The 56,956-nt window shown below is 68.2% G+C and carries 53 protein-coding genes (1 of these 53 cut by a window edge); 35 read left to right on the forward strand and 18 right to left on the reverse strand.

Features of this window, described 5'->3' with window-relative positions:
* The coding region (locus G578_RS0120495; protein ID WP_028795829.1) for an integrase core domain-containing protein at window positions 1–289 on the forward strand (289 nt) is incomplete at its 5' end.
* Between the two features lie 60 nt (window positions 290–349).
* On the opposite strand, the gene G578_RS29250 is transcribed toward G578_RS0120495, so the two are convergent.
* Entirely contained in the window at window positions 350–1,303 is a 954-nt protein-coding gene (locus G578_RS29250; protein WP_084619077.1) for a DUF2971 domain-containing protein, read from the reverse strand.
* 413 nt (window positions 1,304–1,716) lie between these two features.
* On the opposite strand from G578_RS29250, the gene G578_RS0120500 reads away from it, so the two are divergent.
* Both G578_RS0120500 and G578_RS0120505 read left to right on the forward strand, forming a co-directional pair.
* Complete coding sequence (locus G578_RS0120500) at window positions 1,717–2,391, forward strand: helix-turn-helix domain-containing protein (protein WP_028795830.1); 675 nt, start codon at window positions 1,717–1,719, stop codon at window positions 2,389–2,391.
* Entirely contained in the window at window positions 2,372–2,857 is a 486-nt protein-coding gene (locus tag G578_RS0120505) for a cupin domain-containing protein (RefSeq protein WP_051245107.1), read from the forward strand. Before G578_RS0120500 ends, G578_RS0120505 begins: the two co-directional genes overlap by 20 nt.
* Window positions 2,858–3,165: 308 nt before the next feature.
* Here G578_RS0120505 and G578_RS0120510 read toward each other — a convergent pair whose 3' ends face one another.
* Window positions 3,166–4,065, reverse strand: a complete 900-nt coding sequence (locus G578_RS0120510; protein ID WP_051245108.1) for an SMP-30/gluconolactonase/LRE family protein — start codon at window positions 4,063–4,065, stop codon at window positions 3,166–3,168.
* Window positions 4,066–4,177: 112 nt separating this feature from the next.
* Between G578_RS0120510 and G578_RS0120515 the strand changes: the two genes are divergently transcribed.
* On the forward strand, window positions 4,178–4,960 hold the full coding sequence (locus G578_RS0120515; protein WP_028795833.1) for an SDR family NAD(P)-dependent oxidoreductase: 783 nt from the start codon (window positions 4,178–4,180) through the stop codon (window positions 4,958–4,960).
* A 71-nt stretch (window positions 4,961–5,031) separates the two neighbouring features.
* Here G578_RS0120515 and G578_RS0120520 read toward each other — a convergent pair whose 3' ends face one another.
* Window positions 5,032–5,937 carry a LysR family transcriptional regulator gene (locus G578_RS0120520; RefSeq protein WP_028795834.1) on the reverse strand — a complete coding sequence of 302 codons (906 nt, stop codon included), beginning with the start codon at window positions 5,935–5,937 and terminating at the stop codon, window positions 5,032–5,034.
* A gap of 236 nt (window positions 5,938–6,173) precedes the next feature.
* Here G578_RS0120520 and atzF point away from each other — a divergent pair, with 236 nt between their 5' ends.
* The 7 genes from atzF to G578_RS0120555 are packed head-to-tail and all read left to right on the forward strand — an operon-like array spanning window position 6,174 to window position 15,207.
* Complete coding sequence (gene atzF, locus G578_RS0120525) at window positions 6,174–8,006, forward strand: allophanate hydrolase (RefSeq protein ID WP_245565663.1); 1,833 nt, start codon at window positions 6,174–6,176, stop codon at window positions 8,004–8,006.
* A 41-nt stretch (window positions 8,007–8,047) separates the two neighbouring features.
* A complete protein-coding gene (locus G578_RS0120530; protein ID WP_028795836.1) occupies window positions 8,048–9,652 on the forward strand; it encodes an ABC transporter substrate-binding protein in 1,605 nt (534 codons plus the stop codon).
* Between the two features lie 5 nt (window positions 9,653–9,657).
* On the forward strand, window positions 9,658–10,677 hold the full coding sequence (locus tag G578_RS0120535) for an ABC transporter permease (protein WP_028795837.1): 1,020 nt from the start codon (window positions 9,658–9,660) through the stop codon (window positions 10,675–10,677).
* A 3-nt stretch (window positions 10,678–10,680) separates the two neighbouring features.
* Window positions 10,681–11,553 (forward strand): ABC transporter permease, encoded by an 873-nt coding sequence (locus tag G578_RS0120540; RefSeq protein WP_028795838.1) that lies wholly within the window; start codon window positions 10,681–10,683, stop codon window positions 11,551–11,553.
* A 3-nt stretch (window positions 11,554–11,556) separates the two neighbouring features.
* Window positions 11,557–13,200 (forward strand): dipeptide ABC transporter ATP-binding protein, encoded by a 1,644-nt coding sequence (locus G578_RS0120545; protein ID WP_028795839.1) that lies wholly within the window; start codon window positions 11,557–11,559, stop codon window positions 13,198–13,200.
* Between the two features lie 10 nt (window positions 13,201–13,210).
* Complete coding sequence (gene hpxZ, locus G578_RS29940; RefSeq protein WP_169400893.1) at window positions 13,211–13,816, forward strand: oxalurate catabolism protein HpxZ; 606 nt, start codon at window positions 13,211–13,213, stop codon at window positions 13,814–13,816.
* Window positions 13,813–15,207, forward strand: a complete 1,395-nt coding sequence (locus G578_RS0120555; protein WP_028795840.1) for an AtzE family amidohydrolase — start codon at window positions 13,813–13,815, stop codon at window positions 15,205–15,207. The genes hpxZ and G578_RS0120555 overlap by 4 nt, the downstream gene beginning before the upstream one ends.
* Window positions 15,208–15,217: 10 nt before the next feature.
* On the opposite strand, the gene G578_RS27390 is transcribed toward G578_RS0120555, so the two are convergent.
* Window positions 15,218–15,823 (reverse strand): TetR/AcrR family transcriptional regulator, encoded by a 606-nt coding sequence (locus G578_RS27390; RefSeq protein ID WP_051245109.1) that lies wholly within the window; start codon window positions 15,821–15,823, stop codon window positions 15,218–15,220.
* Window positions 15,824–16,006: 183 nt separating this feature from the next.
* Here G578_RS27390 and G578_RS27395 point away from each other — a divergent pair, with 183 nt between their 5' ends.
* From G578_RS27395 to G578_RS0120575, 3 genes are all read left to right on the forward strand, one after another.
* Window positions 16,007–17,212, forward strand: a complete 1,206-nt coding sequence (locus tag G578_RS27395) for an HlyD family secretion protein (protein ID WP_051245110.1) — start codon at window positions 16,007–16,009, stop codon at window positions 17,210–17,212.
* A complete protein-coding gene (locus G578_RS0120570; RefSeq protein ID WP_028795841.1) occupies window positions 17,209–18,792 on the forward strand; it encodes a DHA2 family efflux MFS transporter permease subunit in 1,584 nt (527 codons plus the stop codon). Before G578_RS27395 ends, G578_RS0120570 begins: the two co-directional genes overlap by 4 nt.
* 102 nt (window positions 18,793–18,894) lie before the next feature.
* A complete protein-coding gene (locus G578_RS0120575) occupies window positions 18,895–19,794 on the forward strand; it encodes a dihydrodipicolinate synthase family protein (RefSeq protein ID WP_028795842.1) in 900 nt (299 codons plus the stop codon).
* Window positions 19,795–19,829: 35 nt separating this feature from the next.
* On the opposite strand, the gene G578_RS0120580 is transcribed toward G578_RS0120575, so the two are convergent.
* The 5 genes from G578_RS0120580 to cysE all read right to left on the reverse strand — a co-directional run bounded on the left by G578_RS0120580 (window position 19,830) and on the right by cysE (window position 24,770).
* On the reverse strand, window positions 19,830–20,045 hold the full coding sequence (locus G578_RS0120580; protein WP_028795843.1) for a DUF2061 domain-containing protein: 216 nt from the start codon (window positions 20,043–20,045) through the stop codon (window positions 19,830–19,832).
* Window positions 20,042–20,839, reverse strand: a complete 798-nt coding sequence (locus G578_RS27400; protein WP_084619082.1) for a phosphoadenylyl-sulfate reductase — start codon at window positions 20,837–20,839, stop codon at window positions 20,042–20,044. The genes G578_RS0120580 and G578_RS27400 overlap by 4 nt, the downstream gene beginning before the upstream one ends.
* A gap of 129 nt (window positions 20,840–20,968) precedes the next feature.
* The gene (locus tag G578_RS0120590) at window positions 20,969–21,742 is read right to left on the reverse strand and encodes a ferredoxin--NADP reductase (protein WP_028795844.1); all 774 of its coding nucleotides are present in this window, start codon (window positions 21,740–21,742) and stop codon (window positions 20,969–20,971) included.
* 241 nt (window positions 21,743–21,983) lie between these two features.
* Window positions 21,984–23,648, reverse strand: a complete 1,665-nt coding sequence (locus G578_RS27405; protein WP_084619083.1) for a flavin-containing monooxygenase — start codon at window positions 23,646–23,648, stop codon at window positions 21,984–21,986.
* A 306-nt stretch (window positions 23,649–23,954) separates the two neighbouring features.
* Window positions 23,955–24,770, reverse strand: coding sequence for a serine O-acetyltransferase (gene cysE, locus G578_RS0120600; protein ID WP_028795845.1), 816 nt, complete (start codon window positions 24,768–24,770; stop codon window positions 23,955–23,957).
* 233 nt (window positions 24,771–25,003) lie between these two features.
* Between cysE and G578_RS0120605 the strand changes: the two genes are divergently transcribed.
* The 6 genes from G578_RS0120605 to rplT all read left to right on the forward strand — a co-directional run bounded on the left by G578_RS0120605 (window position 25,004) and on the right by rplT (window position 29,835).
* On the forward strand, window positions 25,004–25,483 hold the full coding sequence (locus tag G578_RS0120605; RefSeq protein ID WP_038015587.1) for a MarR family winged helix-turn-helix transcriptional regulator: 480 nt from the start codon (window positions 25,004–25,006) through the stop codon (window positions 25,481–25,483).
* The gene (locus G578_RS27410) at window positions 25,476–26,669 is read left to right on the forward strand and encodes an HlyD family secretion protein (RefSeq protein ID WP_051245111.1); all 1,194 of its coding nucleotides are present in this window, start codon (window positions 25,476–25,478) and stop codon (window positions 26,667–26,669) included. Before G578_RS0120605 ends, G578_RS27410 begins: the two co-directional genes overlap by 8 nt.
* An 88-nt stretch (window positions 26,670–26,757) precedes the next feature.
* Window positions 26,758–28,224 (forward strand): alkaline phosphatase family protein, encoded by a 1,467-nt coding sequence (locus tag G578_RS0120615; protein ID WP_028795847.1) that lies wholly within the window; start codon window positions 26,758–26,760, stop codon window positions 28,222–28,224.
* An 18-nt stretch (window positions 28,225–28,242) separates the two neighbouring features.
* On the forward strand, window positions 28,243–29,118 hold the full coding sequence (locus G578_RS27415) for a ChaN family lipoprotein (RefSeq protein WP_051245112.1): 876 nt from the start codon (window positions 28,243–28,245) through the stop codon (window positions 29,116–29,118).
* Between the two features lie 148 nt (window positions 29,119–29,266).
* Window positions 29,267–29,464, forward strand: coding sequence for a 50S ribosomal protein L35 (rpmI, locus tag G578_RS0120625; RefSeq protein WP_028795848.1), 198 nt, complete (start codon window positions 29,267–29,269; stop codon window positions 29,462–29,464).
* A gap of 11 nt (window positions 29,465–29,475) precedes the next feature.
* Window positions 29,476–29,835 (forward strand): 50S ribosomal protein L20, encoded by a 360-nt coding sequence (rplT, locus tag G578_RS0120630; protein ID WP_028795849.1) that lies wholly within the window; start codon window positions 29,476–29,478, stop codon window positions 29,833–29,835.
* Between the two features lie 72 nt (window positions 29,836–29,907).
* Here the strand turns inward: rplT and G578_RS0120635 are convergent, their stop codons facing one another.
* Window positions 29,908–30,537, reverse strand: a complete 630-nt coding sequence (locus G578_RS0120635; protein ID WP_211228984.1) for an SOUL family heme-binding protein — start codon at window positions 30,535–30,537, stop codon at window positions 29,908–29,910.
* Between the two features lie 180 nt (window positions 30,538–30,717).
* Here G578_RS0120635 and pheS point away from each other — a divergent pair, with 180 nt between their 5' ends.
* Together pheS and pheT are read left to right on the forward strand one after the other, a co-directional pair.
* Complete coding sequence (pheS, locus tag G578_RS0120640) at window positions 30,718–31,788, forward strand: phenylalanine--tRNA ligase subunit alpha (RefSeq protein ID WP_028795851.1); 1,071 nt, start codon at window positions 30,718–30,720, stop codon at window positions 31,786–31,788.
* A gap of 3 nt (window positions 31,789–31,791) precedes the next feature.
* Window positions 31,792–34,191 carry a phenylalanine--tRNA ligase subunit beta gene (pheT, locus tag G578_RS0120645; protein WP_028795852.1) on the forward strand — a complete coding sequence of 800 codons (2,400 nt, stop codon included), beginning with the start codon at window positions 31,792–31,794 and terminating at the stop codon, window positions 34,189–34,191.
* Between the two features lie 12 nt (window positions 34,192–34,203).
* Here pheT and G578_RS0120650 read toward each other — a convergent pair whose 3' ends face one another.
* Window positions 34,204–35,736, reverse strand: coding sequence for a DHA2 family efflux MFS transporter permease subunit (locus G578_RS0120650; RefSeq protein ID WP_051245114.1), 1,533 nt, complete (start codon window positions 35,734–35,736; stop codon window positions 34,204–34,206).
* A 192-nt stretch (window positions 35,737–35,928) separates the two neighbouring features.
* Between G578_RS0120650 and G578_RS0120655 the strand changes: the two genes are divergently transcribed.
* The 3 genes from G578_RS0120655 to G578_RS0120665 all read left to right on the forward strand — a co-directional run bounded on the left by G578_RS0120655 (window position 35,929) and on the right by G578_RS0120665 (window position 38,542).
* Window positions 35,929–36,465, forward strand: a complete 537-nt coding sequence (locus G578_RS0120655) for a peptidylprolyl isomerase (protein ID WP_028795854.1) — start codon at window positions 35,929–35,931, stop codon at window positions 36,463–36,465.
* Window positions 36,466–36,645: 180 nt separating this feature from the next.
* Window positions 36,646–37,656, forward strand: coding sequence for an NAD-dependent epimerase/dehydratase family protein (locus G578_RS28740; RefSeq protein ID WP_028795855.1), 1,011 nt, complete (start codon window positions 36,646–36,648; stop codon window positions 37,654–37,656).
* Entirely contained in the window at window positions 37,631–38,542 is a 912-nt protein-coding gene (locus G578_RS0120665) for a DMT family transporter (RefSeq protein ID WP_156907414.1), read from the forward strand. Before G578_RS28740 ends, G578_RS0120665 begins: the two co-directional genes overlap by 26 nt.
* 26 nt (window positions 38,543–38,568) lie before the next feature.
* On the opposite strand, the gene G578_RS29945 is transcribed toward G578_RS0120665, so the two are convergent.
* The gene (locus G578_RS29945; protein WP_028795857.1) at window positions 38,569–38,907 is read right to left on the reverse strand and encodes a DUF1491 family protein; all 339 of its coding nucleotides are present in this window, start codon (window positions 38,905–38,907) and stop codon (window positions 38,569–38,571) included.
* Window positions 38,908–39,140: 233 nt separating this feature from the next.
* Here G578_RS29945 and G578_RS0120675 point away from each other — a divergent pair, with 233 nt between their 5' ends.
* The 8 genes from G578_RS0120675 to deoC are packed head-to-tail and all read left to right on the forward strand — an operon-like array spanning window position 39,141 to window position 47,318.
* On the forward strand, window positions 39,141–40,154 hold the full coding sequence (locus G578_RS0120675) for a BMP family lipoprotein (RefSeq protein ID WP_028795858.1): 1,014 nt from the start codon (window positions 39,141–39,143) through the stop codon (window positions 40,152–40,154).
* Window positions 40,155–40,188: 34 nt separating this feature from the next.
* Window positions 40,189–41,793, forward strand: a complete 1,605-nt coding sequence (locus tag G578_RS27425; protein ID WP_245565664.1) for an ABC transporter ATP-binding protein — start codon at window positions 40,189–40,191, stop codon at window positions 41,791–41,793.
* Window positions 41,790–43,094 carry an anti-phage deoxyguanosine triphosphatase gene (locus G578_RS0120685; RefSeq protein WP_028795859.1) on the forward strand — a complete coding sequence of 435 codons (1,305 nt, stop codon included), beginning with the start codon at window positions 41,790–41,792 and terminating at the stop codon, window positions 43,092–43,094. The genes G578_RS27425 and G578_RS0120685 overlap by 4 nt, the downstream gene beginning before the upstream one ends.
* Before the next feature lie 8 nt (window positions 43,095–43,102).
* On the forward strand, window positions 43,103–44,212 hold the full coding sequence (locus G578_RS0120690; RefSeq protein ID WP_028795860.1) for an ABC transporter permease: 1,110 nt from the start codon (window positions 43,103–43,105) through the stop codon (window positions 44,210–44,212).
* Window positions 44,209–45,192, forward strand: coding sequence for an ABC transporter permease (locus tag G578_RS0120695; protein WP_028795861.1), 984 nt, complete (start codon window positions 44,209–44,211; stop codon window positions 45,190–45,192). Before G578_RS0120690 ends, G578_RS0120695 begins: the two co-directional genes overlap by 4 nt.
* An 8-nt stretch (window positions 45,193–45,200) precedes the next feature.
* Window positions 45,201–45,725 (forward strand): GNAT family N-acetyltransferase, encoded by a 525-nt coding sequence (locus G578_RS0120700; RefSeq protein ID WP_028795862.1) that lies wholly within the window; start codon window positions 45,201–45,203, stop codon window positions 45,723–45,725.
* Window positions 45,722–46,558: a purine-nucleoside phosphorylase gene (locus G578_RS0120705; protein WP_028795863.1), complete on the forward strand. Its 837-nt coding sequence runs from the start codon at window positions 45,722–45,724 to the stop codon at window positions 46,556–46,558. Before G578_RS0120700 ends, G578_RS0120705 begins: the two co-directional genes overlap by 4 nt.
* Window positions 46,548–47,318: a deoxyribose-phosphate aldolase gene (gene deoC, locus G578_RS0120710; RefSeq protein WP_028795864.1), complete on the forward strand. Its 771-nt coding sequence runs from the start codon at window positions 46,548–46,550 to the stop codon at window positions 47,316–47,318. Before G578_RS0120705 ends, deoC begins: the two co-directional genes overlap by 11 nt.
* Before the next feature lie 37 nt (window positions 47,319–47,355).
* On the opposite strand, the gene G578_RS0120715 is transcribed toward deoC, so the two are convergent.
* The 3 genes from G578_RS0120715 to G578_RS0120725 all read right to left on the reverse strand — a co-directional run bounded on the left by G578_RS0120715 (window position 47,356) and on the right by G578_RS0120725 (window position 51,136).
* Window positions 47,356–49,395: a methyl-accepting chemotaxis protein gene (locus G578_RS0120715; RefSeq protein WP_028795865.1), complete on the reverse strand. Its 2,040-nt coding sequence runs from the start codon at window positions 49,393–49,395 to the stop codon at window positions 47,356–47,358.
* Between the two features lie 191 nt (window positions 49,396–49,586).
* The gene (locus G578_RS0120720) at window positions 49,587–50,528 is read right to left on the reverse strand and encodes a 2-hydroxyacid dehydrogenase (protein WP_028795866.1); all 942 of its coding nucleotides are present in this window, start codon (window positions 50,526–50,528) and stop codon (window positions 49,587–49,589) included.
* A 47-nt stretch (window positions 50,529–50,575) separates the two neighbouring features.
* Window positions 50,576–51,136, reverse strand: a complete 561-nt coding sequence (locus tag G578_RS0120725) for a DUF924 family protein (protein WP_084619085.1) — start codon at window positions 51,134–51,136, stop codon at window positions 50,576–50,578.
* 140 nt (window positions 51,137–51,276) lie between these two features.
* Between G578_RS0120725 and G578_RS0120730 the strand changes: the two genes are divergently transcribed.
* Window positions 51,277–51,918, forward strand: coding sequence for a hypothetical protein (locus G578_RS0120730; RefSeq protein ID WP_028795868.1), 642 nt, complete (start codon window positions 51,277–51,279; stop codon window positions 51,916–51,918).
* 91 nt (window positions 51,919–52,009) lie between these two features.
* Here the strand turns inward: G578_RS0120730 and G578_RS0120735 are convergent, their stop codons facing one another.
* The 3 genes from G578_RS0120735 to G578_RS0120745 form a co-directional block, all read right to left on the reverse strand.
* Window positions 52,010–53,812 carry an acyl-CoA dehydrogenase gene (locus tag G578_RS0120735; RefSeq protein WP_028795869.1) on the reverse strand — a complete coding sequence of 601 codons (1,803 nt, stop codon included), beginning with the start codon at window positions 53,810–53,812 and terminating at the stop codon, window positions 52,010–52,012.
* A gap of 170 nt (window positions 53,813–53,982) precedes the next feature.
* Window positions 53,983–55,425, reverse strand: coding sequence for an FAD-binding oxidoreductase (locus tag G578_RS0120740; RefSeq protein WP_028795870.1), 1,443 nt, complete (start codon window positions 55,423–55,425; stop codon window positions 53,983–53,985).
* Between the two features lie 303 nt (window positions 55,426–55,728).
* Window positions 55,729–56,676 carry an L-threonylcarbamoyladenylate synthase gene (locus G578_RS0120745; RefSeq protein WP_028795871.1) on the reverse strand — a complete coding sequence of 316 codons (948 nt, stop codon included), beginning with the start codon at window positions 56,674–56,676 and terminating at the stop codon, window positions 55,729–55,731.
* Window positions 56,677–56,793: 117 nt separating this feature from the next.
* On the opposite strand from G578_RS0120745, the gene parA reads away from it, so the two are divergent.
* A protein-coding gene (gene parA, locus G578_RS0120750) for a ParA family partition ATPase (RefSeq protein ID WP_028795872.1) crosses the window boundary here: on the forward strand, window positions 56,794–56,956 show its 5' portion. The gene runs 485 nt beyond the window's last position; only the first 163 of its 648 coding nucleotides appear in the window; it begins with the start codon at window positions 56,794–56,796; the stop codon falls past the right edge of the window.

Consider the following 56,956-nt stretch of genomic DNA (forward strand, 5'->3'; position numbering starts at 1 on the left):
CTCGAACGCCATCCTGGCTTGGCAAGAAGAGCGCGGTGTCGAGTGGCATTACATCGCGCCCGGCAAACCGATGCAGAACGGCCTGGTCGAAAGCTTCAACGGACGGCTGCGCGACGAGTGCCTGAACGAGCACCTGTTCTCCAGCCTGCGCCATGCCCGCCAGTTGATCGGCGCCTGGCGCGACGACTACAACCAACACCGCCCCCACACGAGCCTCGGCGGGCTCACACCGTGGGAATACCGCAACCGGTCAATCGAGGACCAAAACCGGAACAGAACTAACTTCTGAACGAGGACATATCGGGGAGCAGGTCACGCGGAACAAGCCTCGACGGAAGTTCATCAGTCGCTAATTTATGCGAAGGGGGATATCAGATAGGAATATTTTCGACTCTGCATCCCTAATCCCCAAACCCTCAAGCACCGACAGAAACGCTTTGTAACTCATGTACGGAAACTGCACTGGCCCAATAATAATTCGGTCCAGAAGCGACGGAATATCTGCGCCGTATAGCCCGTTATGTGGTTCATTCGCCAAGCGAAGTTTAAAAATTGTTTGCGGCACACCTCCGAGAACAACAGTGTCTTCGGTCATAACTGGACTTTTATTTTTTGTTGGATGATAAAAAACTCTCCATTCTTTCTCTTCCTTAAACCCCGGATGCTTACTCGCTATCGCGAACCGGAAAGCCATATCGTGAATGTGGCTAACCAGCGTGTCTTGACCTAAGCCAAGTAAGTATTCTCGATTACTGAGAATGGAATTGGTAATTTTATTAAGATAGCTGATAAACTCTTCCTCTGAAAGATATAAAACTGGAGTCGAAAACACTGCAGCCAAGTCAGTGATCGAGGCCATGGGCGTGTTGTTAACGACTATCGCAGTATCTCCATAGGCTCTCCACATGGAAAGCCGCCCGCTTATGTCTTCTTCTGCTTCGTGAATAGAAAGACACGCAATGTACGTTTCGAATTGCCAGTGCTCTACCCATTCAAAAAGTAATTTATCCGCTCTATCAATCGTTCCGGAAAATATGCCATCAACTGCTTCTCGAAAATATTTTCCACTCGGCCCAGAAAACACTTTCTGCATAAGTGCCAGGCCGTGTGAAATTTCAGCGAAATCATTCATGACTGTGGCATTTCTGAACCAAAGTTCTTGGTTGCGAAGCACCTTTATCGCCGTATCAGCGGAAGTGTAGTATGCGAATCTCTTTTTCTTACAAACAAGATCCTGATATTCTTCAATCAAATCGGGGGCAAAGATCTGATTGTATTTCAATGTTGCTTGATCGAATTCCATTGTCGTCTATCTGCATCTTCGAGAATTGCGGATGGACCAGACGCTAGCACTGCCAAAGCTACCGAGGAAAGGACCGTGTGGGCACAAGCCCGCAGGCGGAACGGCGGGGTAAGAGACCGCTTTGGGTCGGCCGAAGCAGTGATTCCGAATGACCGCTACGGGTCGGACGCTCCAATGACGACCAAAGAACGCATAGGGTTGGCAGAGCGGAGGCGATAGAACCAGCAAGGGGTCCCGTCATCCGCTTGCCCGTATTTGGTTGGCGCCTAGCGAGGGTATCGGTGTCTGACGCGAAGAACGCAGAACTCTATGCCGACGGCATAGCCTGGGTCGGGCTGAGATTCTAGGCTTGCACATGACGTCCTGTTGGGACAACAATATGTCCTGTCAAGACATTTCGATGTGTGATTGGCATGCAGGAAGCCGGAGCGAACGCGAAGATTGGGGCCAGCGTAAAGTCGGCGCGACTTGCGGCCAGACTGACGCTGGTCGACCTGGCCGCCAGGTGCGGGCTGTCGGAGAGCTATCTGTCCAAGATCGAACGAGGCGCGACGTCCGCGACCATCGCCAGTCTGCTCCAGATCTGCGCATCCCTCGACATTCAGATCGGCTCGCTGTTCGACGACCTGGGCACGGTCTCCACGGAGACGGATGTTGCGGTTCACCGAGGCGCGGACGGGCAATTCTCGTTCGTTCCCTCGACCGGATATCGTTGGAGAAGACTGGGCGGAGGCAGATCCAAGGACAAGATGGAGGTCTTTCATCTGGTGCTGCCGAAGGACGACGGGATGAAGGCGTTCGTCTCCCATCCCGGGCAGGAACACTGCTTCGTTCTCAGCGGAACCGTGATCTTTGATGTCGGCGATCAGACACATCGCCTCGAGGCCGGGGACGGCATCTACATCAACTCCCACCACCCGCACCGAGCCCGGGGGCTTGGAGATCAAGAAGCTCACCTTCTGATGACAGTCGCCGCAGCCGACGGGGCGCTTCCCGAGTTCGACTGGTGGCGCCCATTGGGCGGCGCTTCCGGCGACCAAAAGACCGGTTCACACAGTGGAGGATACAATGAGCAAACATATCGCTGATACCGCGGAGAATAATGCATCTCTGAAGACGGAACGCGAGGCGACGCGCAAGGATCACAAGCGCTATATCGCCCGGCGCTTTGACGACGTTGAGTGGGAGACGATCCGCTGGCCCGGAGAAACCGGCAAAATGCTGTTTCATCCGGAGCCTGACAACCCGACCCATCCGAACACGGGAATTCTGCGTCTGGAGCCGGGCGCGTTTCACCCCGAGCACTATCACGGGTTTGCCCAGGTGTGGCACATCCTGTCCGGGGAGTTCGAGATTGATGGAGACGTCTACGGCCCCGGCACGGTGCTATTTCACCCGGATCCGCACTACGAAGGCGAGTTCAAGACCGAGAGCGGCGGGGAAATCTTCATCGTCCAGTATCCGGGGCCGTCCACCGGCGAGCGACCGATCTATGCCGGCCGGTTCAACATGAATGAGCGCAAGAGCGTGGACCAGGAGCGTGTCGACGTCTGAGCCCGAATGACCGGCCCCTGCTGGTCGGGCCTGCAGATGTGAGGCCCAAGGTTCAAGTTATTGGTGGCGCCAGGGCATAGAGTGATGCGATCGCGAACGTGCCTTCCGCCGGGGCTGGCGCCGTCAATATCCTGAAGTGCTCCCAAAAAGAGATGAGACGTCCTGCAGCGGCCCAGGGGGCGGCCGGCCCATAGATCTCCGGCGTCTGCTTTGGGGCGTAAGGCTTGCAGATGTGCAGCGTCCGCTATGGGTCGATACTGTTCAGAACAGACTCGATGGGCGCGCGAGCCGGAAACCCCGGGGCGCCGCTAATCGGCGATCGATCCCGTGTATTTCTCCTCCGGCAGCCCTGTCACCCCGAAAGCCGCCCCCACCTCGGCGACGAAGATGCCGCCCGCCGTAGGTTCGGCAGCCGCCTGGGCGTCCGTGAAATTCTCCCGCGCGGTGGTGATGTACAACCGGTCGAGCGCCGGCCCGCCGAAGCAGGCGCAGGTGACCTGGCTGACCGGCAGGTCGACCCGGATGTCGCGGCTGCCGTCGGGCAGGAAGCGCTGGACCCGGGCGCCACCGAACTGGGCGTTCCACAATGCGCCCTCGGCATCGACACAGGAGCCGTCCGGCCCGCCCTCGTCGGCGGCCAGCTTGGCGAAGGTCCACCGGGCGCCCAGCACCCCGTCGGTCTCGTAGGAGATCCGCTCGATCGTCTTGCCGGCGGTGTCGGCGAAGTACATCCGCGCCCCGTCCGGCGAGAACGCGATACTGTTGGCGCAGCCGACCCCGTCGAACAGCCGCAGGGCCCGGACCCCGTTGAACTGATAGACGGCGGAATACGGCTTCAGCCCATGCTCGTCGACGCCGCCGAACACGAAGCGGCCGGCGCGGTCGACCCGTCCGTCGTTCATGCGGGTTCGCGGTTCGTCGGCCTCGACCGGCGCCAGGGTCTTCAGGGATCCGGTCTCCGGATCGAACAGCGCCAGCTCGTCCTCCAGCGCGAGCAGGATCCGGTCGTCGGTGCAGAAGGCGAAGCTGCCGATGCGCTTGTCGAAGCCGCGGGTCTCCACCGACCCACCCTCGGCGTCGCAGCTCCACAGAGTGCGGCCCAGGATATCCGTCCAGTAGAGCCGACCATGACCCGGATGCCACTGGATGCCCTCGGCCAGCGTGTTGCGGCAGTCGAGCAGCAGGACCGCCTCGATGCGCCGGTTCATCACCCGCCTCTCCCCACGTTCGTCCATTTAATTCATTTCTTTAATTTATCTTGTCGGAGCGAAAACCGACGATCAATACTCAAACGCCCCAGATACCGTTGAGCAGGCTTCCATGCACCGATCCTACGCCGCCTCGCCGGCCCTCTATCGCGACCTGCAGGACCGCGCCGTCTTCGTCTCCGGCGGCGCCACCGGCATCGGCGCGGCCATCGTCGCGTTGTTCGCCCGCCAGGGCGCCCGGGTCAGCTTCGTCGATATCGATCCGCAGGCCGGCACGGCCCTGGCTGAGGCGGTGGAGGCGGAGTGCGGCAACCGGCCGAACTTCGCGACCTGCGACGTGACCGAGACGGCGTCCTTCACCATGGCCATCGAGGCGGCGGCACAGCCGGCCGGCGGGCTGTCGGTGCTGGTGAACAACGCCGCCCGCGACCAGCGGGTGAAGGCCGAGGCCGTCACGCCGGAGGTCTGGGACGACCTGGTGGCGGTCAACCTGAAGCACCAGTTCTTCGCCGCCCAGGCCGCCCGGCCGCTGATGGTGAAGGCGGGGGGCGGATCGATCATCAATTTCGGCTCCATCGCCCCCTGGCTCGCGGTGCCGGATCTGGCGGTCTACAACGCCTGCAAGGCGGCGGCCTTCGGCCTGACCCGGTCGCTGGCGCGGGATTTCGGCGGCGACGGCATCCGGGTCAACTCCATCCTGCCCGGCGCGATCCTGACCGAACGGCAGCGCCGCGACTGGATCAGCGAGGCGGACCGGCAGGCGATCCACGCGCGCCAATGCCTGAAGCGGGACATGGTGGAGGAGGACGTGGCCGAGATGGTGCTGTTCCTGGCCTCCGACGCCTCGCGCGGCTGCACCGGCCAGGAATTCCGGGTGGACGGCGGCAACGTCTAAAGCAGATCGTGCGGTGACGGGATCACTTCGTGATCGCGCCAGCGTGCGTGAATCTGCTCCAACCCCCGCCGCTAATTGCAGTCGTACTGCGCCTCCAGGTCCTTCTGCACCATCTCCGCGAACTTGGCGGCGGCAACGGGCAGGATGCGGCCCCGGAGCTGGCCCATGTAGATCAGGCCGCTGGGCACGTCGCGCGGGTCGAGCTGGCGCGAGACCATGTCCGGCAGCATCCCGCCCGGCGGCAGGCCGATGGGGATCTGGAACGACACGATCCCCTCGGCGATCGCCTGGTGGCCCAGGAACTCGAAACTGTCGGATTCCACCACCGGGTTGAGCGAGATCGCCGAGTCCGCCAGGGCAACCTCCATCAGGTGGCGCACCCCATAGGCCCGGGTCGGCAGGGCGATCGGATAGTCCAGGCACTCCCGCAGCCGTACGGTCTCCCGGGCCGCCAGCGGATGATGGCGCGAGAACATCGCATGCACGTGCTGGCGCACGGTCAGCAGGGTCTGGAACTCGGCCAGCCGTATCGGCTCGAACACCAGCGCGAGGTCGGCGGTGTGGTCGACCAGCGCCTGTTCCGCCGCCTCCCGGTCGCGGCGGAACACCGCGAAGGTCACCCCCGGATGCTCGCGGCGATAGGCGGCGATCTGCCGGGGCAGGTACGGCAGCAGCGCCTGGCTGCAGGCGATGGTGATATGACCGCGCCGCTCCCCCGCCAGATCGGCGATCTGCGAACGCACCCTGTCCATGTCGGAGATCTGGTTGCGGATATGGTGGATCAGCAGTTCGCCGGCACTGTTCAGCCGCACGCCCCGGGGCAGCCGCTCGAAGATCGGCACGCCCAGATCCTCCTCGATCGCCAGCAGCCGCCGGTTCAGCGCCGTGGAGGTGATCGACAGGGTCTCCGCCGCCTTGCGGATCGAGCCGGCCCGGGCCACCGCGTCGATATAGAGCAGCGTCGTCATGTGGCGCATCGGTCCCTCCCCTGACCGCTGCATTTCCTGCAGCGGCTTGCTGCAATCATAGCAGAAGACAACAGCAGTCATAGCCAGCACGCTTTCTCCTATCGCAGATGCGAGACCGGTGTGGGAGCGCCGGCATCTGCGGAATTCATGGGATTGGACAAGCCAAACCGGCGGCTTGGGCGGAGCGTGTTCGCAGCCGCGAGATGCCGGAGAAGCCTTCAGGAAACAGAGTCACGGAGACCCGAGTGGGACCGAGCGCCGCCATGCAGGATCTGCCCTTCGACATCGCGTCGCTCCACGCGGCCTACGAGTCCGGCACCAAGCCGGGCGACGTGGTGGCCGAGTGCTATCGGCGGATCGCGGCGGCGGGCGATCCCGGGATCTTCATCACCCTGATCGACGCGGAGAAGGCCCAGGCCGAGGCGGCCCGGCTCGGCCCGTTCGATCGGGTGGCGAAACCGCTTTGGGGCGTGCCCTTCGCCATCAAGGACAACATCGACGCCGTCGACGAACAGACCACGGCAGGCTGCCCCGCCTTCGCCTATGAGGCCGCGGCCGACGCCTTTACGGTCGCAAAACTCCGGGCGGCGGGCGCGATCCTGATCGGCAAGACCAATCTCGACCAGTTCGCCACCGGCCTGGTGGGCGTGCGCTCGCCCTATCCGATCCCGAAGAACGCCCTGGACCCGGAGATCGTACCGGGCGGCTCCAGCTCCGGCTCGGCCGTCGCCGTGGCGCGCGGCCTGGTCAGCTTCGCGCTCGGCACCGACACGGCGGGCTCTGGCCGGGTGCCGGCGGCGCTGAACAACATCGTCGGGCTGAAGCCGACCGTCGGCGCTCTCTCGGCCAGCGGCCTGGTCCCGGCCTGCCGCACGGTCGACACCATCTCGGTCTTCGCCCTGACCGTGGAGGACGCCTACCGCGCCTTCCAGTCCGCCGCCGGGCATGACCCGGCCGACGCCTTCTCGAAGGCCGTGACGACGCCGGATCTCGGCACCGCCCCGCCGCATCCGACGATCGGCGTGCCGGACACCGCGTCGCTCGAATTCTTCGGCGACGCCGTCCAGGCGGCGTCCTATGCGGCGGCGCTGGACACGCTGAGGTCCGAGGGCGGCGAGATCGTCGAGTTCGACTTCACGCCGTTCTACCGGGTCGCCGAGATGCTCTACGGCGGCGTCTGGGTCGCCGAGCGCCACGCTGTGGTCGGCCCGCTGATGGACACGGCCCCCGAGGCCGTTCACCCGGTGATCCGCCGGATCGTCGGCGCGGCGACCAAGTTCTCCGCGACCGACACCTTCAACAGCCTGTACCGGATGGAGGCCCTGCGCCGGACCTGCGAGGCGGCGATGGCGGGCATCGACCTGCTCTGCGTGCCGACCATCCCGACCTTCTTCACGGTCGCCGACCTCGAGGCCGACCCGATCGGCCCCAATACCAAGCTCGGCACCTATACGAACTTCGTGAACCTGCTCGGCCTCTGCGGCATCGCCGTGCCGACCGGCACCCGCAGCGACGGACGGCCCGCCAGCGTCACCCTGCTGGCCCGCGCGGGGCAGGACAGCCTGACAGCGGCGCTCGCCTCGCGGCTGCACCGGAAGGCCCGCGTGACCCTGGGTGCCACCGGCTGGGCGCTTCCCGAGATCCCGGAACCGGCGCCGACACTCGGCCCGGACGAGATCGTCGTCGCCGCCGTCGGCGCCCACATGTCCGGCCTTCCGCTGAACGGCGAGCTGATCCGGCTGGGCGGCCGTTTCATCGCCACCGCCTCGAGCGCGCCCGGCTACCGGCTCTACCGGCTCACCGGCGGCCCGCCGTTCCGCCCCGGACTGATGCGCGACGCCACCGGCGGCGCCATCGACCTGGAACTCTGGGCGCTTCCGCTCGCCAGCTTCGGCGCCTTCATGGCCGGCATCCCGGCCCCGCTCGGCATCGGCACGGTCACCCTGGCCGACGGCGGCACCGTCAACGGTTTCATCTGCGAGTCCGCCGGGCTGGAGGGCGCCACCGACATCACCGAGTTTGGCGGCTGGCGGGCCTATCTCGCCGCCGCCACAGACCGGCAGGGGGCGGTTCCCTGACCCACCACACGATACGGACGACTGAACAGGAGGAGAGACACATGCGCAGGCGCGATTTTCTGAAGGGTGCGGCCGTTCTCGGCGCCGGCTCCCTTCCCTTCATCCGCTCGCTGCCGGCCGCGGCGGCATCGAACGGCACCGTTGTCGTGGCCATGGGCCAGACCATCAACAGCCTCGACATCCACCGCTCCGGCACCAACCGGCCGAGCTATCAGGTGGCGGTGAACGCCTATGACCGGCTGGTCAGCTTCGGCACCAAGACCCTGCCCGACGGCAGCCTGTCCTACGACTACTCCGTCATCGAGCCGGAGATCGCCGAGAGCTGGGAGACCACCGAGGACGGCAGCGCCATCATCTTCAAGCTGCGCCGGGACGGAAAGTTCTGGGACGGCTCGCCGATCACGGCGGAGGACGTGAAGTGGTCGTTCGACCGCGCCGTCACCCTGGGCGGCTTCCCCACGGTGCAGATGAAGGCCGGCTCCCTGGAGAAGCCGGAGCAGTTCGAGGCGGTGGACGAGTTCACCTTCAAGATCCACACGATCCGACCGTCCAAGCTGACCGTCCCCGACCTGGCGGTGCCGGTGGCGATCGTCATCAACTCCAAGGTGGCGAAAGCGAACGCCACCACCGACGACCCCTGGGCGACCGAATACCTGCACAAGACCCCGGCCGGATCGGGTGCGTTCAAGGTGGCGCGCTGGGAGCCGGGCCAGCAGCTCGTCTACGAGCGCAACGACGCCTGGACCTCGGGTCCGGTGCCGGAGGTGAAGCGGGTGATCGTGCGCGAGGTGCCGAGCCAGGCGACCCGCCGGGCCCTGTTCGAACGCGGCGACATCCAGGTCTCCTTCGACATCCCGAACAAGGACGCCAAGGAGCTGTCCGGCACCGACGGCATGACGATCCATTCGACACCGATCGAGAACGCGATCTACTGCCTGTGCCCGAACCTCGCCTTCGAGCCGTTCAAGGACAAGAAGGTGCGCCAGGCCATCGCCTGGTCGGTGCCCTATGCCGACATCTTCCAGACCGCCGCCTATGAGCGCGGCGTGCCCATGTGGGGCGGGTCGTCCGCAACGCCGGCCGACATCGCCTGGCCGCAGCCGTTCCCCTACAGCACCGACCTCGACAAGGCGAAGGCCCTGCTGGAGGAGGCCGGCTACAAGGACGGGTTCGAGGTGCCGCTGTCGATCGCGCTCGATCAGTCCGACTGGATGGAGCCGACGGCCCTGCTGGTGCAGGAGAACCTGGCCAAGATCAATATCAAGGCGACCATCGAGAAGATCCCCGGCGCCAACTGGCGTACCGCCTCGCTGGTGGAGAAGCGGCTGCCGCTGCATCTGGAGACCTTCGGCGGCTGGCTGAACTACCCCTGCTACTACTTCTTCTGGGCCTATCTGGAAGGGCACCTGTTCAACTCCTCGAACTACCGCAACGAGGAGATCGAGACGCTCACCAACGAGACCCTGCACATCCCGGTCGATCACCCGGACTACGCGCCGAAGATCAAGCGCATGATCGAGATCGTCTGGGACGAGGTGCCGCGGATCGCCCTGTTCCAGCCGGCGCTGAACGTCGGCACCCGCGACATGTCGGGCTACGAGTACTGGTTCCACCGCCAGCTCGACGCCCGCGGCTTCGAGGCGTAACCGCCATGGGCCCGCGAACCAAACTGGTGCTGTACCGCACCCTGCAGGCCCTCCCGGCTCTGGTCGGGGTGGTCATCGTCAGCTTCATCCTGACGCGGATGCTGCCGGGCGACCCGGCAGCCTATTTCGCGGGCCCCGCCGCCACCGAAGCCTCCATCGCCGAGATCCGGGCCACCATGGGCCTGGATCGCTCGCTGCCGGTGCAGTTCCTGCACTATGTCCAGGACCTGGTCGTCGGCGATCTCGGCAACAGCCTGTCGACCGGCCAGCCGGTGGTGGAGGAACTGACCCGCCGGCTGCCCGCCTCCCTGGAACTGACCCTGACGGCGCTGCTGCTGTCCTGCGCCATCGCCCTGCCGCTCGGCATCGCCGCCGCCGTGCATCAGGGAAGCTGGATCGACCATGCCTGCCGCGGCCTGGTCACCGCCGGGGTGTCGCTGCCGACCTTCTTCACCGGCATCGTGCTGGTCTATGTCTTCTACTACCTGCTGGGCTGGGCGCCGTCGCCGCTGGGCCGGCTCGACTTCGTCTACCTGTCGCCGCCGGAGGTGACCGGGTTCTACGTGATCGACGCGCTGCTGGACGGCGACGTCGAGACGGCACGCGGCGCGCTGAGCCAGCTCGTCCTCCCGGCCACCGCGCTGGCGCTGTTCACCCTGGCGCCGCTCGCCCGCATGGCGCGGGCCGCCATGCTTCAGGCCCTGTCCTCGGACTATGTCCGCACCGCCCGCGCCGCCGGGCTCGGCGAGGGGCAGGTGGTGCTCGGCTATGCCTTCCAGAACGCCATGCTCCCGGTGGTGACCACGCTCGGCATGGTCTTCTCCTTCATGCTCGGCGCCAACGTGCTGGTGGAGAAGGTGTTCTCCTGGCCCGGCATCGGCTCCTACGCGGTCGAGGCCCTGGTGGTCTCCGACTACGCCGCCGTGCAGGGCTTCGTGCTGGCCATGGCGATCCTGTTCGTCCTGCTGAACCTGGCGATCGACATCATCTACACGCTCGTCGATCCCCGCACCCGGGAGGGCTAGACCGTGAGCGCCACCACGCCGGAAACACGCGAACGCGGCTTTCTCGACCACGTGATCTACGTGCTGAGCGAGAACCCGATCACGGCCATCGCCTTCGCCCTGTTCGCGACGATCGTGCTGGTGGCGGTCTTCGGCCCGATGCTGGCGCCCTACGACCCGATGGAATCCAACGCCGCCCGCGCGCTGCAGCCGCCCTCGGCCGATCACTGGTTCGGCACCGACAATCTCGGCCGCGACGTGTTCTCCCGCGTGCTGATCGCAACCCGCCTCGACCTGATGATCTCGGTCGCCGCCGTCGCCCTGTCCTTCGTCGTGGGCGCCGCGATCGGATCGGCCGCCGGCTATTGGGGCGGCTGGATCGACGCGGTGACCGGCCGGTTCGTCGACACGATCATGGCCTTCCCGCTGTTCGTGCTGGCCATGGGCATCGTCGCGGCGATGGGCAACACGGTGGAGAACATCATCTACGCCACCGCCATCATCAACCTGCCGTTCTACGCCCGGGTCGCCCGCGCCGAGGTGCGGATCCGCCGCAACGCCGGCTTCGCCCAGGCCGCCCGGCTGTCCGGCAACACCGACATCCAGGTGCTGGCCTTCCACATCTTCCCCAACGCCCTGCCGCCGATGATGGTGCAGATCTCCCTCAACATGGGCTGGGCGATCCTCAATGCCGCCGGCCTGTCCTTCATCGGCCTGGGCGTGCGACCGCCGACCGCCGAGTGGGGGATCATGGTGGCGGAGGGCGCCAACTTCGTCGTCTCCGGCGAGTGGTGGCTCGCCTTCTTCCCCGGCCTCGCCCTGATGACGGCGGTCTTCGCCTTCAACCTGCTGGGCGACGGTCTGCGCGATATCTTCGATCCCCGGCAAAGGACGTAAGCCATGTTCCTCGATGTCCAGGATCTCAGCGTCAGCTTCTCCACCCGGCGCGGCACCGTGGACGCGGTGCGCGGCGTCAGCTTCTCGCTCGCCAAGGGCGAGACCCTGGGCATCGTCGGCGAGAGCGGGTCGGGCAAGTCGGTCAGCTCCTACGCCGTCATGCGCATCCTGGAGCGCAGCGGCCGGATCGCCGGCGGCCGGATCACCTTCGATGGGATCGACCTCACCGCCATGTCGGACCGCGAGATGCGGGAGCTGCGCGGCCGCGAGATCTCCATGGTGTTCCAGAACCCGCGCGCCGCGCTGAACCCGATCCGCAAGGTCGGCCACCAGATCGAAGACGTGCTGCGCCGTCACAACCGGGCGACCCGTTCCACCGCGAAAGCCAAGGCGATCGAGGCGTTGCGGGCGGTCCGGATCGCCGATCCGGAGGCGCGTTACGACGCCTATCCGTTCGAGCTGTCGGGCGGCATGTGCCAGCGGGTGGTGATCGCCATCGCGCTGGCCTGCGATCCGCGCCTGCTGATCGCCGACGAGCCGACCACCGGCCTGGACGTGACCACCCAGAAGGTGGTGATGGACCTGCTGGCCGAGCTGACCAAGAGCCGGGGAATGAGCTCCATCCTGATCACCCACGACCTCGGGCTGGCGGCGGAGTACTGCGACAAGATCGTCGTCATGAAGGACGGTGCGGTGGTCGAGGCGGGCGACCCCAAGGCGCTGTTCGCCGATCCGCGGCACGCCTATACGCGCCGCCTGATCCGGGCCACGCCGAGACCGGGCGCGGAGGTCGGCGACCTGCTGGAGCCGCCGGCACCCTCTCCCGTCCGACCGGTGCCGGGCGCGCCGCTGCTGCAGGTCCGCAACCTGCGCAAGGTGTTCGGCCGGGGCGCGTCGGAATCCGTCGCGGTGGACGGCATCTCCTTCGTGATCCGCGAGGGCGAGACCCTGGGCCTGGTCGGCGAGAGCGGCTGCGGCAAGTCCACCACCTCCGCCATGATCATGCGCCTGCTCGACCCGACCGGCGGCGAGATCCTGCTGGACGGCACGACGCTGACCGACACCCCGGCCGCCAAATTCGCCCGCGATCCGCGGCGCGGCAGCCTGCAGATGGTGTTCCAGGACGCCACCGACAGCATCAACCCGCGCTTCACCGCCCGCCAGGCGATCGCCGATCCGATCCGCCGGTTGACCGACGAGAAGCCGGCCGGGCGGGTGGAGGAACTGGCGACCCAGGTCGGCCTGCCCCTGACCCTGCTCGACCGGTTCCCGCACCAGCTCTCCGGCGGTCAGAAGGCGCGGGTCGGCATCGCCCGGGCGCTGGCCTCGCGGCCGCGGCTGCTGATCCTGGACGAGCCGACCGCCGCCCTGGACGTGTCGATCCAGGCGATCGTGCTGAACCTGCTGGCGGAGCTGCGCGCCAAGCTGGGGGTGAGCTACCTGTTCGTCAGCCACGACCTGCATGTGGTCCGCCTGCTCTGCGACCGGGTGATCGTGATGCGCGAGGGCAGGGTGGTGGAGGAAGGCACGGCGGAGGCGGTGATGCGCGCGCCGTCCGATCCCTATACCCGCAGCCTGCTCGACGCCACGCCGATGCCGCCGGCCGCGATCGCCGCGACCCCCGCTCTCGCCAAGGCGGCCGAGTAGGAGCCCGCCCGTGGAGATCAACATCCCCGAGATCCTGGCCGAGGTGACGCAAGCGTTCCGACGGTACGAGGCGGCCCTGATGGCGAACGACGTCGCCGTGCTGAACGAGCTGTTCTGGGAGGCGGACGAGACCATCCGCTACGGGCCGCAGGAGGCCCTGTACGGCTACGCGGAGATCGCCGGCTACCGCAGCGGCCGCGACGTCAGCGACATCGCCCGCGACCTGACCCGCACGGTCGTCACCACCTACGGCCGCGACCACGCCACCGCCTTCACCGAATACCGCCGCCTGTCCAGCGGCCGCAGGGGCCGCCAGAGCCAGACCTGGGTGCGCATGCCCGACGGCTGGCGCGTCGTCGCCGCCCACGTCAGCCTTCTGCCCGTATCCGACCCGCGCCCCAGCGAGGACGCCATGGCCGCATCAGCCTTCGATCCGGACGCCTTTATCCGTGCGGCGGCCCCGGCGCTGGGTCTCGATCTGGACGAGGAGCGGATCGCCGCGGTGGCCCCGTACCTCGCCATCGCCCGGGAGATGGCGGAGCTGCTGGAGGCCGCGCCGGTACCGGAGGGAACCCTCGCCCTGGCGCCGGTCTACGCGCCGGAGGAGACGCGGTGAGCGACCTCGGCGCGTTCTCCCCCGCCTGGAAGATCGCCCGGGCGGTCGCCGCCGGCACCGTCACCGCCGAGGACGTGGCGCGGTCGGCCCTCGGCCGGATCGCCGACGTGAACCCGGCGGTCAACGCCGTCACCGACGTCACCGCCGAGCGCGCCCTGGCCGGTGCACGATCGGTCGACGCCGCCCGGACGGCGGGCAGACCGCTGCCGCCGCTGGCCGGCGTGCCCTTCGCGGTGAAGAACCTGTTCGACATCGAAGGCCTGCCGACCCGGGCCGGCTCGAAGATCAACCGTGACCAGGCCCCGGCGCGCCGGGACGCCGTCCTGATCGAGCGGCTGACCGCGGCGGGGGCGGTGCTGATCGGCGGGCTGAACATGGGCGAATACGCCTATGACTTCACCGGGGAGAACGCCCATGACGGCGCCTGCCGCAATCCGCACGACGTCACGCGGATGGCCGGCGGCTCGTCCTCGGGCAGCGGCGCGGCGGCGGGGGCGGGGCTGGCCGCCCTCACCCTGGGTTCCGACACCAACGGATCCATCCGGGTGCCGGCGTCGTTCTGCGGCGTCTTCGGGCTGAAGCCGACCTATGGCCGGCTGACCCGGACGGGGAGTTTTCCGTTCTGCGACAGCCTCGACCATCTGGGGCCCTTCGCCCGCTCGGTGCGCGACCTCGCCCTGGCCTACGACGCGATGCAGGGACCGGCGGACGGCGACCCCGCCTGCGCCGGACGCCCCGTGGCGCCGGTGCTGGACACGCTCGATGCCGGGATCGACGGCCTGCGCATCGCCACGCTCGGCGGGTATTTCGACACCGCGGGCATGCCGGAGGCCGAGACGGCGGTGCGCGCGGTTGCCGGGGCTCTGCGAGCAGGCGGCCCGGTGGCGGTGGACGGCGTGGCCGAGGGCCGGGCGGCGGCGTTCCTGATCACCAACGTCGAAAGTGCGGCCCTGCATCTGAAAAACCTGCGCACCCGGCTCGACGATTTCGACCCGGATACCCGGGACCGGTTTCTGGCCGGCGCCATGCTGCCCGGCCCATGGTACGCTCGCGCCCAGCAGGTGCGGGCCTGGTACCGGGCCTGTTTCGCCAAGGTGTTCCAGGATGTCGATGTGCTCATCGCCCCGGCGACGCCGTTCCCGGCGCCGGAGATCGGCTGCCGGACGGTGACGATCCGCGGCCGCGAGGTGCTGACCCGGCCGAATATCGGCATGTTCACCCAGCCGATCTCGGCCATCGGCCTGCCGGTCTGCGCGGTGCCCGTACGCAGGGAGGGTCTGCCGATCGGCGTGCAGGTGATCGCCGCACCCTGGCGGGAGGACCTGTGCCTGCGGGTCGCCGCCTGGCTGGAGAAGGAGGGGGTCGCTGGCTTCGCCGCCCCGGCACTCTAAGTCCGGCGCTCTAAGCCCGATACGCCTTCAGGAACAGCCGGACCGCGTGGTCGGCGACGGCGTGGATGCGGTCGGCATCGGGCTGGTGCTCCACGTCGAGCAGGACGCGGAGCTGGAGATCGCCGCGCAGCAGCCCGATGAAATCGGCCGCGGCCTGTATCGGGTCGTCGATCGCCAGGCCGGCCGCGGCACCATGTTCGGCAAGCTGGCGGGCCAGCCGTTTCCGCGACGCTTGCGGCGCGGAGCGGTAGAACGCCCGGCCCAGTTCAGGGAAGCGCGGGCTCTCCGCCACCACCATGCGGTAGACCTTGGTCGTGATCGGATCGGTGAAGACCTGGACCATCCCCGTCGCCCAGGCCCGCAGGCGGGTCTCGAAATCCGGGTGGCTGCCGGTCAGGACGTCGTCCAGATGCCGACGCTGGCGCTCGCGCTCCACCACCGCCTCGAACATCGCCTCCTTGGAGGCGAAGCGGGTGTAGACCGTGGCCTTCGACACGCCGGCATTGCGGGCGATCAGGTCCACCGAGGCGGGCCCGAACCCGTGCTCCATGAAGGCGGCCGCGGCGGCGTTCAGAATCTGCCGGGTCTTCGGATCCTGACCGCCGTCCTCCGCCATGCAGGGGCTCTGCAGGGGCTTTCGAGAAGGGGTGCGTGGACCGTCGGCGCGTCTTGTCATGGCCGTCCCTGCGGATGGAGCTTGACGTGGCCTACGTGATCTTCCATGTGTGCGCAACACAAAACTGAACGGTTCAGTTTAGTAGCATCCATCTCGAATTCGCCTCAGCTATGGAGTCGCCCGGTGGACGCCCAGTCACCGAAAGAGGCCCGCGGGGACGCGGCCGAGCAACCCGCCGGCACCAGCTCGAAGAAGCGCCGCCGGGCGATGTTCCTCGCCGCGGTCCTGACCGTCGCCGGTGCGGCCGGAACCTTCTGGTGGCTGCACGGGCTGGGCAAGGAGGAGACCGACAACGCCTTCGTCGAGGGCGACACCCAGATGGTCGCCAGCGAGGTCACCGGACGGGTGATCGCGGTGCATTTCGCCGAGGGATCGGCGGTGACGCAGAACGCGGTGCTGGTCGAGATCGAATCCGCCGACGCGGAGGCCCGCGTGGCCGAGGCGGAGGCCGCGCTGGTGCGCGCCCACGCCGATGCCGCCCGGGCCGAAGCGGACCTGTCCTACAGCGAAGCCGATACCGAGGCCCGCCTGGCCGAGGCGCAGGCGGCGAAGGATCTGGCCGAAAGCACCCTGGCCCAACGCCAGGCCGATGTGACCGCCGCCGAGGCGGAGTCCAGCCAGGCCGCCGCCGACGCGGCACGCTACCGCCAGCTCAGCCGCTCCGACTTCGCCTCCAAGCAGCGGCTGGAATCCGCCGAGGCACGGGCGCGCACCACCGGCGCCCAGGTCAAGGCCGCCCGCAGCGCCGTCGGCGCCGCGCTCGCCGAGGTGCGCCGGGCCGAGGCCGCCATCGAGACGGTGCGGGCCGCCCGCCGCGAGATCGTCGCCCGGGAGGCCGAACGCGACGCCGCCAAGGCCGCCGTGCATGAGGCCGAGGCGTCGCTGCGCGCCGCCCGCGTGGCCCTCGACCACACCAGGATCGTCGCCGCCCATGACGGCACCGTCACCAAGAAGTCGGTGGTGGTCGGCCAGCTCGTGCAGACCGGCCAGGCCCTGGCCTCCGTCGTGTTCGGCCAGCCCTGGGTGGTCGCCAATTTCAAGGAGACCCAGCTCACCGACATGCGGGTCGGCCAGAGCGTCGACATCGCGGTCGACGCCTATCCGGACCTGGTCCTGACCGGTCGGGTCGATACGATCGGCCGGGGTACGGGCTCCTATTTCAGCCTGCTGCCGACCGAGAACGCCACCGGCAACTACGTGAAGGTGGTGCAGCGGGTGCCGGTGAAGATCGTCGTCACCGACGGGCTCGACCCGCGGCGGCCGCTGTCGCTCGGCATGTCGGTGATTCCGACCGTGCATGTGGACGGCGAGGGAAGCGCTCCCGAATGAGCGACGCGGCGCCTCCCGCCCCCGCCGGGCGGCGCAAGGTCAATCCGTGGATCATCGCCCCGGTGGTGGCGATGGCCGCGTTCATGGAGGTGCTCGACCTCTCCATCGCCAATGTCGCCCTGCCGCATATCGCCGGCAGCCTGTCGGCGTCGCGCGACCAGTCGACCTGGATCCTGACCTCCTATCTGGTCACGAACGCGATCATCCTGCCGCTGAGCGGCTGGCTGTCGACGGTGATCGGCCGCAAGAAGTTCTACATGATGTGCATCGCCGGGTTCGGCGTGGCTTCGCTGCTCTGCGGCCTGGCGCCGACCCTGGAGCTGCTGATCCTGGCGCGCACGCTGCAGGGCCTGACCGGCGGCGGGCTGCAGCCGGTCAGCCAGGCGATCCTGGCCGATACCTTCCCGCCGCATCAGCGCGCTATGGCCTTCGCCATGTACGGAATCTCCGTGGTGTTCGCCCCGGCCATCGGCCCTACCCTGGGCGGCTGGATCACCGACAATTTCAGCTGGCACTGGATCTTCCTGGTCAACGTGCCGGTCTCCATCGTGCTCTGGCTGCTGGTCGAGGCGCTGATCGAGGATCCGGAGGCGGCGAAGGAGGAGGTCAAGCGCCGCCGGGCCGCCGGCATCCGCATCGACTATATCGGTTTCGGTCTGCTCGCCCTGGGTCTCGGCTGCCTGCAGATCCTGCTCGACAAAGGCCAGGAGGAGGACTGGTTCACCTCCCATTTCATCGTGATCATGGCAGTCATCGCGGTAGTCGGGCTGGTCGCCTTCGTGTGGTGGGAGCTCAGCAGCGACGACCCGATCGTCGACCTGTCCCTGCTGCGCGACCGCAACTTCGCGCTCGCCAACGCGATGATGTTCATGCTCGGCTTCGTGCTGCTCGGCTCGACCGCCCTGCTGCCGCAGTTCGTCCAGTCGCTCTACGGCTACACGGCGATGCAGGCCGGCATGGTGCTGTCGCCCGGTGGCTTCATGATCATGGCGGCGATGCCGATCGTCGGCCGGCTCGTCGGCGTGGTGGACGCCCGCTACCTGATCGCCTTCGGCCTGATCTGCTCGGCCTCGGGCCTGATCCTGATGAGCGGCTTCACCCTGGACGTGGACTTCTGGACCATCGCCCATGCCCGGATGCTGCAGGCCGCCGGCCTCGGCTTTCTGTTCATCCCGATCTCGTCCATGGCCTATATCGGCCTGCCGCCGGGCAAGAACAATCAGGCCTCCGCCCTGATCAACCTGTCGCGCAACCTCGGCGGCAGCGTCGGCATCGCCCTGCTGTCCACCTGGCTGGCCCGGGGTTCCCAGACCAACCGGGTGGACCTGATCGGCCATGTCTCGGCCCTCGACCCAGGCTATCTGGAGCGCGTGCGGCAGATCGAGCAGGGGCTGATCGCCAACGGCGCGCCGGCCTCCGAGGCGCACCAGATGGCGCTGGCGGTGATCGCCCGCACCGTGAGCCGGCAGGCGGAGCTGCAGTCCTTCCTGCAGGACTTCACGACCCTGGCGATCGTGTTCTTCGCGCTGATCCCCGCCGTACTGTTCCTGCGCCGCCCGAAACGGCCGCCCGGTCCCTGAGCTGTCGGTGGAGGGATGACGCCGGTCCCTCAGGACGGTAGTGATGGCGGCAACCACGCCCGCGACCGGATCGGGCGGGCGAACGAAACCGGGAGGAAGACCTTGAAACACGATCTCGACCGCGCCCTGGCGGGCATCTCCGGCATCCTGGTCACTCCCTACGACGCCGACGGCGAGGTCGCGCCGCAGAAGCTGGCGCCGATCGTCGACCGGGTGCTGGGCGCCGGCGTGCACATGCCCGTGGTCAACGGCAATACCGGCGAGTTCTACGCGCTGACCACCGACGAGGCCTGCACCATGGTGCGCGAGGTGGCGGGCCTGGTCGGCGACCGCGCGCCGCTGCTGGCCGGGGTCGGGCGCGGCATCCGCGACGCCTGCCGTCTGGCCAAGGTCTCCGCCGAGGCCGGGGCCTCCGCGCTGATGATCCATCAGCCGCCGGATCCCTTCGTCGCCCCGCGCGGGGTGATCGACTATGTCCGCGCCGTCTCCGACGCCGCCGACGGCCTGCCGATCATGCTGTACCTGCGCAACGACGCCATCGGCACCAAGGCGATCGCCGAGCTCTGCGGCCTGCCCGGGGTGAAGGGCGTGAAATGGGCGACGCCGAACCCGATGAAGCTGGCCGAGGCCATGGCCGCCTGCGATCCGTCGATCACCTGGGTCGGCGGCCTCGCGGAGGTCTGGGCCCCGCCGTTCTACGCGGTCGGCGCCCGCGGCTTCACCTCCGGACTGATCAATGTCTGGCCGGAGCGCTCGGTGGCGATCCACGCGGCTCTCGACGGCGGCGACTACGACACGGCGGGCCGGCTGATCCGCGAGATGCGCGCCTTCGAGGACATCCGGGCGGAGGAGCTGAACGGCACCAACGTCACCGGGGTGAAGGCCGCCCTGCAGGCGCTCGGCATGGATTGCGGCCCGACCCGTCCGCCCTCGGCCTGGCCGCTGACCACGGCGCAGCAGGACCGGCTCCACGCGTTCCTGAAATCCAACAGGCTGGTCTGAGGCCCGGCGAGCCGGACCCCATCGGCCACGTCTTCTCAGTCCATGCCCCAGCCGAAGCGCGACCACAGGCGCTCGTGGCCGTAATACAGGAACATCTTGGTCGCCACCTCGATGCTGGCGATGGAGCTCGCCCAGGCGATGCTGCCGGTGATGAACAGGCTTATGAGAAAGGTGTCGAACGTCGCCGTCACCCGCCAGGTGAGCGTCTTGGCAAGCGAGCGCTTGCGGGATGTGCGCGGACCGTCGGTCATGTTCCTTCTCCTCCCGCCGCAACGGCTCCAGAGGCGTCACGCGGCCGGTGGATGCCGCATTCCGTCTTGCCGCGGCCCCGCCAGCGACCGGCGCGCGGATCCTCTCCGGCGCAGATCCGGTCGGTGCAGGGCGCGCAGCCGATCGAAAGATAGCCTTCCGCCAACAGAGGATGGGGCGGAAGGGCGTGCCGGTCCATGTAGGCGTCCATATTCGCCGGCCGCCAGCCGAGCAGCGGGTTGATCTTGATCCGCCCCTCCGCCGCCTCGATCGGCTTCAATCCGGCCCGGTCGGCGCTCTGATAGGCCTTGCGGCCGGTGATCCAGGCCTCGAAGCCGGCGAGTCCCCGATCCAGCGGGGCGACCTTGCGCACGAAGCAGCACTGGTCGGGCGCGGTTCGATGCAGGTCGCCCTCCGGATCGAGGGCGGCGAGCTCGTAGGCGGCCGGGGTCAGCGTGCGCACGTGGGTCAGCCCCAGCCGCGCCACCAGCGCGTCGCGATAGGCCAGCGTCTCGTCGAACAGCTTGCCGGTATCGAGGAACAGCACCGGCGTCGCCGGCTCGATCTCCGCCACCATGTGCAGCAGCACCGCCGCCTCCGCCCCGAAGGACGAGGTCAGCGCCGCCCGGCCGCGAAACGCGTGGCGCAGCAGCGGACGCAGCAGGTCGGCGCCCTGCAGGGCGCCATATCGGCTCAGCAGTCGGGCGACCCGGCGGTCGATCCGGTGGCCGACCTGGCGGTCGAGAGGCTCCGGGGCCGGAGCGAGGTCGTAACGGGAGTCCTGGCGCTGACGCATGGGTCACCTCCACAAGCTGGCGGGCCCACGGAGTCTTCCCCGTGGCGCTTTAGCGGTTGGTGACGCGGCCGCAAGCTGCCCTTCAAATCGCCGCGCCGGCCCTGAACCCAGAGCCGGATAGTCAGTGGTTCAGCGTTCGACGAACGCCTTCTCGATCACATAGCTGCCGGGACCGGAGTTGTTGCCCATGGCGAAGCCCAGGCCCTCGACCCAGTCGGTCATCTCGTCCAGCATCGCCGGGCTGCCGCACAGCATGAGGCGGTCGCTGTCCGGATGCAGGGGCGACAGCCGCAGGTCCTTGAACAGCTTGCCCTGACGCATCAGGTCGCTGATCCGGCCGCGCGGGTCGTGATCCTCGCGGGTGACCGTGGGGTAGTAGGAGAACTGCTCCTGGACCTGCTCGCCGACCAGCGGATGCTCCTTGAGGTCCTGGCGCAACAGGTCGCCATAGGCCAGCTCCGAGGCGTACCGGCAGCCATGGGCCAGCACCACCCGGTCGAACTTCTCGTAGACCGTCGGATCCTTGATCAGCGACAGGAACGGGGCCAGGCCGGTGCCGGTCGACAGCATGTACAGCACCTTGCCCGGCAACAGGTTCTCGGTCAGCAGCGTGCCGGTGGGCTTGTTGCCGACGAGCACCTTGTCGCCGACGGCCAGGTGCTGGAGGCGCGAGGTCAGCGGTCCGTCCGGCACCTTGATCGAGAAGAACTCCAGGTCCTCCTCGTAATTGGCGCTCGCCATGGAATAGGCGCGCACCAGCGGCTTGCCGTCGATCTCCAGCCCGATCATCGCGAACTGGCCGTTCTCGAAGCGGAAGGCCGGGTCGCGGGTGGTGCGGAAACTGAACAGGGTGTCGGTCCAGTGGCGGACGTCCAGCACGGTCTCGGTGCGAAATGCGCTCATCTGCGGCCTCGTCGATACGGTTCCGGGGAGCAGGGCGGACGCCGGAGCGCGCCGCCCAAATTCATTCGTACACATACGATACTGATGCGCCACGAGATGTCACATAGATAACGGCCGGCGCTGAAAAATCCATTCAAACCGGCGGTTTACCGGCAGAAAGAACGGGCAGGTCACGGCCGCACGGAGGCCGCGACAGATCCATTCCGCCGCGCCGGAGACCGGTGACCGTTACGTTCCGGCGTCAGGCGAGTTTGATTTCCCGGTAACCGGCCCTGGCGACCGCGTCGCAGCGCTCGCGGTAGGCGACGGCGCTGCCGCTGTAGCGGGCCAGGATGCGCTCGGTCTTTCCGGCGTTGCGGTTCACGCCGGTCATCCAGCTGTCGACCTCGTTGGACAGCAGCCCCTCGCCGGCCTGGCGCACGGTCTCGGTCCAGTCGGCAACCGCCCGGGCCGTGGTGGCGGCGTAGGTGATGTCCTTGTCGCGCATATGCGCCATCAGGCCGGTCACCCAGTCGACGTTGTACTCGATGCTGCGCGGAATGTTGCCGAGCGCGGTATGCGGGCCGACCAGCATGAACATGTTGGGGAAGCCCTCCACCATCACGCCGAGGAAGGTCTTCGGTCCGCCGGCCCAGCGCTCCTTCAGGCTCTGCCCGCCCTCGCCGCGGAAGTCGATGCGGTCGAAGCTGCCGGTGATCGCGTCGAAGCCGGTGGCGTAGATGATCATGTCGAACTCGAACGCCTCCTCACCCGTCTCCAGACCGGTGGGGGTGATCCGTTCGATCGGGGTTGAGAGCGCGTCGACCAGGCGCACGTTCGGCTGGTTGTAGACCTCGTAGTATTTGGTCTCCAGCGGCACGCGGCGGGTGCCGAAGCCGTGATCCTTGGGGATCAGCAGGTCGGCCACGGCCGGGTCGCTCACCCGCTGGCGGATCTTCTTCGCCACGAAGTCGGACAGCATCCTGTTGGCCGTCCGGTCGATCATCACGTCGCGGAAATTGCCCTGCCAGATGCCGAAGCCCGGTTCGCTGTAGCGCTGTTCCCAGAACGCCTCGCGCTCTTCGTCGGATACCTCCAGGGCGCTGCGCGGGTCGGGGGTGTGCAGGAAGCAGGCGAAGGTCTCGCGGCAGCGCTGGAAGATCTCCGGATAGCGCGCCTTCAGGGCCGGCTGTTCCTCGGCGGTGATCCTGGCGTTGTGCAGCGGCGCACACCAGTTCGGCCGGCGCTGGAACACGGTCAGGGTCTTGGCGGTCTTGGCCACCTCCTGAATGGTCTGCACGCCGGTCGCGCCGGTGCCGATGACGGCCACCCGCTTGCCCTCGAAGCTGACCGGCTCCTTGGGCCACAGGCCGGTATGAAAGTACTCGCCGGTGAACTCCTCGATGCCGGGGATGCGCGGCATGGTCGGCGAGGACAGCGGGCCGATGGCGGTGACCATGAAGCGCGCCCGGTAGCGATCGCCGCTCTCCAGGGTCACGGCCCAGGACCGGGTGTCATCGTCGTACTGAGCCGACGCCACCCGGGCGGAAAAGCGGATGTCGCGGCGCAGGTCGAGCTTGTCGGCGACGAAGTTCAGGTAGCGCAGCGTCTCAGGTTGGGCGGCGAAATGCTCCGACCAGTCCCAGGCGTCCAGCAGCTCCTGGTCGAAGGAATAGGCGTAGGAATAGCTCTCGCTGTCGAAGCGGGCGCCCGGGTAGCGGTTCCAGTACCAGGTGCCGCCGACGCCGGTGCCGGCCTCCAGCACGACGACCTTCAGGCCGAGCCCGCGCAGCCTATGAAGCTGGTACATGCCGGAGATCCCGGCGCCGATGATGACGACGTCGCAGTCGAGCTCGGCGGCGGACGCGGTTGCGGTGGAGGATACGGGGGCGGGACCGGTACGGTCGGACGGGGCTGTCTGGCTCATGATGGCGAAACCAAAGCAGCCCGCCGGGCGGCCGACAAGATACTGAATGTGCTGCAGCGCGGTAGACGCGGGGTAAAGGGGCGGTACACCGGGGCGGGGGGATGCTCACTCCGGCGCTTCCCCCCCCCCACCATCGTCTTCCCGGCCTTGCGCCGGGACCGAGGAAAGGGACCGCTGGAACGCCTCAGGACATAGCTCGAAACGCTGCGGCAGCGGCGCCCTGGGCCCCGGCGTGAAGCGGATATATGAATAAGGGGGGAGAGATCGGCGAGGGTTGTGCCGCGCAAGGGGCAGGCGCCTGGCGCCCTATTCCACGAACCGATGGTCCATCGACAGCGCCGGCTGCTCGCAATTGCTGCCGCGCACGACCTTTGCCGGCACCCCGGCCACCGTGCAGTGGGCCGGCACGTCGCTCAGCACCACGCTGCCGGCGCCGACGCGGGAGCATTCGCCCACCTCGATATTGCCCAGCACCGTCGCCGACGCGCCGAGCAGGGCGCCGCGGCGGATCTTCGGATGCCGGTCGCCGGTCTCCTTGCCGGTACCGCCGAGGGTGACGTTGTGCAGCATCGACACCTCGTCCTCGATCACCGCGGTCTCGCCGACCACCACGGAGGTGGCGTGGTCGATCATGATGCCGCGGCCGATCAGGGCGGCCGGGTGGATGTCGACCCCATAGACCTCGGAGATCCGGGACTGCAGATAGAAGGCGAGCGCCTGGCGGCCGTGTCCCCACAGCCAGTGGGCCACGCGGTAGGCCTGGATCGCCTGGAAACCCTTGAAGTACAGAAACGGTTCCAGATAGCTGTTGCAGGCGGGGTCGCGCTCGAACACCGCCGACAGGTCGGCGCGCACCGCCGCCCCCACCGTGTCGTCGCCATGCACCGCCTCGTCCACCGTCTGACGCAGCGACAGGGCCGAGATCGCCTCGGATCCCAGCTTCTGCGACAGGTGGAAGGCGAGCGCATGCTCCAGCGTGTCATGGGCCAGGACGGTGGCGTGCAGGAAGCTGGCGAGCGCCGGCTCGTCGCGCGCGGTCTTCTCGGCATCCTGACGCAGGGAGGACCAGATCGGATCCAGATCCGGCTGCGCCTGCCGTGGCGAGAAGGACGTGTCCGGCATCCTCTGATCCTCCTGTATCGGCAGACGCGCCCCGCAAAGGGACCGCCCGCTCATCCATGACGTTGGGCCGCACTATACCTGTTTCAAGCGCCGGAATTAACCGCGCGTTGGAACGAGTGCTTTGCGATGACTCCGCGACTTCTGGCACGCTGTCCAGTCGTCGCCATGCGACTTGTCGCCGACCTCTATGATCTGCTTGGCAACGGTTGTCATGGCAACTATATTTGCCCTCCATGGAACGCACAGACCTGCATCGGAACTTCGGGTTCCTCGTCCACGACGTCGCCCGACTGATGCGGGTGGCGTTCGACCGTCGCGGCAAGGAGCTCGGGTTGACCCGCTCCCAATGGTGGGTGCTGACCGCCCTCTATGCCAAGGAGGGCATGGCCCAATCCGAACTCGCCGCCTTCATGGAGTTGGAGAAGGCCACGCTCGGCCGCCTGCTCGACCGGCTGGAGGACAAGGGCTGGGTCGAACGCCGGCCCGACCCGGTCGACCGGCGCATCAAGCGCGTGGTGCTGACCGAGAAGGTCCAGGGGCTGATGCGCGAGTTGCGCGGCATCGCCGCCGACATCCGTAGCGACGCCATGAAGGGCCTCACCCGCGAGGAGCACGAGGCCTTCATCGATACCCTGCTGAAGATCAAGACCAACCTCTACGCCTTCGACGAACTGGCGGGCCCGGCGGCGCAGGCGGAGGCGGCCGATGACTGACATCGAGAAGAATGACGGCGCCAACCCCGGCGGAAACCAGGGCGGCAACCAGGGCGTCGTGCCCTCCGAGGACGGCCCGATTACCGCCCACAGCGCCCGGCCCAGGCGCCGGCGCGGCCGCTGGGTCAAGCGGCTCGTCCTGCTGGTGGTCATCCCGGTCCTCGCCCTGGTCGGCGCGTCCTATCTCTATGCCGTCACCGGGCGGTTCGTGACCACCGAGAACGCCTATGTGAAGGCGCATATCATCGCCGTCTCCACCGATATCGACGGTCGGGTGACCGAAGTCTTCGTGAGGAACGACCAGCGGGTGAAGGCCGGCGAGCTGCTGTTCCGTCTCGACCCGGACACCCACTGGCTGGAGCTGAAATCGGCCGAGGCGCGGATGCTGACCGTCCGCCAGGAGGTCGAGGCGACCCGGGCCGAGTTCCATCAGGTTCAGGCCGAGATCGACGAAGCGCGCGAGACCGTCGCCTATTTCGCCCGCGAGGCCGACCGCCAACGCCAGCTCAACAAGCGCGGCGTCACCACCGAGGCGCGGCTGGACGAGGCCGAGTTCGAGGTCGCCTCCGCCCGCCAGCGGGTGCGCGCCCTGCAGGAGAAGGTGCGCACGGTCCTGGCCGAACTCGGCGGCGACCCGGAGCGCGCGGTCGAGCTGCATCCCAAATACATCGAGGCGCAGACCGCCCGCGAAGTCGCCGAACTGCATCTCGGCTATACCGAGGTCCGCGCCCCGGCCGACGGCATCGTCACCCAGGTCCATCTGGAGCCGGGCGAGTGGCTGGAGGAGGGCGACCCCGCCTTCGGCCTGATCGAGGCCGACGACACCTGGGTGGTGGCGAACCTGAAGGAGACCCAGCTCACCCATGTGCGCGAGGGCCAGGTCGTGGAGGTCGGGATCGACGCCTATCCGGACGTGACCTGGAAGGCGCGGATCACCTCGATCGCGCCGGCCACTGGGGCGGAATTTGCGGTGCTGCCGCCGCAGAACGCCTCGGGCAACTGGGTGAAGGTGGTACAGCGCATCCCGGTGCGGATCGACCTGGAGACGGTCGAGAGCCGCCCGACCCTGCGCGCCGGCATGACCGCGTCGATCTCGATCGACACCGAGCGCGAGCGCGCGCTGCTCACCACCGTGCGCGAGTCGCTGGCCGCCCTACGCGGGCCGGAGGGCGAGGCGGCCCAGTAACCCTGGGCGCCGCCGGCTGTCACCGGATGGTCATCTCCTCGGTGTAGTAGGATACTCCCCAAGTCCTTCCGATCCCCGGAGTGTCCCCATGCCCGCGCCGAAAGTTCTGGTCGTCGTCTTCGACGGCCTGCGTCCCGATCACGTCACGCCGAACCAGGCCCCGAACATCCACGGCTTCGCCACCGGCGGCGTGTGGATGCGCAACACGGGCTCGGCCTTCCCGAGCGAGACGCGGGTGCAGGTGACCACGTCGATGACCGGGCATCCGCCGGCCGGTCACGGGATCATGGCCAATGCCTTCTACGATCCGGCGCTGGGTTTCTCCTCGGCGATGGACACCTCCGACGACGAGCGCATGCGCGCCGCCGACCGGTTCTACGGCAGGCTGATCGCCGCGCATCACCTGAGCGAAATCCTGTGGGGCGCGGGGCGCAAGTTCGCCGCCGTCACCACCGGCAAGGTCGGCAACGCCCGCCTGCTGGCCGGCCGCGCCGCCGAGCTGAACCAGCCCGTGCTGTCGATCTGGGGCGACGCGATCTCCACCCCGGCCGCCAATTTCGCCAAGGTGGTCGACCGCTTCGGACCGGTGCCGGAGCAGGTCTTCCCCAATACCGGCGTGGCCGACTGGGCGGTGAGGGTGCTGCTGGAGCACACGATCCCCGACCACGATCCGGACGCCTGCGTGCTGTGGCTGAACGAGCCGGACCTGTCCTACCACTACCGCGGCCTCGCCAGCGGCGACGGCCAGAGCGCGATCGGCGCGGTCGATGCCGGCTTCGGCCGCATCCTCGACTGGTGGCGCGCGGAGGGCCGCGACGCCGGCTGGAACATCATCGCCATGTCCGACCACGGCCATGTCACCGTGGAAGGCCAGCTCAGCGTCGCCGAGGCGCTGACCGCCGAAGGCCTGAAGGTCGGCAAGGCGCTCGGCCCCGATGTCGACTACGCCCTGAAGCCCGGCTACTCCGCCCATATCGCCGTGCGCGACCGCGACCCCGCCCTGATCGCCCGGCTGGTGGAGATCCTGCAGGCCCAGGACTGGTGCGGCCCGATCATGACCCGGACCCGGGCCGGCGCCGGCGACGACGGCACCCTGCCGATCTCGGTGGTGAACTGGGACAGCCCGCGCGCCGCCGACGTGGCCTTCACCCTGCGGTCCTGGGACCGGGACAGCGAAGGCGGGCTGCCCGGCGTGATCCTGGCCGACAACCCGGACATTCCGCTGGGCGGCGGCATGCATGGCGGCCTGAACCGACGCGAGCTGAACCACTGCCTGTTCCTCGGCGGCGACAGCTTCCGCAAGGGCGTGGAGATCGAAACGCCCAGCGGCACGATCGACGTCTCGCCGACCATCCTGAAGACCCTCGGCCTGCCCCAGCACCCGCTGATGGCCGGTCGTCCCATCGAGGAGGCCTTCGCCGTCGGCGACCCCGCGCCCGACGTTTCGGAGCAGGTGCACGAGGCCGGCCGCGGCGGCTACGCCCAGAAGATCGTGACGGCGACCGTCGGCGGGGCGAAGCGGCCGTATCTGCGCTGGGGTATGCGGACGGCCTGACCGGTTTATCTTGAAGGGATGCGGATCCTTTTTCTCGCCCTGCTGCTGGTTTCGACGCCGAGCGTTCTCGCGGCGCAGGGATGGCTGCGCGGCGACGGCACCCCGTCCTCCCGGAGCGAGCTGAACCAGGCGGCGGTCCGGGCGGTCTTCGTCCTGATCGGAGAGACCCACGACAACCCGCACCACCACGCCGCCCAGGCGGCCCTGCTGCGGACCATGACCGCGTCCGGCCGGCGCCCGGCGGTGGTCTGGGAGATGGTGCCCCGCGACCTGCAGGACGAAGTGGACGCCTGGGCGTCGGGAGCGACGGCGCGGTCGCCCGACGACTTCGCCGAGGCCGTCGGCTGGGCCGAAAGCGGCTGGCCCGACTTCGCCCTCTACCGGCCGATCGTGTCGGCCGCCATCGACGCCCGGCTGCCGATGGTCGCCGGCGGGCTGGAGCGGGAGGCGACCCGGGCGGTGGCGCAGGGCGGTCTCGCCGCCCTGACCACGGAGCGTCTCGCGTCCTGGGGTCTCGACCGGCCGCTCCCGCCTTCGGCGACGCAGGCTCACCTGGACGCGGTGTACGAGGGCCATTGCCGGCTGGTCCCCCGGACGCAGTTGGGATCCATGGTGGATGTCCAGGCCGCCCGCGACGCCTCCATGGCCGCCGCCATGGTCGAGGCGGCAGAGTCTGGAGACGGCGCGGTGCTGATCGCAGGACGCGGCCATGTCCGCACGGATATCGGGGTGCCCCTGTTCCTGCGCCGCCTCGCCCCCGACACACCGGTCGTCGCCGTCGGCCTGAGCGAAGGACATGCGGATGGCGGGTTCGACTATCTGCGCGCCTTTCCGTCGCCGGAGCGGGTCGATCCGTGCGTCGCCCTGCGGAAACGGTTCTCCGGCAGGAAATAGCGGACTCCGCTTGCCCTATCGGGACGTTTCCCGTATATCCCCGCCTTCCCGCCCCGGACCTGTGCCGGGGATGGGCCGTCGCGTCTGGGCGAACAAGGGCTGCCCGGCCGACGAGAAGTCGAGACGTCGAGACCAAAGGAGCGACAAAATGCCCAAGATGAAGACGAAAAGCAGCGTCAAAGGCCGCTTTCGCACGACGGGGTCCGGAAAGATCAAGGGCAACGTCGCGTACAAGCGCCACATGCTGCGCCGCCGTTCCCAGAAGATGAAGCGCCAGGCCCGCGGGACCTTCGTATTGGCCGAGGCCGATCAGAAGATCGTCAAGCGGTTCATGCCCTACGGTTGAGGAGCGGATAGATGGCACGAGTTAAGCGGGGCACCACTGCGCATGCCCGCCACAAGAAGGTCACGGACGCCGCCAAGGGCTACTATGGCCGTCGCAAGAACGTCTTCCGGATCGCCGTCCAGGCGGTCGAGAAGGGCCAGCAGTACGCCTACCGGGATCGCCGGGTCCGCAAGCGCGATTTCCGCGCTCTCTGGATCCAGCGCATCAACGCCGGTGTGCGTCAGTACGGCATGACCTATTCGCGGTTCATGAACGGCCTCAAGCTCGCCGGCATCGAACTGGACCGTAAGGTCCTGTCCGATCTGGCGATCCACGAGCCCGCCGCGTTCAAGAGCATCGTCGATCAGGCCGAGGCCGCGCTGAAGGCGTAACGCCGGACGCAGATCGAGACGAATTGGGAGGGCCGGTCGCAGGATCGGCCCTTTTCCTCTGCCGGCCGGCCCTCACCGGAACCGCAGCAGGACCTCGTTGCGCCGGAGAACGCCCGGCGTCCACGGATCGTCGTAATAGGCCAGCAGCGGCGACCCCTCGGGCTCCAACCCCTGCCCGGCCAGCCAGTCGCGCAGCCGTGCCTCGTGCTCCGCGAAGTCCGCGTCGTCGGCCCGGCCGCTGAACCGGATGGCGGCGAGCCGCATCGGCGGCCAGCGGTCGAGCGCCACCTCCCCGCCGGCCGGGCGCGGCAATGCGTCCAGCGCATACTGCGACGGCATCACGAAACGGACCCGCCACGCGCTACCGCCGTTGCCTTCGGTCGGCTGCTGGATCACCGGCGCGGTCATCGCGATGCGTTCGCCGTCGCGGTCCTTGGCAAAGATGTAGCCGGCCAGCGCCCGGAAGCCCTGGCGCACGCCCTCCTGCCGGTCGCCCGCCGTCACCGCCTCCGCCACCACCATCGCCGGGTAATCGCGCAGCTCGATATCGCCGTCGGCCTCGACCACCGTATAGGCCGGCTGTTCCACGCTATGAGTCACCCAGTACCATCCTCCCGCCAGCGAGACGGCCAGCACGCAGATCGCCGCCACCGCGGCGATGGTGGCCTTCTTGCCCCGTCCCATCCGCTTCCCGTTCTCCACGCTTCCTCCTGCCCTGCAGCCCGTGGGCGCGACACAGATGTGGGGCGAATCCGGCCGCCGTCGAACCCGCCCGGGCCTGCCCGACCGGCGCGCGTCCGGGTCATGGCGCCTGAGGGCTCGCAAAACCGTTGGCGACCCGCTAAAACGGCGCCCACCGGACCGGGAAACGGGCACAGACTGATGGCAAATATCGAAGCGTTAGAGGCCGAACTGCTGGCCGAGGTGGAGCGTGCGGGGAATCTCGACGCGCTGGAGCAGGTGCGGGTCGCCGCCCTGGGCAAGAAAGGGCGGCTTACCGCCGAGATGAAGACCCTCGGCGGCATGGACCCGGAGACCCGCAAGGAAGCCGGCCAGGCGCTGAACCGGATCAAGGACCGGGTGGCCGGCGCCCTCGATGCGCGCAAAGGCGAGCTGGCGGCGGCCGCGCTGGACACCCGCCTCGTCGCCGAGCGGATCGACGTCTCCCTGCCGGCGCGCCCGGAGATGAAGGGCCGCATCCACCCGATCACCCAGACCATCGACGAGCTGACCGCAATCTTCGCCGAGATGGGCTTCGTGGTCGCCGAAGGGCCGGATATCGAGAGCGACTACTATAACTTCGAAGCGCTCAACTTCCCGCCGGACCATCCGGCGCGCCAGGACCACGACACCTTCTATCTGACGCCGGACGCCAACGGCGAGCGCAAGGTCCTGCGCACCCACACCAGCCCGGTGCAGATCCGCACCATGGAGAAGCAGACCCCGCCGATCCGCATCATCGTGCCGGGCCGCACCTTCCGCTCCGACCACGACGCCACCCACTCGCCGATGTTCCATCAGGTCGAGGGGCTGGTGATCGACAAGATCAGCCATATGGGCCACCTGAAGGGCTGCCTGACCGATTTCTGCCGGGCCTTCTTCGGCATCGACGACCTGCCGCTGCGCTTCCGGCCGAGCTACTTCCCGTTCACCGAACCCTCGGCCGAGGTCGATATCGGCTGCTCGCGCGCCGGCGGCGAGCTGAAGATCGGCAATCACGGCGACTGGCTGGAGATCCTCGGCTCCGGCATGGTGCACCCGAATGTGCTGCGCTATGCCGGGATCGACCCGACCGAGTACCAGGGCTTCGCCTTCGGCATGGGGATCGAGCGGATCGCCATGCTGAAATACGGCATTCCCGACCTGCGCCCGTTCTATGACAGCGACCTGCGCTGGATGCGCCATTACGGCTTCGTGCCGCTGGCCCAGCCGACCATCGCCGGAGGCCTCTGAGCCATGAAGTTCACCCTGTCCTGGCTGAAGGATCATCTGGACACCGACGCGTCGCTCCAGGAGATCACCGACCGGCTCACCATGCTCGGCCTCGAGCTTGAGGAAGTGGAAGACCGCGCCGCCGCCTTCGCCGCGTTCCGCGTCGCCCATGTGGTGGAGGCGGTGCAGCACCCGAATGCCGACCGCCTGCGGGTCTGCAAGGTCGATGCCGGCGACGGCATCGTGCAGGTGGTCTGCGGCGCGCCGAACGCCCGCACCGGCATGAAGGGCGTCTTCGCCCCGCCGGGCAGCTACGTGCCGGGCACCGACCTGCTGCTGAAGCCGGGCAAGATCCGCGGCGAGGACAGCAACGGCATGCTGCTGTCGGAGCGCGAGCTCGGCCTGAGCGACAATCACGACGGCATCATCGACCTGCCGGACGACGCGCCGGTCGGCCAGGCCTATGCCGCCTATGCCGGGCTGGACGACCCGATCATCGACATCGCCATCACCCCGGACCGGGCCGACTGCCTGGGCGTGCGCGGCATCGCCCGCGATCTCGCCGCCTCCGGCCTCGGCACCCTGAAGCCGCTGGACACCTCGCCGGTCGAGGGTACGTTCGCCAGCCCGCTGCGCTTCGATATCGACCTGCCGGCCGACCAGGCGCATCTCTGCCCGGCGGTCAGCGGCCGCTATTTCCGCGGCGTGAAGAACGGCCCGTCCCCGGCCTGGATGCAGGACCGTCTGCGCGCCGTCGGCCTGCGCCCGATCTCCGCCCTGGTCGACATCACCAACTACATGATGCTCGATCTCGGCCGCCCGCTGCACGCCTATGACGCCAAGAAGCTGCACGGCAACCCGACGATCCGACTGGCCAGGGACGGCGAGACGTACCTCGCCCTGAACGGCAAGGAGTACACCTTCGAGGCCGGCATGCTGGTGATCGGCGACGCGAACGGCGTCGACGATCTCGCCGGCATCATGGGCGGCGAGCGCACCGGCGTGGACGACGACACCACGGACATGTTCCTGGAGGTCGCGATCTTCGACGAGACCTCGGTGGCCGCCACCGGGCGCAAGCTCGGCGTGCTGTCCGACGCCCGCTACCGGTTCGAGCGCGGCCTCGATCAGACCGGCCCCTGGTGGGGGGCCGAGGTCGCCGCCCGCATGGTGCTGGAGATCTGCGGCGGCGAGGTCAGCGAGACCGTCCTGAACGGCGAGGGCCGCGACTGGCGCCGCAAGCTGCCCCTGCGCCATTCCCGCATCGCCGCCCTATGCGGCGTCGAGGTGCCGGAGGCGGAGGCCCAGCGCATCCTCACCACCCTCGGCTTCGAGGTGGAAGGGTCGGGCGAGACCATGAGCGTCACCCCGCCGCCGTGGCGCGGCGACGTGGAGGGCGAGGCCGATCTGGTGGAGGAGGTCGTCCGCGTCTTCGGCTACGACAGGATCGCGCCGGTCTCCATGGAGCGCACCAGCGTCGTCGGCCAGCCGGCCCTGACCGCCGAGCAGAACCGCCGCCGCCTCGCCAAGCGGGCGCTTGCCGGCCGCGGCATGATGGAGGCGGTGACCTTCTCCTTCCTGCCGGCCAAGCATGCAGAGCTGTTCGGCGGCGGGGCACCGGCCCTGCATCTGGTCAATCCGATCAGCGCCGACCTGGACGTGATGCGGCCGTCGATTCTGCCGAATCTGCTGGCCGCCGCCGCGCGCAACGCCAATGTCGGCTATCCGGACATCGCCATGTTCGAGGTCGGCCCGGAATATGCCGGCGACCGGCCGGAGGATCAGTCCCAGGCCGCCGTCGGCCTGCGGGTCGGCCGCACCGGACCGCGCGACTGGCGCAAGGCCGACCGGGCGGTGGACGCCTTCGACGCCAAGGCCGACGTGCTCGACCTGCTGGAGATGCTGGAGGCGCCGGTGGCCAACCTTCAGGTCTCCACCGACGCGCCGGACTGGTACCACCCGGGCCGCTCCGGCTGCCTGCGCCTCGGGCCGAAGGTCATGGCCCGGTTCGGCGAGCTGCACCCGCGCATCCTGGCGGCCTTCGACGTGAAGGGTCCGGCGGTGGCCTTCGAGGTGCTGCTGGACAACGTGCCGATGCCGAAGCGCAGGGGACCGCAGCGCCCGCTGCTGGAGCGTGTCCCGTTCCAGCCGGTGGCCCGCGACTTCGCCTTCGTGGTGGCGACGGACGTGCCGGCGGACAGGATCGCCCGGGCGGCGGCCGGCGCCGACAAGGCGCTGATCGACGGGGTCCATGTGTTCGACGAATACACCGGGCCGGGCCTTGCCGAGGGTACCAAGTCGATCGCGGTGGAGGTCATCCTGCAGCCGCGCGACGCCACCCTGACCGACGAGCAGATCGAGGCGGTCTCCGCCAAGATCGTCACCAATGTGGAGAAGCAGACCGGCGGCGTGCTGCGGGGCTGACCGGCCCCGCCCTCACCGCTCCGCGCGCCGGTACTTCACCATGAACACGAACGGGATGATGGCGAAGCAGGTGGCGGCGTAGAGGTAGAAGGCGTTGATGTAGCCCAGCATCACCGCCTGCCGCCGCATCTCCGCCCCCAGCCCGGCCAGCGCCCGCTCGCTGTCGGTCGGCCAGTCGCCGCGCAGGCCGAACAGCGTGTTCGCTTCGGCGAAGATCGACACGAAGGGCACGAGCTCCGTGTAGCCGGCCGCCGTGGTACGGATGACCAGCGCGATGGTCACCGAGATGAAGATCGACGAGCCGACATTGCGGATCAGGTGGTAGATCGCCGTCGCCTCGTTCATGAAGGCCTTGTCGAGGGTGCGGAAAGTGATCAGCGTGATCGGCACCCAGATGAACCCGACCCCGAACCCGGCCAGGAGGCTGGTCCAGGCCAGCGCGAAGGGCGACAGGTTGATGTCGAACCCGCCCATATAGGCGGCGGCCACCCCTTGAAGCACAAAGCCGATGGTCAGCAGCAGGCGCGGGTCGAACAGCCGGTTGATGAACGCCATCACCACCGAGGCGACCAGGGTGCCCAGGCCGCGCAGGGCCATGAACACGCCGATCTCCGCCTCCGGATAGCCCTGGATGTTCGCCATCATCGGCGGGAACAGCACCATCGGCGTCCACAGGATCATGCCGAACAGGAACATGATGGTACAGCCGATGGCGTAGTTCCGGTCGCGGAACATGGCGAGGTTCAGGAACGGCTTCTCCGCCGTCGCCACATGGGCCAGGAACAGATAGAAGGCCAGCGCCGCGACGATCGCCTCGATCATGATCTCCGGCGATTCGAACCAGTCGAGCCGCTGGCCCCGGTCCAGCATGAACTGGAACGAGGCGATGGCGACCGACAGGGTCAGGAAGCCGAACCAGTCCAGCCGCATCGCATTGGATCGCCGGCGGTCCTGGATCACCACCGTGATCGCGGTGATGGCGATCAGCCCGAACGGCACCAGCAGGAAGAACACCCAGCGCCAGCCCAGCTCCTCGGCCAGGAAGCCGCCGACGGTCGGGCCGATGATCGGGCCGAACACCACGCCCATGGAGAACACCGCCGTCGCCGTGCCGTGCTGGTGGCGCGGGAAAGTGTCCAGGATCGTCGCCTGGGCCAGCGGCACCAGCGGCGCGCCGAACCCGCCCTGCAGGATGCGGTACAACACCAGCTCCTCCAGGCTCTGCGCCACCCCGCACAGGAACGACGCGGCGGTGAATCCGACCGCACACCAGAACATCAGCGAGCGCCGGCTGAACCGCGAGGCGAGCCAGCCCGAGGCCGGCGTCATCACCGCCGTGGCGACGATGTTGAAGGTGACGACCAGGGCGATCTGGTCGGTGGTGGCGGCGAAGGTGCCCTGCATCTTCGGCAGCGCCACGTTCGCGATCATCACCGTCATCGTGTAGAGCATCGTCACGAAGGTGAGCGATACCAGGATGACGGCGCGCTGCGCGAAGCTGGTCCCGGCGGCGTCGGGCAATGCGGATGGGACGGCGGTCGCCATGCGCCCGTGCACCCTCCTCCCTTGTTCGGTCTTCTTTTGATCTTTTGACCATCATGGCATGTTCGGCGGCGGCCCGTTACCCGTTGAAAAGCCCTCGTGGCGGCAGCAGCGCTTGCCTGCACGGCACGCTTCGGTAAGGTGCGGGACACGTGGGGGGATGACCCGATCACCCTTAAGCCGAAGGAGACGTCGATGCGCCGACTGGCGTTCGCCGCAAGCATTATCGGAGCGATCATGACGACCGACACCAACGGGGCGGCCGCCGCCGGTCCTGAGAACACGCTGATCATGGAGCTGAAGGACGGGCCCGTGGTCATCGAGCTGCGCCCAGACCTGGCGCCGAACCACGTCGACCGCATCAAGGAGCTCACGCGCGAGGGCTTCTACGACGGCGTCGTGTTCCACCGCGTGATCGAAGGCTTCATGGCCCAGACCGGCGATCCGACCGGCACCGGCCGGGGCGGTTCCGACAAGGACGACCTGCGCGCCGAGTTCACCGACACCAATTTCAGCCGCGGCACCATCGGCATGGCCCGCACCCAGGCGCCGCACAGCGCCAACAGCCAGTTCTTCATCTGCTTCAACGACTGCTCGTTCCTGAACGGCCAGTACACCGTGTGGGGCCAGGTGACCGACGGCATGGAGCATGTGGACGCCATCGCCCGCGGCGAGCCGCCGCGCAACCCGGACAGCATCGTCTCGATGAAGGTCCAGGCGGACACGCAGTAACAGTCGACCGCGTCCTGGGCGGGTTCCTGCTCGGGGCGCGGTCCGTTCGGATGTCCCCTCCCCCGTCATCCTGATGCAAATCAGGAACAGCGGTGCACCGCCGCCGGAATCTTGGTCCTGACTTTCGTCAGGACGACGGGATAGGCTGGTTGGACGTAATCCACACATCGGAGACGGCCCATGACCACCCTGATCGCCGGCGGATGCGGCTTCATCGGCCTCGCGGTGGCCGAGCGCTACCTGGAGGACGGCCAGCAGGTCGTGCTGTTCGACCGCAACCCGCTGCATCCGGTGGCCAAGGCCCGGCTCGACGCCCTGCCCGGCTCCTACACCCTGATCCAGGGCGACATCCGCCAGGCCGAGCCCATCGCCCAGGCGATCGGCGACCACAGGGTCGACCAGGTGTTCTACGGCGCCGCCGTCACCTCCGGCCCCGACCGGGAGCGCGAGGCGCCGGAGAGCGTGATCGAGGTCAACCTGGTCGGCCTCGCCCATACCCTGAAGGCCGCCGCCAAGACCGGGGCCAGGCGGCTGATCAACATCTCCTCTGGAGCGGCCTACGGCACCGGCGCGTTCGGCGACACCGGCTGGAACGGCCCGCTGGACGAGTACGGCACCCGCGAGGAGCCGTTCAAGATCTACGGCATGACCAAGTTCGGCTCCGAGCGGCTGGTGCGGCGCTACGCCGAGCTGACCGATCTGGACACCCGCTCGGTGCGGCTGTCGACGATCTACGGCGCCTGGGAGATCGACAGCGGCGCCCGCGACACCCTGTCGGCGCCGATGCAGGCCGCCCTGCTGGCCCGCGCCGGCGGCACCGCGATCTTCGACCGGCGCGACGCGCTGGACTGGACCTATTCCCGGCATGTCGCCGGCGCCCTGCAGGCCTTGATGGCGACGCCGACCGGGTCCCTGAAGAGCGACCTGTTCAACGTCACTTCGGCCCGACAGGTCAGCGTCATGGACATGTGCGCCCCGCTGGCCGAGGCGTTCCCGGGCTTCTCCTACCGCCTGGCCGAACCCGGCGAGACGGCGACGGTCAACCTGTGGTCCGACCAGGACCGCTTCCCCATGAAGCCGGACCGGCTGGCGACCGAGGCCGGCCACCGGCTGCCCGACGACCTGGCCGCGACCATGGCCGACTTCATCGGCTGGATCCGCGACCATGGCACTTTCTGGGACCGAAGCTGACGCCGAGCGTCGGCGCGGGCGTCTCGTCGGCTTCGCACTCGCCCTGGCGGCGACGGTGGGGCTCGGCCTCGCCATCGCCGTCGCCCGGATCGCCTTCGAGGGCGGCACCAACGGCCAGTCCGTCGCCCTGGTGCGGGCCTGGTTCGTGGTCGCCCTGGTGGGCGCGTGGTGCCTCGCCTCGGGCCGCTCCCTGCGGGTCGACCGCACGGCCTGGCTGAACTGCCTGGGGCTCGGGCTGCTGCTGGCCCATATGTTCTTCGGCAATATCGGCGCCGTGCAGTTCATCCCGGTCGGCGTCGCCGCCCTGCTGTTCTTCGTCTACCCGCCGCTGGTCAGCGTCTTCACCGCCCTGCTCGACCGGCGCTGGCCCGGTACCCTGCGGCTTGCCGCCTTCCTGACCGCCTTCGCCGGCCTCGCCATCATGCTGGGGGAAGGCTTCCACCATCTCGATCCGCGCGGCCTGCTCCTCGGCCTGTCGGCCGGCATCGCCTGCGCGGTCAACGTCACCTGGATCGGCCGGGCGATGGGCGGGCGGGACTCCCTGGTGATCATGTTTCACATGGCACTGGTGGCCGCCGTCGCGCTGAGCATCATCGTGCCGGCGACGACCGGGCTGACGGCGCCGGTCACCACCGCCGGCTGGCTCGGCGCGCTCGGCGTGATCCTGCTGCAGGGCTGCTCGATCCCGCTGTATTTCGCCTCGATTCCGCGGATCGGGGCGGAGACCAGCTCCATCGTGAACAACCTGCAGCCGGTGACCTCCATCGTCGCGGCCTATCTGCTGTTCGGCGAGGCGATGACGGCGGCCCAGGGGGTCGGCGCGGCGATGGTGCTCGGCGGCATCGTGGCGCTGCAGCTATCCGGCCGGTTCCGTCCGTCATCCTGACGTCCGTCACTATGACGGCAGCGCCTTCACCCCTCGTCGAACGGGTGCCAGCCGTCGCGCGCCTCGATCTCCAGCACCCAGAGGTCGGGATCGATGCGGCGTTCCTTCTCGATATGGGCGTCGACCTCGTATTCCGGCAGCGGATGCTCGCCCAGGGGCCGGCGCCAGACCATCTTGCCGCTGTCGTAGTCGCGGGTCGGCGCCAGCAGGACGAAGCCGATGTCGCGCCCCCGGTTGACCACCACGAAGACCTGTCCGGCATCGTCGTCGCCATGGCGCACCACCGTCGCCGATATGCCGCGCGCGCTGGCCTGACGGATTGCCGCCTGCACGATGATCCCTGCCTTGAGTCGCGGTTCGGTCACACTAACCTCTTCGTTGTGTTCGTCCCGCGAGACGCTGGACCCGAGACGCTGGGCCCGAGACGCTGGGAACACCTTATGATGTCGCGGTTCGGTCACACTAACCTCTTCGTTGTGTTCGTCCCGCGAGACGCTGGACCCGAGACGCTGGGCCCGAGACGCTGGGAACACCTTATGATTTCGCATAGATTACACCTCAACCGTCGATTTGACGGACCCAAACAGGGGAGCTCACCATGCACCTTCGTCTTCTCGGCCGGAATCCGTTCCTGGGGGCCGCCGTTGCGCTGACCATGATAGCCGGCCCGGCCCTGGCGGCCGACATTTCCCCCGCCGTCGTCTTCGACATGGGCGGCAAGTTCGACAAGAGCTTCAACGAGGGCGTCTATAACGGCGTCGAGAAGTTCAAGTCGGAGACCGGCATCGACTACCGCGAGTTCGAGGTCACCAACGAGACCCAGCGCGAGCAGGCCATCGCCCGCATGGCACAGCGCGGCGCCAACCCGGTGCTCGGCGTCGGCTTCGCCCAGGCTCCGGCCATGGAGAAGGTCGCCAAGGCCAATCCGGACACCAACTTCGCCATCATCGACAGCGTGGTCGACCTGCCGAACGTGCGCTCCATCGTCTTCAAGGAGCATGAGGGCTCGTTCCTGGTCGGCATGCTCGCCGCCATGGCGTCGAAGAGCGGCAAGATCGGCTTCGTCGGCGGCATGGACATTCCGCTGATCCGCCGCTTCGCCTGCGGCTATGTCCAGGGTGCCAAGCACGCCAATCCGGACATCGACGTGTTTCAGAACATGACCGGCACCACGCCGTCGGCCTGGAACGATCCGACCAAGGGCAGCGAGCTCGCCAAGTCGCAGTTCGACCGGGGCGCCGACGTGATCTTCGCCGCCGCCGGCGGCACCGGCCTCGGCGTCTACCAGGCGGCCGCCGACAGCGGCAAGCTGGCGATCGGCGTCGACAGCAACCAGAACCACCTGCATCCGGGCACCATGCTGACCTCGATGCTGAAGCGGGTGGACGTGGCCGCCTACATGGCGTTCTCCGACGCGGCGAACGACAAGTTCACCACCGGCGTGCAGAATCTCGGCCTGGCCGAGGGCGGCGTCGACTGGGCGCTGGACGACAACAACCGGGATCTGATCAGCGGCGAGATGAAGCGCGAGGTGGAGCTGGCCAAGTCGAGCATCAGCCTCGGCAAGATCACGGTGCACGACTACATGTCCGACAACGCCTGCCCGCACTGAGCCGGCGCAGCGCAGCAAACGTGGAGGGGACGGAGTGAGCATCGCCGAAGACACGGCCGACACGCGCTCCGTCCCGTCCTCTTCCCCTGCCATCGAGCTGATCGGCATCGAGAAGCGGTTCGGACCGGTCCAGGCAAACCGCGACGTGTCCCTGTCGGTGGCGCCGGGAACGATCCACGGCATCGTCGGCGAGAACGGCGCCGGCAAATCCACATTGATGAGCATCCTCTACGGCTTCTACGAGGCCGATTCGGGGGAGATCCGGATCGACGGCCGGCGGGTGACGATCCGCAACGCCAAGGACGCGATCCGCGCCGGCATCGGCATGGTGCATCAGCACTTCATGCTGGTCCCGCCCTTCACCGTGGTGGAGAACGTCATGCTGGGGGCGGAGGGCGCGCCGCTGCTGGCAGCGGGCATCGGCGCCGCCCGGGCGGAGCTGCTGCGCCTGGGCCGCGAGTACGGGCTGGAGATCGACCCGGATGCGATCGTCGGCGAGCTGCCGGTGGGGCTGCAGCAGCGGGTGGAGATCCTGAAGGCGCTGTATCGCGGCGCCCGAATCCTGATCCTGGACGAGCCGACCGGCGTGCTGACGCCGCAGGAGACCGACCAGCTCTTCGAGATCCTGCGCGAACTGAAGCGCGAGGGCGTCACCGTCATCCTGATCACCCACAAGCTGCGCGAGATCCTGGCGGTCACCGACACCGTCTCGGTGATGCGCCGCGGCGAGATGGTCGCCCACCGGCCGACCGCGCAGACCTCGCGCGGGGAACTGGCCGAGCTGATGGTCGGCCGCAAGGTGCTGTTCCGGGTCGACAAGGGTCCCGCCAGTCCCGGAGCGCCGCTGCTCTCGGTCGCCGGTCTCGGCGTGGTCGACAGCGCCGGAGTGACCCGGCTGCACGACGTCTCCTTCACCGTGCGGGCCGGCGAGATCGTCGGCCTGGCCGGGGTGTCCGGCAACGGCCAGAGCGAGCTGCTGGAGGTGCTGGCCGGGCTGCGGACCCCCACGACGGGCACCGTGCGGCTCGACGATCTGGAGATCGCGCCCGACCGTCCATCCAACGGGGCGGCGGTGCGGGCGGCCGGGGTCGGCCATGTGCCGGAAGACCGGCACGCCATGGGCATGGTGATGGATTTCGACGCCAAGGAGAGCGCGATCCTCGGCCATCACACGGACGACCGGTACAACGCGGGCGTGCTGACCGATCCAGGCGCGATCGAGGAGGCCTGCCGGGCGAAGATGGAGGGCTTCGACGTCCGCCCGCCGGACCCGTCGCTGAAATCCTCGCTGTTCTCCGGCGGCAACCAGCAGAAGCTGGTCCTGGCCCGCGAGCTGGACGGCGATCCGAAGATCCTGCTGGTCGGCCAGCCGACCCGCGGCGTCGATATCGGCGCCATCGAGTTCATCCACCGCCAGCTCGTCGCCATGCGCGATGCCGGCGCCGCGATCCTGCTGGTCTCGGTCGAGCTGGACGAGATCATGGGGCTGAGCGACCGCATCCTGGTGATGTGCGGCGGCGCCCTGGTCGGCGAGCTGCCGGCCGACGAGGCGGACGAGCGCACGCTCGGCCTGATGATGGCCAACGTGCCCCTGTCCGAGATTCGCGCGCAAGGTCGTACCCAGGGAGATCCGGCATGAAGGACGATCTTGCGGCCCTCACCGAGCGCCGCCATCCGGAGCCGACGCGCTCGGCCGATGTGCGCGACGCCTACGACCATGACAAGGGACGGGTGATCCATTCCGCGGCCTTCCGCCGGCTGCAGGGCAAGACCCAGGTCATGGCCACCGGCGAGGGCGATTTCCACCGTACCCGTCTGACCCACAGCATCGAATGCGGCCAGATCGGCGAGGGGCTGCTGCTGAAGATCCGCGCCGATCCGTCGGTGCCGGAGACGGTGAAGGCCTGGCTGCCCTCGGCCTCGCTGATGACCGCCTCCTGCCACGCCCACGACCTCGGCCACCCGCCCTACGGCCATAGCGGCGAGGAGACCCTCAACGCCTGCATGGCCGGCAGTGGCGGCTTCGAGGGCAACGGCCAGACCCTGCGCGTGCTGAACCGGCTGGAGAAGTACCGGCGTCCGGGCATCGGCCTGAACCCGACGCGGCGGCTGAACCTGGCGGTGCTGAAATACCCGGCCTCCTACTCCGCCTGCTCCGCCGCCTTCGCCACGCTCGGCAAGGATGCCGACGACCGGCCGCCGAAATGCTACCTGGACAGCGAGCAGGACATCGTCGACTGGGCGCTGGCGCCGTTCTCCAACGCCGACCGCGACACCCTGCCGGCGCTGGACACGACCGGGCGGCCGATCTACCGCACCATGGACTGCGCGCTGATGGAATGCGCCGACGACATCGCCTACGGGGTCCACGACCTGGAGGACGCCATCGCCCGCGGGCTGATCCGCCGCGACACCTTCGAGGCCTATGCCGCCGCCGCCACCGACCTGCCGGATTTCGAGGGGCTGAAGACGGAGGGCCTCGGCCTCGACCGCGACGCCCTGGCCGATGCCCTGTTCTCGCGTTCCAGCTACGACCGCAAACAGGCGATCTCCGCCCTGGTCAACGTGCTGGTCACCCATGTGACCGTGTTCGAGCGGCCGGAATTCGAACATCCGCTGCTGCGCCACACGGTGGACTTCGCCGGGCCGGTGAAGGATCTGGTGCGGTTCCTGAAGACTTTCGTCTACCAGACGGTGATCAACAGCGCCTCGGTCCGCCAGCTCCGCCGCAAGGGGCATCTGGTGGTGAACAGCCTGTTCGACGAGCTGGTGCTGGACCCGACCATGATCCCGGAGGGCGCGCGCGACGACCTGCTGGACAGCGACCCGATCCGGCGGCAGGTCTGCGACTACATCGCCGGGATGACCGATACCTATGCCGAGCGGCTGTACCGGCGCATGTTCGAGCCGGGCTTCGGCACCACCACCGACGAACTCTGAGGACCTGCATGAGCCGGGAGCTGCCCGCCTGGATCGATATCGGCGTCCTGCCGGCGCTGAATATCCTGATGGCCTTCCTGGTCGCCGGCCTGATCGTGCTGCTGGTGGGCGAGAACCCGCTGGAGGCGCTGGACGTGCTGGTGGCGGGCGCCTTCGGCTATCCCGGCTCGCTCGGCTACACGCTGTACTACACCACCAACCTGATCTTCACCGGACTGGCCGTGGCGGTCGCCCACCATGCCGGGCTGTTCAACATCGGCGGCGAGGGCCAGGCCTATATCGGCGGGCTGGGCGTGGGCGTCGTCGCCCTTTCGCTGGACACCGCCCTGCCCGGCTGGCTGCTGATCCCGCTCGCGGGGCTGGCCGGCGGCGTGTTCGGCGCGGCCTGGGCGTTCATTCCGGCCTGGCTGCAGGCCCATCGTGGCAGCCACATCGTCATCACCACCATCATGTTCAACTTCCTGGCCGCCGCGCTAATGGTGCACCTGATGGTGAACGTGGTGATAGAGCCGGGTCAGATGTCGCCGCAGAGCCGGGAGATGGCGGAGAGCGCCTGGCTGCCCTTCATGCACGACATCCTCGCCGGCTTCGGCATCGACGTCACACCCGCGCCGCTGAACCTGTCGATCGTCTGGGCCGGGCTGGCCTGCATCTTCGTCTGGCTGCTGATCTGGCGCACCCGCTGGGGCTACGCGATCCGCACGGTCGGCCATAACGAGAAGGCGGCCGTCTATGCCGGCATCGACCCCAAGCGGGTGATCGTCGTCTCCATGGTGATCTCCGGCGCGCTGGCCGGCTTCGTCGGGCTGAACGAGATCCTGGGCGTGCATCACCGGCTACTGCTGAACTTCACCGCCGGCTACGGCTTCACCGGCATCGCCGTCGCCCTGATGGGCCGCAGCCACCCGGTCGGGATCGTGCTGGCCAGCCTGCTGTTCGGCGCCCTGTATCAGGGCGGCACCGAGCTCGATTTCGAATTCCAGACCATCACCCGCGACCTCGTGGTCGTCATCCAGGGCCTGGTGATCCTGTTCTCCGGCGCGCTCGCCTTCATGCTGCACCCGACGGCGCTGAAGCTGTGGCGGGCCTGGACCGCCCGGCGGGAGGCGGCCCAATGACCGACCTCGCCGATCTCTGGCTGCTGTCGATCCTGACCCTGGATGCCACCATCCGGGTTGCCGCGCCGCTGATCCTGTGCGCCATGGCCGGGCTGTTCAGCGAGCGCTCCGGGGTGGTGGATATCGGGCTGGAGGGCAAGATGCTGGCCGGCGCCTTTGCCGCCGCCGCCACCGCCTATGTCACCGGCAATGCCTGGCTCGGACTGCTCGCCGCCATGGCGGTGTCGACGGCGCTCGCCATGCTGCACGGCTTCGCCTGCATCACCCATCGCGGCGACCAGGTGGTCAGCGGCGTGGCGATCAACGTGCTGGTGGCCGGGCTGACCATCGTGCTCGGCATCGCCTGGTTCTCCCAGGGTGGGCAGACGCCGCCGCTGGCCTCCGACGGCCGGTTCCGCGCCCTGGTCTGGCCCTTCGCCACCGCGGTCCGCGAGGTCCCGGTGATCGGCCAGCTCTATGCCGAGGTGATCAGCGGCCACAACATCCTGGTCTATGTCGCCCTGCTCTCCGTCCCGTTCACCTGGTGGGTGGTGTACCGCACCCGGTTCGGCCTGCGCCTGCGCGCCGTCGGCGAGAGCCCGAGCGCGGTCGACACCGCCGGCATCTCGGTGACCTTCCTGCGCTACCGGGCGCTGCTGTTCACCGGGGCGCTGTGCGGGATCGCCGGCGCCTATCTCTCCACCGCCCAGTCCGCCGCCTTTGTGCGCGACATGACGGCGGGCAAGGGCTACATCGCGCTGGCCGCCCTGATCTTCGGCAAGTGGCGGCCGGTTCCGGCCCTGATGGCCTGCCTGCTGTTCGGCTTCCTCGACGCCGTCGCCACAAGGCTCCAAGGCGTGGAGATCCCCGGCATCGGCCAGGCGCCGGTGGCGCTGATCCAGGCCCTGCCCTATGCCTTGACGGTGATCCTGCTCGCGGGCTTCATCGGCAAGGCCATCGCCCCCCGGGCGATCGGCGTGCCCTATGTGAAGGAACGGTGAGGCGGGCCATGGACCTGTCGTCCCTGGAGATCGAGACCGAGCGGCTGCGCCTGCGTGCCTATCGCGCGGACGACGCGCGGGACATCTTCGACGCCGTCACGCCGGAGATCTGCGAGTACATGACCTTCAATCCGGCGCAGTCCGTGGACGAGATCCGCGAGCTCGGCCGCAAATGGCTGGTCCTGGCGGCAGAGGGGCGCGAGGTGGCGGTGCCGATCCGGGAAAAGGCGTCGACGCGGTTTCTCGGCATGGGGGGCATTCACTATCGCAAGCACCAGCGACCCGACCTCGGCATCTGGATCCGTGCAGATGCCCAGGGCCAGGGCTACGGACGGGAGGCAATCGTCGGCCTGATCGGCTATGTCCGCGACGTCCTGAGGGAGGCGGACGTGCTCTATGTCGCGGCCGAGGAGAACCACCGCAGCCGCCGGATCCCCGAAAGCCTGGGCGGCGAGCTCTGCGGCAGCGACATCGTCCAGCGGCCCTGCGGCCCGCTCTATCCCGGCGTCATTTATCGGATCGCCCTGTCATGACCGAAATCGACCGTATAGACGCCGCCGTCGCGGCCATCCAGGCTGCCGCCCCCGGGTTCCGGCCGCGGCTCGGTATTGTGCTCGGCTCCGGGCTGGATGCCTGCGCCGAGGCGATCACGGACCCGGTCGACATTTCCTATGCCGATATTCCCGGCTTTCCGAAGCCCGCCGTGGACAGCCATGCCGGACGGCTGCGGCTGGGCTCACTCGGCGGTGTGCCGGTCGCCATGCTGCGCGGCCGGGCCCATGCCTATGAAGGGCACCCGATGGCCGACGTGGTGCGTCCCGTGCGCACGCTCGTCCGGCTCGGCTGCAATGCGGTGGTGCTGACCAACGCCGCTGGCTCCCTGCGCGAGGAGGTCGGACCCGGCCGGCTGATGGCGATCGCCGACCACATCAACTGGTCCGGCCAGAACCCGCTGACCGGACCGAACCTGGATGCGCTGGGTGCCCGGTTCATCGATATGACCACCGCCTACGATCCGGGCCTGCGCGGCCATCTGGCCGCCGCCGCCGAGGGAATCGGACTCGACCTCGCGGAAGGCGTCTACTTCTGGTACCCGGGCCCGAGCTTCGAGACCCCGGCGGAGATCCGCGCCTTCCGGACCCTGGGCGCCGATGCGGTCGGGATGTCCACCGTGCCGGAATGCATCGCGCTGCGGCATATGGGGGTGAAGGTGGCCGGGATCTCGACCATCACAAACCTGGCCGCCGGGATGGGCGCCGGCGCCGCGCTGGACCATGCCGACGTCATGACCACCGGGGCCGGTATGGCCATGGACCTCGCCCGCCTGCTCACCGCCTTCGCCGGGATCGCCGCCGATGACCTCTGACACCTCCACCGATGCCCTGGCCGAGACCGCCCGCCGGGCGATCGCCTGCCTCGACCTGACCTCGCTGAACGACGGCGACGACGACGCGGCCATCGAGACACTCTGCCGCCGCGCGGTCACCCCCGCAGGCCCGGTCGCCGCCGTCTGCGTGTGGCCGCGCTTCGTGCCGCTCTGCCGCGACCGGCTGGAGGGAAGCGGCGTGAAGGTCTGCACCGTGGTCAACTTCCCGCACGGCCGCGACAATGTGGAGCAGGTACGCGACGAGATCCTGCCGGCCATCGCCGACGGCGCCGACGAGATCGACGTGGTGCTGCCCTATACCGCCCTGCTGACCGGCCGGGTCGCGGAGGCCCGGGCGGTGCTCGACATGGCCCGGCTGATGACCGGCGAGGCGACCCTGAAGGTGATCCTGGAGACCGGGCGCCTGCTGACCCCGTCCGCGATCCGAGAGGCGGCGGCGCTGGCGGTGGACGCGGGGGCGGATTTCCTGAAGACCTCCACCGGCAAGGTGGCGATTTCCGCCACGCTGGAGGCCGCCCATGCGCTGCTGGATGTCGCAGCGGCGGCGGGCCGCCCGGTCGGCGTGAAGGTGTCCGGCGGGGTGCGCACGACGGAACAGGCCGCCGCCTATCTGCGGCTGGCCGACGCGATCAACGGACGGGCCGAGCCGTCAAACTTCCGCTTCGGCGCCAGTGGGTTGCTGGACGCGCTGCTGGCGACGCTGGACGGCAGGCCGGCGACGGTGTCGGCAGGGTATTGAGATACCGAATCCGGCCGCCTCGCAAAGGCTGCTCGGACTAAATATCCTTGAACTTCTTCAGGAAAGCGTCGACCGCCTGCGTCACTTTCCGTTCGGCCTCGTCCACGCTCTGCATCTGCTGCATCACGTCTCTCGCCGCCACGGCCGCCTCGGCCGAGGCCGACTCGACACCGCCGATGGTCTGATCGACGGCGGAGACGCGCTGGGCCGTGTCCGCCATGTTGCCGGTGATGTCCGTCGTCACCGCACCCTGTTCCTCGGCGGCGGTGGACATGGCCGTCGCCTGTTCGCGGACGAGCTCGATGGCCTCGGTGATGGCCCGGATGGCGGCGACGTTCTCCCGAACGGCCTTGGTCACGCTGTCGACCTCCGAGCCGATTTCCTCGGTGGAAGCGGTGGTCTGGGCCGCGAGTTTTCTGACCTCTTCGGCGACGACGGAAAATCCGCGCCCCGCATCTCCCGCCCGGGCCGCCTCGATGGAGGCGTTCAGGGCCAGCAGGTTCGTCTTGTTGGCGATGTCCTTGATCAGGGTGACCACGCCGGTGATGCGCTTCGTTGCGGTTTCCAGGTTCTGCAACGAGGACGTCGCCGCATTGGCCCTGTCGGACGCGTCATCCGTGAGACCCGAGGTCTTGGTCACCCCTTTGACGATCTCCTGGATCGAGGACGCCATCTGATCCATCGCGACGGCGACGACGGAGACGTTCTCCGCCGCGGCAACCGAGTTTTCCTTCACGACAGAGCCCTGGCGGCTGGTCGAGTCGGCCGTTGCGACCATCGATTCCGCGGCGATCGTGGACTGTCTCGACGCCCGATGCAGGGCGGTCATCGCGCCGACGACGCTTTCGTGAAAATCCCGGCCGAGGGCCTGAATAGGCCGCAGGAGAACCACCCCCAACCCATAGCCGCATGCCAGGATGAGCAGGCTGAACACGCCAAGAGTGACGAGGGCGTTGCGGATCGAGGCATTGGCATCCGCCATCGCCTCTTCTTCCGTCACGGAGAGGATGATCTTCCAGTCGAGCCCGGGAAGACTGACCCGCTCGAACCCGGCGATGACCGGTACACCCTTGTGATCCGTCGCGGCGATGCGCCCTTGCGTACCGCCGAGGGCCCGGGTGACGACCTCGCTGGACAGGGCCGTGCCAATGGCAAGATCGTCGGCGGTCTCCGGGACGGAACGCAGTTGTCCGTTCGACCCGATCAGGAAGGTTTCGGCGGTCTCGAAGCCGGCGATGTCCTTGTTGACGATCGCGTTGATCCGGTCGACCGGCATCTGGAAAGCGATGATGCCGATCAGCTCGCCCTTGTCCTTGAGGGGCGCCAGCAGGAACGACGCATCCTGATTGTAGGAGGGCTCGTAGGGTTCGAAATCGACGAAGACGAGGTCGTCCGACTGGTCGCGAATGATCTGTTGAACGGCCCGTCCGAATGCCGAGCCGCTGTAAGGGCCGTCAACGAAGGACGTGCCGTAATCGAGCTCCTTGAAGACCGAGTAGACGATGCGACCCGCGTCAGGCTCGAACAGAAAGATATCGTAGAACGCGAACTCTTCGAGATATGCCTTAAAGTACGGGTGATAGACCTCATGCAGGCTTGAGTATCGACTACCGTCGCCAGCCCTCATGAGGCGGTGTTTTTCACCGATTTCCTGGGGATTATCCGAAATGTAAAGGTGTTGAAGCTTCTCCGACACCGGGTCGATCTTCATCCAGCGGGCCAGATCGTCCGGCGTTGCCCCCGTGGTGTTTTCCTGCTGATAGCGATAGCGCGCCTCCAGGCTCTCGGGGTCCACGGCGACGTCTTGCGAGGCGTCCAGTTCGTCGACGGCGGCGGTAAAGGCCCGCGTCGCGTCGGTGACCACCGGATTGATCGCGAGCGTTCGGGCAATGCTCAGAAGTGTTCCGAAATAGGTCTCGACCATCTCCTGTTTCAGGTCGACGACGGAGGCGATTTCCGCACGGGCCGCGTCTTCGGCCATGGTGTACATGCGGGAGAGGTCCAACAGGGAAATCACGATCATCGGCAGGATGCCGGCTGCCAGCAACGCAGCCATGATCTTGTGTTTGAACTTCATCGCCGCTGGATCACATCATGATTTTTCCGCCGAGAGCCTAGACTTAGCAGACTTTCAGACAGCATTCACACACTATGTCGGCGGCCCTGTCCCGGGAAATCGGTCCGTGGTGTATGCGAAAAACCGGGACGTCTCGGCGCGAGCGTGGTGACGGCCGGCCGTCCTGCGACGGCCGGCCGGACAGCCCTGCCTCAGTTCACCGGCGTGATCAGCGGCTTGCCGGCGAGGCCCGCCAGCGCGTTCTCCATCACCAGCCGCCCCATCGCCAGGCGGGTGTCGTGGGTGGCGCTGGCCTGGTGCGGCTGCAGGACGACGGTCTCCGTCATGTCCTTCAGCGCCTGGGGCACCTTGGGCTCCTGGTCGAACACGTCGAGGCCGGCCGCGCCGAGCCGGCCGTCGCGCAGCGCCTCGATCAGCGCCGCCTCGTCCACCACCGAGCCGCGGGCCACGTTCACCAGCACCCCGTCGGGACCCAGCGCGTCCAGCACCTCGCGGTTGATCATGTGCCTGGTCGACGCCCCGCCCGGCACGATGGCGATGAGGAAATCCACATCCCGCGCCATGGACGGCAGGTCGCCGTAATAGGTGTACGGCACGTCCTTCTGGCTGCGGGTGTGGTAGGCGATGTCCATCTTGAAGCCTTCGCAGCGCCGGGCGATCTCGATGCCGATGCGGCCCAGTCCGAGGATGCCGACCTTGCGGCCGTGGACGCGCTGGGTGAAGGCCATGTTGCCCTCGCTCTCCCATTTGCCGGCGCGCACGTAACGGTCGGCATGGGGGATCTTGCGGCAGGTCGCCAGCAGCAGGCCGAGGGCGAAATCCGCCACCTCGTCGCTCAGCACGTCGGGGGTGTTGGAGACCTTGATGCCGCGCTCGGTCGCCGCCTTCACGTCGACCCCGTCATAGCCGACGCCGTGATGGGCGATCACCTTGGTCCTGGGCAGGGCGTCCATGATGTCGGCGCCGCAGGCGGTCGCTCCGGCGATCGCCACGCAGCTGTCGGCGAGGGAGGCGAGCATGGCCGCCTTGTCCTTGGCCTCCCAGAGCTTGTGGACGGTGAAATGGTCGTCCAGTTCCTCCATGGCGACGTCGTACCAGGGCGAGATGACGAGGAGATCGGGCTTGGTGCTCACGGGTTGGCGTCCTTCTGTCGGGGCGTGATCTTTCGGCGCGTATCGGGTCAGAACGATGAATTGGGTTCCTGCAGGAAGGCGCGTTCCGCGGGCGTGCTCTCGCGGCCCAGCACCTCGTTGCGGTGGGGAAAGCGGCCGAACCGGTCGACGATCACCTTGTGGCGGTCGGCATAGTCGGTCAGGCCATCGTCCCCCAGGGCGACGAACAGCGCCAGGCACAGGGCCTGATCCGCCGGGTTCTCGCTATGCTCGAAGGGCAGGTAAAGGAACAGGCGCCGTTCGCGCGTCGCCCCCACGTGATCGCCCTCGGCGATGGCGCGGCGGGCCAGTGCGAGGGCGGCGGGATCCTGGGCGAAGGCGCGGGCCGAGCCGCGGAACAGGTTGCGCGACATCTGGTCGAGTAGAAGGATCAGGGCGAGCCGGCCGTCCGCCGTCTCGGCCCAGCCGTCAAGCTGCCCCTGGGCGGCGGCTTCATGGGCGGTCCCGAACCGGTCGCGCAGGGTGGCATCGAAGGCGTCGCTCTTCTTGAACCAGTCCTCCTCGGAACACTCGGTGAACCAGAAGTCCAGGATGTCGGCGGCGGAGATTGTCGGCATTGCACTGCTCATCGGGTTCCTCCCGGCGCGACCTTAACCGAGCCATCGCAAAGGTTGAAGCATGCGGATGGCCGGACCGGCCGACGGGACGTAGCCTTGCCGTCGTTGGATCGGATACGCACATAGAAGGTCTGACGAGGAGGAACAGGAACATGCGGAAAATCGGTCGACGGGTCGGTCTGTTGGGAATAGCGGCCCTGGCGCTCGCCGGCTGCATAACGGCGCAGAACACCATCCAGCCGACGGATTCCGAGGGGCGCCGGGCGTTCCTGCGCTATGCCGGCGGCGAGAGCCCGGTCTATCTGCGCGCCGCCAACCCGCCGGGCGCGCTCGGAAACCATGACGCCGTGGCCTCGGTCATGGCCGAGGCGGCGAGCGGCGCCGTCTTCGGCATGCCGACGACCTTCACGTCGGATGTGGGGGCGGCGACCCACCCGAACTTCCGAATCATCGCCCTGTTCGATCCGGTGGAATCCCTGTCGACGGCGGAGGTGTGCGAGTCCGAGGCCCGGTCGTCGGACGTGCCCGCCGCCCGCTATACCGACCGCACCAACCTGTTCCTCGCCTTCTGCACCCGCGGCGAGGCGATCGGCGGCACCAAGGTGAGCGGCCCGAAAATCGAGTCGCTCGACGACCCGATCCTGCGCGACATGACGCGCAGCGGCATCCGCGAGATGTTCGCCATCGACGACCGCAACCGCGGCCGCGGCGACCCGCCGATCCTGGGGTCGTTCTCGGGCAACCCGAACGATTTCGGCTTCCGCCTGAACCCGCTGGAAGGGGTGGTGAAGTAGGAGCGGCCCCTTCTATCTCATCGCACTCCCCGGATTCAGTCCGGGGAGTGCATTTGGGAAGTAAGGGAAGCCCAGGGAAACCCGCTCCCGCCTAGAACTGGTCCTCCGCCAGGGCCATCACCGTCTCGCCGCCGGCGGTGATCGTGTCCAGCAGCGACGGCGCCTGGGCCAGCACGTGGTCGGCGTAGTGCCGCACCGTGACCAACTTCGCCTCCAGATACCGCGTGTCGACATCGCCGCCTTCCGAGAGCAGGCGCCGGGCCGCAAGGCCCGAGCGCGCCATCAGCCAGCCGCCGGCCACCAGCCCGAACAGCTTCAGGAACACCGCCGAGGGCGAGGCCGCGGCCGCCGGATCGCCCGGCATGGTCGCCACCACCCAGTCGGTCGCCTCGGCCAGCGCCTTGCGGCCGGCCGACAGGTGGCGATGCATGGCGTGCAGGGTCGTGTGGCTCGCCGCGGGTTCGGACAGTTCGGACAGGGTCGTATCGATATCGGCCAGCAGTTCGCCCATGGCCGCTCCGCCGTCGCGGGCCACCTTGCGGCCGACCAGATCGAGCGCCTGGACGCCGTTCGCGCCCTCGTAGATCGGCAGGATGCGGGCGTCGCGGTGGTGCTGGGCCGCACCCGTCTCCTCGATGAAGCCCATGCCGCCATGCACCTGGATGTTGGTGGAGCAGATCTCCACCGCGGTATCCGTGCACCAGGCCTTGGCCACCGGGATCAGCAGGTCGACCCGGCGCTGGGCGGCGGCGGCAATGGTCTTGTCGGCGTGGCGGTCGGCGGTGTCGATGGCGGCGGCCGTGTCGTAGACCAGCCCGCGCATCGCCTCGATCTGCGCCTTCATGGTCATCAGCATCCGGCGCACATCCGGGTGGTTGATGATCGTCACGCCGCCGCTGGAGCCGGAAATCGCCCGACCCTGCACCCGGTTGCGGGCATAGTCGACGGCCTGCTGATAGGCCCGCTCGGCGATCGCCACGCCCTGCAGGCCGACGGCGAGCCGGGCGTTGTTCATCATGATGAACATGTACTCGATGCCGCGGTTTTCCTCGCCGACCAGCCAGCCGACCGCGCCCTCGTCCTCGCCATACGCCATCACGCAGGTCGGGCTCGCATGGATGCCCAGCTTGTGCTCCAGACCGACCGGACGCACGTCGTTGCGCGTCCCCGGATTGCCGTCGGCGTCGGGGATGAACTTCGGCACGATATAGAGCGACAGGCCCTTGGTGCCGGCAACGCCGTCGGGCGAGCGGGCCAGCACCAGATGGATGATGTTGGCGGTGCAGTCGTGATCGCCCCAGGTGATGTAGATCTTCTGGCCGCGCAGGCGGTAGCTGCCGTCGTCCTGCTTCTCCGCCTTGGTGCGGATGGCGCCCAGATCGGTCCCGGCCTGGGGCTCGGTCAGGTTCATGGTGCCGGTCCACTCGCCGGACACCAGCTTGGGCAGATACAGCGCCTTCTGCTCGTCGGAGCCGACCTCGCGCAGAGCGTCGATCGCCGCCTGGGTGAGCAGCGGGCAAAGGCCGAAGGCGAGGTTGGCGCCCTGCCACATCTCCTGCAGGGCGGTGGAGACCAGCCAGGGCAGGCCCATGCCGCCGTATTCCTCCTCGAAGGGGGCGCCGTTCCAGCCGCCCTCGGCGAACTGGCGGTAGGCGTCCGGGAATCCGTTGGGCGTGCGCACCACGCCGTTTTCCAGCGTCGGGGGATACTTGTCGCCGACCGAGTTCAGCGGGGCGAGAACGTCGCCGGCCAGCTTGCCGCCTTCCTCCAGGATCTGGGAGACGAGGTCGGGGTCGGTGCCGTCGAGCCCGGGCAGGGCCGTGATGCGGCCGAGACCGACCACGTCGTTCAGCACGAAGCGCATGTCGCGCAGGGGGGCGGCGTAAGGGCTCATGGCGTGCGTCCTCTTCCTCCCGTGCCGGCGGTCCTGGCTGCTGCCGCCGGTCACGATCCTCGGGAAATCGCGCGCTTTATATAGGCGGTCTCGCCCCGCGCCAAACCCGAGTGCGACAAATCTGTCGCCTACGGCAAATCAGTGCCCGAAAAGCGCCGCCGAAACCGGCGTCAGAGCACCTTGCCCGGGTTGAAAATGCCCGCCGGGTCCAGGGTCGCCTTGATCGACCGCATCAGGTCCAGGGAGACGGCGTCCTTGTAATGGGCGAGTTCCCCGCGCTTCAGCCGGCCGATGCCGTGTTCCGCGCTGATCGAACCGCCCATCTCCACCACCGTGTCGTGGACCGCCCTGTTGAACTCGTCCCAGCGCGCCAGGAAGGCCTTGCCGTCGCCGCCCTCGGGGACCTGCAGGTTGTAGTGCAGGTTGCCGTCGCCCACATGGCCGAAGCCGACCAGGCGTACGGTCGGGTCGATCTCCTCCACCTTCTTCCAGGCCGCATCGTAGAACTCGGCGATGCGCGAGACCGGAACGGAGACGTCGTGCTTGATCGACGCGCCCTCGATCTTCTGGCTCTCCGAGGCGTTCTCGCGCAGCTTCCAGAACTCCTGGCGCTGGGCCTCGTTCTGAGCGATGGCGGCGTCGAGCACCAACCCGGCCTCGAACGCGCCCTCCAGGATCGCCTCCAGACGCTCCGACAGCCCGCTCTCGCCGGTGGCGGTGGAGACCAGCTCCAGCAGGACGTAGAACTCGTAGCGCTCGGCCAGCGGATCCTCGCAGTCCGGCATGTGCTTCAGCACCAGATCGATCACCAGCCGCGGCATCAGCTCGAAGGTCTCCACGGCGTCGCCGCTCTCGGCCCGCGCCCGGCCGAGCAGGGTGACGGCGGCGGCCACGTCCGGCACCGCGCAGAAGGCGCTGCGGATATCGGTCGGCTTTGGGAAGATCTTCAGCACGGCGGCGGTGATGATGCCGAGCGTGCCCTCCGCGCCGAGGAAGAGCTGCTTCAGGTCGTAGCCGGTATTGTCCTTGCGCAGGCCCCGCAGCCCGTTCCAGATCCGCCCGTCCGGCAGCACCACCTCGAGGCCCAGCACCAGCTCGCGGGCGTTGCCGTATTTCAGCACGTTGGTGCCGCCGGCATTGGTCGAGAGATTGCCGCCGATCATGGCACTGCCCTCGGCCGCCAGCGACAGCGGGAAGTAGCGGTCGGCGTCGGAGGCGGTCTGCTGCAGGCTCTCCAGAATACAGCCGGCCTCCACGGTCATGGTGTAGTTGTCCGGATCGACCGCCCGCACCTTGCTCATGCGCGCCAGCGACAGGATGATCTCCTCGCCGCCCTCGTCCGGAGTCGAGCCGCCGCACAGGGACGTGTTGCCGCCCTGGGGCACGATGGGAATGCCGGCCTCGGCGCAGACCGCGACCACGCCGGCCACCTCCTCGGTCGTCGCCGGCTTCACCACCATCCGCGCCGAGCCGCCGTACAGCCCGCGCCAGTCGGCCAGATGCGGCGCCATGGCGTCGGCATCGTCGGTCCAGCCTTTCGGCCCGACGATGGTCTTGATGCGCTCCAGGGCTTCGGTGACGTCGTTACGTGTGGCGGCGGCGGGCGCGGCCATGGGCAGTCTCCTCAACGTGAGGGAAATGGCGTGTGGATAACCCGATCATACGGCTCCATCCGCGCACGACAAGATGCGTCCGCGATTGGTCCATTCATAGGGGCGGAAATTTGGCCTCAGGCGGCGGGCCTGTGGCGGGGGCTCGTGAAAGACACGCAGGGTGACCGCACGGCCGCCGCTCTCCCCGTCATCCTGACGAATGTCAGGATCAGCGCGCGCTCATCCACACCCCCGGATCTATTCCGAGGCCCACACATCCTCCACACGAGCGGAGGCCGCGAAATCTTTGACTGCCGAGCGGTATCAACCGCGCGGGGCGGCGGCGCGCCTCAGGCGGTCGTTGATCGCGGCCCCGAGCCCTGCTTCCGGCACCGGCGCGACCGCGATGGCCGTCACCCCCGGCCGGTCCAGCGCCCGCAGCAGCGCAAACAGGTTGGCCGCCGCCTCCACGGGATCGCCGGAGGCGCTGAGATCCGTCGCCGCCCCCAGTTGCCCGGCGAAATCCAGCCCGACCTCCCCGTCCCGCAGGGTAGTGGCATTCAGCCGCACCGGGGCGGCCGGAGCGTAGTGGCTGGCCAGCATGCCGGGCGCGGTGATCGCGTCGCCATGGCCGGCCAGCTCGATCGGACCGACCAGCGCCTCGATCTGTTCGCGGGTCACCGACCCAGGGCGCAGCAGTCGCGGCCGCTCACCGCTCACGTCCAGCACCGTGCTCTCCAGTCCGACCGCGCAGGCGCCGCCGTCCAGGATAAGGTCCAGGCCCTCAAAGCCTTCCGCCGCCACATGGGCCGCGATGGTCGGGCTGACCCGGCCCGAGCGGTTGGCGCTGGGGGCGGCGACCGGACGGCCGGCCTCGGCCAGCAGGGCGCGGGCATCGGCGCTGCCGGGCACCCGGATCGCCACCGTGTCCAGCCCGGCGGAGGTCAGCCAGGCGATCGGGCAGTCCTCGGTCCGGCGCAGCACCAGGGTCAGCGGGCCGGGCCAGAACGCCTCGGCCACCGTGCGGGCCGCCGCCGTCGCCTGACCCAGCGCAAAGGCGGTCTCCACATCCGGCACATGGCTGATCAGCGGATTGAAGCGCGGCCGGCCCTTGGCGGCGAAGATCCGGGCCACCGCCGTCTCGTCGGTCGCGTCGGCGCCGAGGCCGTAGACCGTCTCGGTGGCGAAGGCGACGAGGCCGCCGGCGCGCAGGATCTTTGCCGCATCGGCGCGGGCGGAGGGGTCGGCGATCGGGCGGATCGGAACGGACATGGCGGCGCTGGTGCCCCAGGATGGCGGTAACGTCAAGTCGCGGTACCGTTTTGCGGTGCAGCATAACCGTCGAACCGCTACACTGGTCCGACAATCTTTAGAGGAGGGAGGGCCTGAATGGCACGCATCCTCACCGTCGCCCAGCAGAAGGGCGGCGCCGGCAAGACCACCCTGGCCGCGCATCTCGCCGTGGCGATCGCCGAGACCGGCAAGACCGTCGCCGTCGTCGATATCGATCCGCAGGCCTCGCTCTCCTCCTGGTGGGAGATGCGCACCGAGC

The organism is Thalassobaculum salexigens DSM 19539 (genome assembly GCF_000423805.1).
GTDB classification, from domain to species: domain Bacteria; phylum Pseudomonadota; class Alphaproteobacteria; order Thalassobaculales; family Thalassobaculaceae; genus Thalassobaculum; species Thalassobaculum litoreum.

Coding starts and splice junctions, on each gene's coding strand:
- G578_RS29250 (WP_084619077.1), bottom strand. CDS start 1,303: ATGGAATTCGATCAAGCAACATTGAAATACAATCAGATCTTTGCCCCC.
- G578_RS0120500 (WP_028795830.1), top strand. CDS start 1,717: ATGCAGGAAGCCGGAGCGAACGCGAAGATTGGGGCCAGCGTAAAGTCG.
- G578_RS0120505 (WP_051245107.1), top strand. CDS start 2,372: ATGAGCAAACATATCGCTGATACCGCGGAGAATAATGCATCTCTGAAG.
- G578_RS0120510 (WP_051245108.1), bottom strand. CDS start 4,065: ATGAACCGGCGCATCGAGGCGGTCCTGCTGCTCGACTGCCGCAACACG.
- G578_RS0120515 (WP_028795833.1), top strand. CDS start 4,178: ATGCACCGATCCTACGCCGCCTCGCCGGCCCTCTATCGCGACCTGCAG.
- G578_RS0120520 (WP_028795834.1), bottom strand. CDS start 5,937: ATGCGCCACATGACGACGCTGCTCTATATCGACGCGGTGGCCCGGGCC.
- G578_RS0120530 (WP_028795836.1), top strand. CDS start 8,048: ATGCGCAGGCGCGATTTTCTGAAGGGTGCGGCCGTTCTCGGCGCCGGC.
- G578_RS0120535 (WP_028795837.1), top strand. CDS start 9,658: ATGGGCCCGCGAACCAAACTGGTGCTGTACCGCACCCTGCAGGCCCTC.
- G578_RS0120545 (WP_028795839.1), top strand. CDS start 11,557: ATGTTCCTCGATGTCCAGGATCTCAGCGTCAGCTTCTCCACCCGGCGC.
- G578_RS27390 (WP_051245109.1), bottom strand. CDS start 15,823: ATGGCGGAGGACGGCGGTCAGGATCCGAAGACCCGGCAGATTCTGAAC.
- G578_RS0120570 (WP_028795841.1), top strand. CDS start 17,209: ATGAGCGACGCGGCGCCTCCCGCCCCCGCCGGGCGGCGCAAGGTCAAT.
- G578_RS0120580 (WP_028795843.1), bottom strand. CDS start 20,045: ATGACCGACGGTCCGCGCACATCCCGCAAGCGCTCGCTTGCCAAGACG.
- G578_RS27400 (WP_084619082.1), bottom strand. CDS start 20,839: ATGCGTCAGCGCCAGGACTCCCGTTACGACCTCGCTCCGGCCCCGGAG.
- G578_RS0120590 (WP_028795844.1), bottom strand. CDS start 21,742: ATGAGCGCATTTCGCACCGAGACCGTGCTGGACGTCCGCCACTGGACC.
- G578_RS27405 (WP_084619083.1), bottom strand. CDS start 23,648: ATGAGCCAGACAGCCCCGTCCGACCGTACCGGTCCCGCCCCCGTATCC.
- cysE (WP_028795845.1), bottom strand. CDS start 24,770: ATGCCGGACACGTCCTTCTCGCCACGGCAGGCGCAGCCGGATCTGGAT.
- G578_RS0120605 (WP_038015587.1), top strand. CDS start 25,004: ATGGAACGCACAGACCTGCATCGGAACTTCGGGTTCCTCGTCCACGAC.
- G578_RS27410 (WP_051245111.1), top strand. CDS start 25,476: ATGACTGACATCGAGAAGAATGACGGCGCCAACCCCGGCGGAAACCAG.
- G578_RS0120615 (WP_028795847.1), top strand. CDS start 26,758: ATGCCCGCGCCGAAAGTTCTGGTCGTCGTCTTCGACGGCCTGCGTCCC.
- G578_RS27415 (WP_051245112.1), top strand. CDS start 28,243: ATGCGGATCCTTTTTCTCGCCCTGCTGCTGGTTTCGACGCCGAGCGTT.
- rpmI (WP_028795848.1), top strand. CDS start 29,267: ATGCCCAAGATGAAGACGAAAAGCAGCGTCAAAGGCCGCTTTCGCACG.
- rplT (WP_028795849.1), top strand. CDS start 29,476: ATGGCACGAGTTAAGCGGGGCACCACTGCGCATGCCCGCCACAAGAAG.
- pheS (WP_028795851.1), top strand. CDS start 30,718: ATGGCAAATATCGAAGCGTTAGAGGCCGAACTGCTGGCCGAGGTGGAG.
- pheT (WP_028795852.1), top strand. CDS start 31,792: ATGAAGTTCACCCTGTCCTGGCTGAAGGATCATCTGGACACCGACGCG.
- G578_RS0120650 (WP_051245114.1), bottom strand. CDS start 35,736: ATGGCGACCGCCGTCCCATCCGCATTGCCCGACGCCGCCGGGACCAGC.
- G578_RS0120655 (WP_028795854.1), top strand. CDS start 35,929: ATGCGCCGACTGGCGTTCGCCGCAAGCATTATCGGAGCGATCATGACG.
- G578_RS28740 (WP_028795855.1), top strand. CDS start 36,646: ATGACCACCCTGATCGCCGGCGGATGCGGCTTCATCGGCCTCGCGGTG.
- G578_RS0120665 (WP_156907414.1), top strand. CDS start 37,631: ATGGCACTTTCTGGGACCGAAGCTGACGCCGAGCGTCGGCGCGGGCGT.
- G578_RS0120675 (WP_028795858.1), top strand. CDS start 39,141: ATGCACCTTCGTCTTCTCGGCCGGAATCCGTTCCTGGGGGCCGCCGTT.
- G578_RS0120685 (WP_028795859.1), top strand. CDS start 41,790: ATGAAGGACGATCTTGCGGCCCTCACCGAGCGCCGCCATCCGGAGCCG.
- G578_RS0120690 (WP_028795860.1), top strand. CDS start 43,103: ATGAGCCGGGAGCTGCCCGCCTGGATCGATATCGGCGTCCTGCCGGCG.
- G578_RS0120695 (WP_028795861.1), top strand. CDS start 44,209: ATGACCGACCTCGCCGATCTCTGGCTGCTGTCGATCCTGACCCTGGAT.
- G578_RS0120700 (WP_028795862.1), top strand. CDS start 45,201: ATGGACCTGTCGTCCCTGGAGATCGAGACCGAGCGGCTGCGCCTGCGT.
- G578_RS0120705 (WP_028795863.1), top strand. CDS start 45,722: ATGACCGAAATCGACCGTATAGACGCCGCCGTCGCGGCCATCCAGGCT.
- deoC (WP_028795864.1), top strand. CDS start 46,548: ATGACCTCTGACACCTCCACCGATGCCCTGGCCGAGACCGCCCGCCGG.
- G578_RS0120715 (WP_028795865.1), bottom strand. CDS start 49,395: ATGAAGTTCAAACACAAGATCATGGCTGCGTTGCTGGCAGCCGGCATC.
- G578_RS0120725 (WP_084619085.1), bottom strand. CDS start 51,136: ATGAGCAGTGCAATGCCGACAATCTCCGCCGCCGACATCCTGGACTTC.
- G578_RS0120730 (WP_028795868.1), top strand. CDS start 51,277: ATGCGGAAAATCGGTCGACGGGTCGGTCTGTTGGGAATAGCGGCCCTG.
- G578_RS0120735 (WP_028795869.1), bottom strand. CDS start 53,812: ATGAGCCCTTACGCCGCCCCCCTGCGCGACATGCGCTTCGTGCTGAAC.
- G578_RS0120740 (WP_028795870.1), bottom strand. CDS start 55,425: ATGGCCGCGCCCGCCGCCGCCACACGTAACGACGTCACCGAAGCCCTG.
- G578_RS0120745 (WP_028795871.1), bottom strand. CDS start 56,676: ATGTCCGTTCCGATCCGCCCGATCGCCGACCCCTCCGCCCGCGCCGAT.